The sequence below is a fragment of the Kitasatospora sp. NPDC048239 genome, assembly GCF_043202015.1.
GTDB lineage: Bacteria > Actinomycetota > Actinomycetes > Streptomycetales > Streptomycetaceae > Kitasatospora.
Genome location: NZ_JBICZP010000021.1, coordinates 1 through 57,671, shown reverse-complemented (window position 1 = coordinate 57,671; position 57,671 = coordinate 1). Strand labels below are relative to the sequence as shown.

Annotated in this window: 48 protein-coding genes, 1 tRNA gene and 1 pseudogene (1 of these 50 running past the window's edge); 32 read left to right on the top strand and 18 right to left on the bottom strand. The window is 71.3% G+C overall.

From position 1 onward, the window contains the following. Positions 1-504, top strand: the end of a protein-coding gene (gene der, locus ACGFZP_RS35790; RefSeq protein ID WP_392940921.1) for a ribosome biogenesis GTPase Der. Its footprint begins 951 nt before the window's first position; 504 of the gene's 1,455 nt are visible here — the last part of the coding sequence; its start codon lies off the left edge, out of view; its stop codon occupies positions 502-504. Positions 505-770: 266 nt separating this feature from the next. Here der and ACGFZP_RS35785 read toward each other — a convergent pair whose 3' ends face one another. Both ACGFZP_RS35785 and ACGFZP_RS35780 read right to left on the bottom strand, forming a co-directional pair. Further along, complete coding sequence (locus ACGFZP_RS35785) at positions 771-1,412, bottom strand: hypothetical protein (RefSeq protein ID WP_392940919.1); 642 nt, start codon at positions 1,410-1,412, stop codon at positions 771-773. A gap of 354 nt (positions 1,413-1,766) precedes the next feature. Further along, positions 1,767-2,615, bottom strand: a complete 849-nt coding sequence (locus ACGFZP_RS35780; RefSeq protein WP_392940918.1) for a hypothetical protein — start codon at positions 2,613-2,615, stop codon at positions 1,767-1,769. A gap of 733 nt (positions 2,616-3,348) precedes the next feature. Here ACGFZP_RS35780 and ACGFZP_RS35775 point away from each other — a divergent pair. From ACGFZP_RS35775 to ACGFZP_RS35745, 7 genes and pseudogenes are all read left to right on the top strand, one after another. Continuing rightward, positions 3,349-4,245, top strand: coding sequence for a transglycosylase family protein (locus ACGFZP_RS35775; protein ID WP_392940916.1), 897 nt, complete (start codon positions 3,349-3,351; stop codon positions 4,243-4,245). Between the two features lie 301 nt (positions 4,246-4,546). Then, positions 4,547-4,915, top strand: coding sequence for a transglycosylase family protein (locus tag ACGFZP_RS35770; protein WP_392940914.1), 369 nt, complete (start codon positions 4,547-4,549; stop codon positions 4,913-4,915). Positions 4,916-5,020: 105 nt separating this feature from the next. After that, a pseudogene (locus ACGFZP_RS35765) lies at positions 5,021-5,716 on the top strand (alpha-ketoglutarate-dependent dioxygenase AlkB family protein); the annotation flags it as partial. A 304-nt stretch (positions 5,717-6,020) separates the two neighbouring features. Further along, positions 6,021-6,884 carry an acyl-CoA thioesterase gene (locus tag ACGFZP_RS35760; RefSeq protein WP_392940912.1) on the top strand — a complete coding sequence of 288 codons (864 nt, stop codon included), beginning with the start codon at positions 6,021-6,023 and terminating at the stop codon, positions 6,882-6,884. A 278-nt stretch (positions 6,885-7,162) separates the two neighbouring features. Continuing rightward, positions 7,163-7,954, top strand: a complete 792-nt coding sequence (locus tag ACGFZP_RS35755) for a DUF1684 domain-containing protein (protein WP_392940911.1) — start codon at positions 7,163-7,165, stop codon at positions 7,952-7,954. A gap of 270 nt (positions 7,955-8,224) precedes the next feature. Beyond that, the gene (locus ACGFZP_RS35750; protein WP_392940968.1) at positions 8,225-9,520 is read left to right on the top strand and encodes an MFS transporter; all 1,296 of its coding nucleotides are present in this window, start codon (positions 8,225-8,227) and stop codon (positions 9,518-9,520) included. Positions 9,521-9,657: 137 nt separating this feature from the next. Next, a tRNA-Pro gene (locus ACGFZP_RS35745) sits at positions 9,658-9,731 on the top strand. 40 nt (positions 9,732-9,771) lie between these two features. Here the strand turns inward: ACGFZP_RS35745 and ACGFZP_RS35740 are convergent. From ACGFZP_RS35740 to ACGFZP_RS35710, 7 genes are all read right to left on the bottom strand, one after another. After that, positions 9,772-10,149, bottom strand: a complete 378-nt coding sequence (locus tag ACGFZP_RS35740; protein WP_392940910.1) for a hypothetical protein — start codon at positions 10,147-10,149, stop codon at positions 9,772-9,774. Positions 10,150-11,135: 986 nt separating this feature from the next. Further along, positions 11,136-13,943 (bottom strand): ricin-type beta-trefoil lectin domain protein, encoded by a 2,808-nt coding sequence (locus ACGFZP_RS35735; RefSeq protein WP_392940909.1) that lies wholly within the window; start codon positions 13,941-13,943, stop codon positions 11,136-11,138. A 117-nt stretch (positions 13,944-14,060) separates the two neighbouring features. Next, entirely contained in the window at positions 14,061-15,098 is a 1,038-nt protein-coding gene (locus ACGFZP_RS35730) for a sugar ABC transporter substrate-binding protein (RefSeq protein ID WP_392940907.1), read from the bottom strand. A gap of 80 nt (positions 15,099-15,178) precedes the next feature. After that, complete coding sequence (locus ACGFZP_RS35725; protein ID WP_392940905.1) at positions 15,179-15,877, bottom strand: FadR/GntR family transcriptional regulator; 699 nt, start codon at positions 15,875-15,877, stop codon at positions 15,179-15,181. 134 nt (positions 15,878-16,011) lie between these two features. After that, entirely contained in the window at positions 16,012-17,043 is a 1,032-nt protein-coding gene (locus tag ACGFZP_RS35720) for an ABC transporter permease (protein ID WP_392940903.1), read from the bottom strand. Continuing rightward, positions 17,027-18,583, bottom strand: a complete 1,557-nt coding sequence (locus ACGFZP_RS35715) for a sugar ABC transporter ATP-binding protein (protein WP_392940902.1) — start codon at positions 18,581-18,583, stop codon at positions 17,027-17,029. The genes ACGFZP_RS35720 and ACGFZP_RS35715 overlap by 17 nt, the downstream gene beginning before the upstream one ends. A gap of 82 nt (positions 18,584-18,665) precedes the next feature. Next, positions 18,666-19,712 carry a sugar ABC transporter substrate-binding protein gene (locus ACGFZP_RS35710; RefSeq protein ID WP_392940900.1) on the bottom strand — a complete coding sequence of 349 codons (1,047 nt, stop codon included), beginning with the start codon at positions 19,710-19,712 and terminating at the stop codon, positions 18,666-18,668. Between the two features lie 499 nt (positions 19,713-20,211). Between ACGFZP_RS35710 and ACGFZP_RS35705 the strand changes: the two genes are divergently transcribed. From ACGFZP_RS35705 to ACGFZP_RS35630, 16 genes are all read left to right on the top strand, one after another. Then, a complete protein-coding gene (locus ACGFZP_RS35705; RefSeq protein ID WP_392940898.1) occupies positions 20,212-21,063 on the top strand; it encodes a fumarylacetoacetate hydrolase family protein in 852 nt (283 codons plus the stop codon). An 11-nt stretch (positions 21,064-21,074) separates the two neighbouring features. Further along, on the top strand, positions 21,075-22,415 hold the full coding sequence (locus ACGFZP_RS35700) for an L-fuconate dehydratase (RefSeq protein ID WP_392940897.1): 1,341 nt from the start codon (positions 21,075-21,077) through the stop codon (positions 22,413-22,415). After that, positions 22,412-23,176: an SDR family NAD(P)-dependent oxidoreductase gene (locus ACGFZP_RS35695; RefSeq protein WP_392940895.1), complete on the top strand. Its 765-nt coding sequence runs from the start codon at positions 22,412-22,414 to the stop codon at positions 23,174-23,176. The genes ACGFZP_RS35700 and ACGFZP_RS35695 overlap by 4 nt, the downstream gene beginning before the upstream one ends. Next, the gene (locus tag ACGFZP_RS35690) at positions 23,173-24,171 is read left to right on the top strand and encodes an aldo/keto reductase (RefSeq protein ID WP_392940893.1); all 999 of its coding nucleotides are present in this window, start codon (positions 23,173-23,175) and stop codon (positions 24,169-24,171) included. The genes ACGFZP_RS35695 and ACGFZP_RS35690 overlap by 4 nt, the downstream gene beginning before the upstream one ends. Continuing rightward, positions 24,171-24,911, top strand: a complete 741-nt coding sequence (locus ACGFZP_RS35685) for a (Fe-S)-binding protein (protein WP_392940891.1) — start codon at positions 24,171-24,173, stop codon at positions 24,909-24,911. The genes ACGFZP_RS35690 and ACGFZP_RS35685 overlap by 1 nt, the downstream gene beginning before the upstream one ends. Further along, entirely contained in the window at positions 24,908-26,359 is a 1,452-nt protein-coding gene (locus tag ACGFZP_RS35680; RefSeq protein ID WP_392940889.1) for a LutB/LldF family L-lactate oxidation iron-sulfur protein, read from the top strand. Before ACGFZP_RS35685 ends, ACGFZP_RS35680 begins: the two co-directional genes overlap by 4 nt. Further along, positions 26,356-27,009 carry a lactate utilization protein C gene (locus tag ACGFZP_RS35675; protein WP_392940887.1) on the top strand — a complete coding sequence of 218 codons (654 nt, stop codon included), beginning with the start codon at positions 26,356-26,358 and terminating at the stop codon, positions 27,007-27,009. Before ACGFZP_RS35680 ends, ACGFZP_RS35675 begins: the two co-directional genes overlap by 4 nt. Continuing rightward, positions 27,006-27,317, top strand: a complete 312-nt coding sequence (locus ACGFZP_RS35670) for an L-rhamnose mutarotase (RefSeq protein ID WP_392940886.1) — start codon at positions 27,006-27,008, stop codon at positions 27,315-27,317. Before ACGFZP_RS35675 ends, ACGFZP_RS35670 begins: the two co-directional genes overlap by 4 nt. Then, entirely contained in the window at positions 27,314-28,213 is a 900-nt protein-coding gene (locus ACGFZP_RS35665) for an amidohydrolase family protein (RefSeq protein WP_392940885.1), read from the top strand. Before ACGFZP_RS35670 ends, ACGFZP_RS35665 begins: the two co-directional genes overlap by 4 nt. Before the next feature lie 96 nt (positions 28,214-28,309). Then, positions 28,310-29,005: a FadR/GntR family transcriptional regulator gene (locus ACGFZP_RS35660; RefSeq protein ID WP_392940884.1), complete on the top strand. Its 696-nt coding sequence runs from the start codon at positions 28,310-28,312 to the stop codon at positions 29,003-29,005. A gap of 881 nt (positions 29,006-29,886) precedes the next feature. After that, positions 29,887-32,013, top strand: a complete 2,127-nt coding sequence (locus tag ACGFZP_RS35655) for an RICIN domain-containing protein (RefSeq protein ID WP_392940882.1) — start codon at positions 29,887-29,889, stop codon at positions 32,011-32,013. Between the two features lie 135 nt (positions 32,014-32,148). Further along, positions 32,149-33,192 carry a substrate-binding domain-containing protein gene (locus tag ACGFZP_RS35650; RefSeq protein WP_392940880.1) on the top strand — a complete coding sequence of 348 codons (1,044 nt, stop codon included), beginning with the start codon at positions 32,149-32,151 and terminating at the stop codon, positions 33,190-33,192. 54 nt (positions 33,193-33,246) lie between these two features. Next, entirely contained in the window at positions 33,247-34,818 is a 1,572-nt protein-coding gene (locus ACGFZP_RS35645; protein ID WP_392940878.1) for a sugar ABC transporter ATP-binding protein, read from the top strand. Continuing rightward, positions 34,815-35,849, top strand: coding sequence for an ABC transporter permease (locus tag ACGFZP_RS35640; protein ID WP_392940877.1), 1,035 nt, complete (start codon positions 34,815-34,817; stop codon positions 35,847-35,849). Before ACGFZP_RS35645 ends, ACGFZP_RS35640 begins: the two co-directional genes overlap by 4 nt. A 148-nt stretch (positions 35,850-35,997) precedes the next feature. Continuing rightward, positions 35,998-38,439 (top strand): ricin-type beta-trefoil lectin domain protein, encoded by a 2,442-nt coding sequence (locus tag ACGFZP_RS35635; RefSeq protein WP_392940875.1) that lies wholly within the window; start codon positions 35,998-36,000, stop codon positions 38,437-38,439. Positions 38,440-38,782: 343 nt separating this feature from the next. Beyond that, entirely contained in the window at positions 38,783-39,475 is a 693-nt protein-coding gene (locus ACGFZP_RS35630) for an HNH endonuclease (protein ID WP_392940873.1), read from the top strand. Positions 39,476-39,590: 115 nt separating this feature from the next. On the opposite strand, the gene ACGFZP_RS35625 is transcribed toward ACGFZP_RS35630, so the two are convergent. Then, on the bottom strand, positions 39,591-41,123 hold the full coding sequence (locus tag ACGFZP_RS35625; RefSeq protein ID WP_392940871.1) for a restriction endonuclease: 1,533 nt from the start codon (positions 41,121-41,123) through the stop codon (positions 39,591-39,593). Between the two features lie 200 nt (positions 41,124-41,323). Between ACGFZP_RS35625 and ACGFZP_RS35620 the strand changes: the two genes are divergently transcribed. Together ACGFZP_RS35620 and ACGFZP_RS35615 are read left to right on the top strand one after the other, a co-directional pair. Then, positions 41,324-43,561, top strand: a complete 2,238-nt coding sequence (locus ACGFZP_RS35620; protein ID WP_392940870.1) for a hypothetical protein — start codon at positions 41,324-41,326, stop codon at positions 43,559-43,561. A gap of 49 nt (positions 43,562-43,610) precedes the next feature. Beyond that, positions 43,611-44,903 (top strand): hypothetical protein, encoded by a 1,293-nt coding sequence (locus ACGFZP_RS35615; protein ID WP_392940868.1) that lies wholly within the window; start codon positions 43,611-43,613, stop codon positions 44,901-44,903. 66 nt (positions 44,904-44,969) lie between these two features. On the opposite strand, the gene ACGFZP_RS35610 is transcribed toward ACGFZP_RS35615, so the two are convergent. After that, positions 44,970-45,173 (bottom strand): hypothetical protein, encoded by a 204-nt coding sequence (locus tag ACGFZP_RS35610; protein WP_392940867.1) that lies wholly within the window; start codon positions 45,171-45,173, stop codon positions 44,970-44,972. Between the two features lie 15 nt (positions 45,174-45,188). Here ACGFZP_RS35610 and ACGFZP_RS35605 point away from each other — a divergent pair, with 15 nt between their 5' ends. Continuing rightward, a complete protein-coding gene (locus tag ACGFZP_RS35605) occupies positions 45,189-45,371 on the top strand; it encodes a hypothetical protein (RefSeq protein WP_392940866.1) in 183 nt (60 codons plus the stop codon). A 149-nt stretch (positions 45,372-45,520) separates the two neighbouring features. On the opposite strand, the gene xerC is transcribed toward ACGFZP_RS35605, so the two are convergent. The 5 genes from xerC to ACGFZP_RS35580 all read right to left on the bottom strand — a co-directional run bounded on the left by xerC (position 45,521) and on the right by ACGFZP_RS35580 (position 52,145). After that, entirely contained in the window at positions 45,521-46,213 is a 693-nt protein-coding gene (xerC, locus tag ACGFZP_RS35600) for a tyrosine recombinase XerC (protein ID WP_392940864.1), read from the bottom strand. 631 nt (positions 46,214-46,844) lie between these two features. Then, a complete protein-coding gene (locus ACGFZP_RS35595; RefSeq protein WP_392940863.1) occupies positions 46,845-47,588 on the bottom strand; it encodes a tyrosine-type recombinase/integrase in 744 nt (247 codons plus the stop codon). A gap of 109 nt (positions 47,589-47,697) precedes the next feature. Then, positions 47,698-48,405 (bottom strand): helix-turn-helix domain-containing protein, encoded by a 708-nt coding sequence (locus tag ACGFZP_RS35590; RefSeq protein WP_392940967.1) that lies wholly within the window; start codon positions 48,403-48,405, stop codon positions 47,698-47,700. Positions 48,406-48,769: 364 nt separating this feature from the next. Continuing rightward, a complete protein-coding gene (locus tag ACGFZP_RS35585) occupies positions 48,770-50,473 on the bottom strand; it encodes a serine/threonine-protein kinase (protein ID WP_392940862.1) in 1,704 nt (567 codons plus the stop codon). Between the two features lie 67 nt (positions 50,474-50,540). Then, positions 50,541-52,145, bottom strand: coding sequence for an alpha/beta hydrolase (locus ACGFZP_RS35580; RefSeq protein WP_392940860.1), 1,605 nt, complete (start codon positions 52,143-52,145; stop codon positions 50,541-50,543). Between the two features lie 319 nt (positions 52,146-52,464). Here ACGFZP_RS35580 and ACGFZP_RS35575 point away from each other — a divergent pair, with 319 nt between their 5' ends. The 3 genes from ACGFZP_RS35575 to ACGFZP_RS35565 all read left to right on the top strand — a co-directional run bounded on the left by ACGFZP_RS35575 (position 52,465) and on the right by ACGFZP_RS35565 (position 54,918). Further along, positions 52,465-53,151 (top strand): response regulator transcription factor, encoded by a 687-nt coding sequence (locus ACGFZP_RS35575; RefSeq protein WP_392940858.1) that lies wholly within the window; start codon positions 52,465-52,467, stop codon positions 53,149-53,151. Beyond that, positions 53,145-54,407: a sensor histidine kinase gene (locus ACGFZP_RS35570; RefSeq protein ID WP_392940856.1), complete on the top strand. Its 1,263-nt coding sequence runs from the start codon at positions 53,145-53,147 to the stop codon at positions 54,405-54,407. Before ACGFZP_RS35575 ends, ACGFZP_RS35570 begins: the two co-directional genes overlap by 7 nt. Positions 54,408-54,699: 292 nt before the next feature. Then, positions 54,700-54,918: a DUF397 domain-containing protein gene (locus ACGFZP_RS35565; RefSeq protein WP_392940854.1), complete on the top strand. Its 219-nt coding sequence runs from the start codon at positions 54,700-54,702 to the stop codon at positions 54,916-54,918. Positions 54,919-54,984: 66 nt separating this feature from the next. Here the strand turns inward: ACGFZP_RS35565 and ACGFZP_RS35560 are convergent, their stop codons facing one another. Together ACGFZP_RS35560 and ACGFZP_RS35555 are read right to left on the bottom strand one after the other, a co-directional pair. After that, complete coding sequence (locus ACGFZP_RS35560; protein WP_392940852.1) at positions 54,985-55,341, bottom strand: polyprenyl synthetase family protein; 357 nt, start codon at positions 55,339-55,341, stop codon at positions 54,985-54,987. A gap of 428 nt (positions 55,342-55,769) precedes the next feature. Further along, complete coding sequence (locus ACGFZP_RS35555) at positions 55,770-55,997, bottom strand: hypothetical protein (protein ID WP_392940851.1); 228 nt, start codon at positions 55,995-55,997, stop codon at positions 55,770-55,772. A 505-nt stretch (positions 55,998-56,502) separates the two neighbouring features. On the opposite strand from ACGFZP_RS35555, the gene ACGFZP_RS35550 reads away from it, so the two are divergent. Both ACGFZP_RS35550 and ACGFZP_RS35545 read left to right on the top strand, forming a co-directional pair. Further along, positions 56,503-56,706 carry a cold-shock protein gene (locus ACGFZP_RS35550; protein ID WP_030918248.1) on the top strand — a complete coding sequence of 68 codons (204 nt, stop codon included), beginning with the start codon at positions 56,503-56,505 and terminating at the stop codon, positions 56,704-56,706. 367 nt (positions 56,707-57,073) lie between these two features. Further along, a partial coding sequence (locus tag ACGFZP_RS35545; RefSeq protein WP_392940848.1) for a DEAD/DEAH box helicase occupies positions 57,074-57,671 on the top strand: 598 nt, incomplete at its 3' end.

Here is a 57,671-nt window from a genome sequence, read left to right as displayed (position 1 = left end):
CTGGCCGAGCAGGACACCCGGATCATCTCGATGGCAGTCGAGGCCGGGCGCGCCGTCGTGATCGCCTACAACAAGTGGGACCAGCTGGACGAGGAGCGCCGCTACTACCTGGAGCGGGAGATCGAGCGCGACCTCGTCCAGGTGCAGTGGGCCCCCCGGGTCAACGTCTCGGCGAAGACCGGCCGGCACATGGAGCGGCTCGTCCCGGCGATCGAGACGGCGCTGGAGGGCTGGGAGACCCGGATCTCGACCGCGCGGCTGAACGCCTTCCTCGGCGGGCTGGTAGCGGCCCACCCGCACCCGATCCGTGGTGGCAAGCAGCCGCGCATCCTGTTCGGTACCCAGGCGGGTGCGCGGCCGCCGCGGTTCGTGCTGTTCGCCTCGGGCTTCCTGGAGGCGGGCTACCGGCGGTTCGTCGAGCGCCGGCTGCGCGAGGAGTTCGGCTTCGTCGGGACGCCGATCTCGATCTCGGTGCGGGTGCGTGAGAAGCGCAAGCGCAAGTAGCAGGCGTAGGGCCGAGTAGGGGCCGGGGGCCGGGTCTGGGAGACCTGGCCGCCTGGCGGCCTGGTCGGTTGTAGGGCTGTTGGGCGAGGGCCCCACCGCTTCGGCGGTGGGGCCCTCGGCCGTTGGGTGCGCGGTGTGTGTCGTGCGTCCTGGGGTGCTCTGTGGTGCCTGTGCCCTGTCCCCTGTGCCCTGTGCTGGTCGGGGCTGGTCGGGGCTGGTCGAGGCGGGTCGGGGCGGGTCGGGGCGGGTCGGGGCTGAGGTGCTGGTCAGTGCTGCTCGGTGCTGCGGCCCGGGGGGAGGGAGAGCAGGTTGCGGTGCCGTCCGCCGGTGGTGGTGCCGGGACCGGGGTGTGGCGTGGGCATCGGGTGCGGGACCGGGCCCAGGTAGCCGGCGGCCACCCAGCCCTGACCGTTGGCGAACTGGGCGGCGGGGGCGGGCTGGCCGCCGTGGCCGGACTGCGGATGCTGGCCCGACTGGCCCGACTGGCCCGACTGGCCCGACTGGCCCGACTGGGCGGGTTGGGCGGATTGGCCCACGTGACCGGCCTGGCCCCCGTGGCCCGCGTGCCCGGCCGGGGCGGTCTGGCCGGTCGTGTGGGCGTGGCCGGTGCCGTCGCTGGTGTGCCCGGCCGGTCCTGTCACACCCGGACCGGTCTGCTGGTTCGGCATGAACTGCGGGAGCCCGAGAGCCTGGCCGCCGTAGCTCTGGAACGCCTGCTGCTGCGGGTACGGGCGCGGGTCGGCCAGCACCGGGTAGCCGTCGCGGACCGCGAACCCGGTGAACTTCATGTTCTCCTCGCCCGACCGGTCGCCCGGCAGGGCCCGGAACAGCCGCCGGTACTCGGAGTACAGCTCGTCGTAGATCGGCGTCGTCGAGTGCGGGTGCTCCGCGTCGAACGACGGGCGCATGCCCGGGATCGCACGGGTGCCGGTGGTGGAGCGACGGTGGGATGCGGAGACGTCGTAGCTGTACACGTAGGGGCCAACGAGCGAGAGCGCTGGGGGATGCGGGGTGCACCGGCCCGGTCGGAAGGTGGCCTATGCCGGTCCGGGGGCGGCTCCGGGAGGGCGCCGGGGCGGCTCGGGAGCCGTCCGAGGGCGGACTCGGAGCGGTCCGAGGGCGCTTTCGGGGCATCGACGTCGGCGACCGTGGGGCGTCGGCGTCGGACCGTGGGGCGCCGGCGTTCGGCGTCGGACCGTGGGGCGGTGCCGGTCGGCAGGGGGACCGCCGACCGGGCCGGGTGCGTCCTGCAGCCCGGGCGCTCAGGTGCCGGCGAGCGGGAGGGAGGCGGCCACCACCTGTCCCTTGGCCACCGCCCGCTCCAGTGCCTGGCGGAGCAGGTCCTCGCGCGGCTGGCGGCCGACCATCCCGGCCGGCACCGCGTACATGGTCACCTCCGAGAGCTGGCCCGCGGCGATCCGCCAGGCGTCGGTGACCTGGAGCGGCTGGTGCGCCTGCCACCAGCCGGTGCTGCCGCCGGCGGCCGCGGGCTGGAGGATCGCGTGCAGCTTGCCCATGGCCACCAGTACGGACCAGCCCGGCAGTTGGTCCGGCGTCTTGTTGAGGTCGGCGACGGGCTGGAAGCCGGCGTCCTGCAGCAGGTCGAGGAACTCGTCCGTGCCGGAGGTGTTGCCCGGCCGGCCGACCGGTCCGGTGGGCTCGACCACCAGAGCGGCGTGACCGGTGTCGGCATGCAGCACGAGTCCGCAGGTGATGCCGAGGATGGCGGCCTGGCCGGGCGCGCTCGGCTGCGCGCCGGACGCGCTGGGCTGGGCCTGGGCGGACTGCGCCGGGACCGCCGCCGCGGCGGGCGCCTCGGCGGGTGCGTCGCCCTGGGCCTGGCTGATGCTGCGCACCGCGCCGAGCAGCTGCTCCTCGGAGACCGGCACCACCTGGGACGGGATGCAGCGGGCATGGGCGAAGGCGAGCACCGCCGTCTCCTCGCCGACGAACAGGACGGTGCTGGTGGGCTCCTGGAACGAGTCGCCGGGGGTGCGGCAGGAGGTGCACTCGTAGCCGTCGGGTGCGTGGGCGCCGCCCAACAGGCGGTCGGCCTCGTCGTCGCCGATCTCGGATCGGACCTCGTCGCTGACATCGAGCATGCGCGGCACTGAGACTCCTTGAGTGTGGGTGTGGGTGTCGGTGTTGGTGGTTTTGGGCGTCGGGGGTGGGGCTGGGCGGTGCGTGGGGCGGGTCTTCGGTGGGGCGGTCTGCAGGTCGGGCGGGGACGAACGGTGGCGGGCGGGGCGGGGGTGCGGCCCGGCCCGGGGCCAGGTCGGCGGCCGATGGGATCCGGGTCCGCATCCGGCCGCCTTTACCAACGGGCCCCTGTGTCAGGGGTCACGGGTGGCCGTCGAGGGTGACGGGAATTGCCCCGGATCCGACCGCAGTGCGTGTTTCGGTAGTCACAATGTGTCGATGTCGGTGGAAGGCCTGGCGGAATGAAACCGTGAGGTGGGTCACGGGTGGCCGATGTTTGATCTAGGAAATGACGGTTAAATCGGACAATTCGGGCACGTTTGCATGGTCATTACCGGCGGTAACGCCTGGCTGAGCTGGGGAGACCGCCGCTTGTTTGGATCCCTGGCGGCCGACTCGTAGCTTCATTGGCGGTGCAACGAGCACCACCCGGGTTCACCTCCGATGCACAGCCCGCCGGCTCACCCCGGCGCAGGCCGTGCCCGCCGATGCGACTGCTCGAACAGGTCGCCGGTGTGTGGCGGGTGGCCGGGGCGGCGCGGCACGTCGGACACGTGCACGGCCGCCCAGCGGACGCGGCGAGCGAAATCGGCCCTTCGAGGGTCTGGTTCCGCATGCCCGCCCGGGGCTGTCGAGAGGAACCTCATGACCTTCCGTAACGAGACCGCCGCTGCCACCACCTCCACCGTCACCAAGCGCAACCGCGTTCGGATGGCTGTTGTGGCGGGCGCCGCTGTCGCGGCCCTGCCGGTGGCCGGCCTCGTCACGGCCACCTCGGCCTCCGCCGCGTCCGTCTCCACCTGGGACGCCGTCGCCCAGTGCGAGAGCGGTGGCAACTGGGCCATCAACACCGGCAACGGGTTCTACGGCGGTCTGCAGTTCACCTCCAGCACCTGGGCCGCCTTCGGTGGCACCGCCTACGCCGCGCAGGCCAACCTGGCGACCAAGGCGCAGCAGATCTCCGTCGCCGAGAAGGTCCTCGCCTCGCAGGGCCCCGGCGCCTGGCCCGTCTGCTCCGTCAAGGCCGGTCTGACCAAGGGCGGCGCCCCGGCCGCGGTCGACACCTCCGCGGGCTCGACCGCCACCGCTGCGCCGAAGCCGGCCGCCACCGCCGCGCCGAAGCCGGCTGTCACCGCCGCGCCGAAGCCGGCTGTCACCGCCGCGCCGAAGCCGGCTGTCACCGCCGCGCCGAAGCCGGCTGTCACCGCCGCGCCGAAGCCCGCCGCTCCGGCCGCCACCGCCGCGCCGAAGGCCGCCGAGGCCCCCAAGGCCGCCGCTGCCGCGCCGAAGTCGGCCGACGCCGCCAAGTCGTGGAAGTCCGACAACGCCGCGAAGTCCGCCAAGGCCGCCCAGCCGGCGAAGCCGACCTCGAACGACGCCCAGCAGGCCGCCGGTGGCAACTACACCGTCAAGTCCGGCGACACCCTGAGCTCGATCGCCGCCGCCAAGGGCCTCGACTGGCACGACCTGTACAACGACAACGCCAAGGTCATCGGTGCCAACCCCGACCTGATCCTCCCGGGCCAGACCCTCACCGTCTGATCCTGGTAGGGGTTGTCCTCGCGCCGAGCGCGTTGCACCTCCGGTCCGATCGGCCGCTTCTCCGCTGTGCGGGGGAGCGGCCGTCGGCGTGTCCGGCGTGTCGGGTCGGTTGTGGGTGTCCGGCACCTAGGGTCGGCTGCTGTGCCTTCACAGCGTTCGTAGGATCAGCCGGGAATCGTTCTTGATGCGCTTGCGCGCGGTTTTGGGCGCGCACCTGGACGCGGGCCTGGGTGCGGCGCCGGGGGCGGCGGGGGTGCCGCGGTCGAGGTGGCCGGTGCCGGGGGTGGTGCCGGTGTTGCTGGTGGTGTCGGCTGTGCTGCTGTCGGTCCAGGTGCTTGCCGCGGGGCTGCCGGGTGGCGCGCGGGCCAGTGCCTCCTCCACCGTCGCGGACATGATCTGGGACGAGCTCGCCGAGTGCGAGAGCGGCGGCGACTGGCGGGCCGACACCGGGAACGGCTACTTCGGCGGCCTGCAGATCTGGCCTCCCACCTGGGAGGAGGCGGGCGGACTGCGCTTCGCGAACCGGCCCGACCGTGCGAGCCGGCGCCAGCAGACCGCCGTCGCCGAGGAGATCCTCCGGATGCAGGGCTGGGAGGCCTGGCCGGTGTGCGCGCGGGAGATCGGGATGATCGACGATCGACGGTCGGTCGAGCGGGTGTCGGCCAGGTGATCGGCCCGCCGGGCGGTCGGCATCCGGACGGTGTGCATCCCGGCCGGCCCGAGCCCGCTGTACCCGGGGAGAGCCCGGGCGGCCCCGCTGCGCGAGGATGGTGGTGTGGCTCAGGGTGAACTCTTCGGCGGACCTCCCGGCAACCTCACCGGCGAACTCTTCCCGCGCGCCCGGTCCGAGCCCGCACCCGGCGCGGTGCTCGTCCCCGGCTGGCTGGACGCGGAGGCGCAGCTGCGCCTGGTCGCCGACTGCCGGGAGTGGGCACGCCCGCCGGCCGGGATGCACACCGTCCGGATGCCGACCGGCGGTGTGATGTCCGTACAGATGGTGAGCCTGGGCCTGCACTGGTACCCGTACGGCTACCGGCGGACCGCCGCCGACGGCACCCCCGTGAAGCCGTTCCCCGCCGAGCTCGGCCGCCTCGCCCGCCGGGCCGTCGCCGATGCGTACGGCGACGCGTGCGCCGACATCGCGGGCGCGGACCGGTACGAACCGGACATCGCGATCGTCAACCACTACCCGCACGGCGCGAAGATGGGCCTGCACCAGGACCGCGACGAGCGGACGGACGCCCCGGTGGTCTCGCTGTCGATCGGCGACACCTGCGTCTTCCGGCTCGGCAACACCGAGACCCGTACCCGGCCGTGGACCGACCTGGAGCTGCGCAGCGGCGACCTGCTGGTGTTCGGCGGTCCGGCCCGGTTCGCGTACCACGGCGTGGTCCGGACGCTGCCCGGCACCGCGGACCCGGCGCTCGGCCTGACCGGGCGGCTCAACATCACCGTCCGCCAGTCCGGGCTCGGTGTGGGTGGCGGCGGGTTCGGTCCGGGTGGTCAGGGTGACGGGTTCGGTCCGGGCGGTCAGGGTGGCGGGTTCGGTCCGGGTGGCGGTGGGCCTGGTCCGGGTGCGGGCGGGGGCGGTTCGAGCAGCCGGGGAGGCCTGAGGCGTCCCCGTTCGAGTGAATCGACAGCGGTCGCCCTGGTGTGCGGGAATTCCCGGGCTCGCTGGAGAATTCGAGTGGGCTGAACAATCCGATAGAACGGGCGTCGGCAGCCGGGCGGAGGACCTCCGGTCGGGCCGGGCCGCCCGGAGAGGAAGCGCACGCATGGGTACCCCCGTCGACGAACTCGTCGAACTGCTGGACCTTGAGCAGATCGAACTGAACATCTTCCGCGGGCGCAGCCCCGAGGAGGCGCTGCAGCGGACGTTCGGCGGCCAGGTGGCCGGCCAGGCGCTGGTCGCGGCGGGGCGCACGGTGGACGGCGACCGTCCGGTCCACTCGCTGCACGCCTACTTCCTGCGCCCCGGTGTGCCCGGCGTGCCGATCGTCTACCAGGTCGACCGGATCCGCGACGGCCGCTCCTTCACCACCCGCCGGGTGCTCGCCATCCAGGGCGGCCGGTCGATCTTCGCCCTCACCGCGGACTTCCACCTCCCCGAGCAGGGCGGCATCGAGCACCAGCTGGCGATGCCCGAGGTGTCCGACCCCGAGGACCTGCCCAGCGCGCTGGACGAGGTGGGCTCCCGGCTCGGCGAGCTGCCCCCGTTCATCAGCCGCAGGCAGCCCTTCGACATCCGCTACGTCGACCGGCTGCGCTGGACCAAGGAGGAGCTGGCCGGGGTCGAGGCGCGCAGCGGCGTCTGGCTGCGCACCAACGGCGCCCTGCCCGACGACCCGCTGATCCACGTCTGCGCCCTCACCTACGCGAGCGACATGACGCTACTGGACGCCGTCCGTGCCCCCGTCGAGCCGCTCTGGGGCGATCGGCACTTCGACATGGCCTCGCTCGACCACGCGATGTGGTTCCACCGGCCGTTCCGTACCGACGACTGGCTGCTGTACCAGCAGGAGGCGCCGATCGCCCACGGTGCGCGCGGCCTGGCCCGAGGGGAGATCTTCGACCGCAGCGGGCAGCTGGTGGTGTCGGTGGTCCAGGAGGGCCTGTTCCGTCCGCTCCAGAGCTCGTAGCGGCGGGGTCGGTGACCGGTTCGGTGACCGGTTCGGTGACCGTTTTGGCGACCTGATCGGTGACCGTTTTGGTGACCGGGTAGGCGGCCGGGTCGGGGCACGCGGCCGGGTTGTTGCGGGAGCATGGCAGCTTCCCCGGCCGGTGCCGTCCCGGGAATGATCCGCCCCCGGAGCCGGTGTTGAGTTGGTAGCGGACATGGATATGGACACGGACACAGGCACAGGCACAGACAACGGATGACCGAAGAGGTCAGAGACCGGAGTGGGAGGGCCTTTCGATGACGGCGACAGCCGCGGAGGAATGGAAGCACTGGAGCGACAGCAGGGCGGCGGCGGTGAGCACGCTGCACGGCCAGCTGGCGCTCGTCGGCACACACTGGCTGGAGCCCGAGCCCGCCGGGGTACCAGGCCTGCCCGGTCTCTGGTGGGCCGACGCGGAGGGCGTCCGGCTCCGGGCGGCCGCTGCCGAGGGCATCACCGTGGCGGGTGCGACGGCCCCGGTCGACGGTGAGGTGCTGCTCCGGCCGGACACCGACCCGGCCGCCGACACCGCCTCCCTGGGCGAGCTTCGGCTCGTCCCGATCGAGCGGGAGGGCGAGCTGGCCCTGCGGGTCTTCGACCCGGCCGCGCCCCGCCGGGAGTCCTTCGCCGGTATCTCCGCGTATCCCTACTCGCCGGAGTGGGCGGTTCCGGCCGTCTTCACGCCCTTCGAGGGCGGCGTCGACCAGGCCGTCGTCGTCCCCAACGCCGACGGCAAGGAGCGCCCGCTGATCGTCGCCGGCCAGATCGCCTTCACCGTCGCCGGGGAGCACCGGACCTTGACGGTCAGCGGCTCGGCCGCCGGCCTCAGCGGCGTCATCGCGGACGCGACCAGCGGCAGGGACACCTACCGCTTCCGCTTCATCACCCTCCCGGTGCCCGACGCGGACGGTCACACGGTGCTCGACCTCAACCGCGCGTACCTGCCGCCCTGCGCGTTCGCCGACCACTTCATCTGCCCCTTCCCGCCGCCCGGCAACCGGCTGGACTTCGCGGTCGAGGCGGGGGAGAAGCAGGTCCTGACCCGGTAGGCGTCCTGTTCGCGCGCCTGGCCCGGCTGGCCAGCTTGGCCTGCCTGCATGCTCGCCGTGGCGCGGCCCGCTCTGGCGCCGCCCGCTCTGGTGCCAGCCGCGCTGGCGCCGCCGGCCGGACCCCGGTGGGCGGCGCCAGGGCGGGCAGGACGACTATAGGTGGCTGTGTCGACCAATCATCCTGCGAATTCCTCCGCCGACTCGCCGACCTCGCCGCCGCCTGCCGCCGCCCCGGCCGCCGATCCCGTTCCCGCCTCCTCTCCCGCCCCCATCCCCACTTCCACCCCCATTTCCTCCTCCGTTCCCGACACGCCCTCCCCGCCGTGGTTCCGGCGCGTCACCCGCGGGGCCTTCGCCGACCTCAGCCCGCTGCGGGAGAACGCGGACTACCGGCGGGTCTGGTTCGGCCAGGCGGTCTCCTCCATCGGCCAGCAGATGACGGCCGTGGCGGTCTCCGTCCAGGTCTACGACCTCACCGGATCCAGCTTCGCCACCGGCCTGGTCGGCCTCTTCTCGCTCTTCCCGCTGATCGCCTTCGGCCTCTACGGTGGCGCGATCGCCGACACCGTCGACCGTCGGCGCCTCGGACTGATCGGATCCGCGGGCCTCGCCGCCGTCTCCGCCGTCCTGGCCGCCCAGGCGCTGGCCGGACTCGGACTCGTCGCACTGCTCTACGCGGCCGTCGCCGTCCAGGCCGGCTTCTTCGCGCTGAGCTCCCCGGCCCGCTCGGCGATGATCCCGCGCCTGGTCCCGAGCCATCAGCTCCCGGCCGCGAACGCCCTGAATACGGTCAGCATGAACCTCGGCCTCACCGTCGGCCCCATGGTCGGTGGCGTCCTCATCGGCGCCTACGGCGCCCAGGCCGCCTACCTGGTCGACACCGTCGCCTTCGGCGCCACCCTGTACGCGATGTGGCGCCTGCCCTCCATGCGCCCGCTGGGCGACCGCCGCGGCCGCGCCTCCGTCCTCGACGGCCTGCGCTTCCTACGTGAGCAGCCCAACCTGCGCACCAGCTTCCTCGCCGACCTCGCCGCCATGATCTTCGGCATGCCGCGCGCCCTCTTCCCCGCCATCGCGGTCACCTTCTACGGCGGCGACGCCCGCACCGTCGGCCTGCTGGTCTCCGCCCCCGCGGTCGGTGCCCTGGTCGGCGCCCTCTTCTCCGGCTGGGTCAGCCGGGTCAACCGCCAAGGCGCCGCGGTCCTCGTCTCCGTCGCCGCCTGGGGCCTCGCCATCGCCGCCTTCGGCCTGGTCCGCAGCCTCTGGCCCGGTCTCCTCCTGCTCGCCGTGGCCGGCTGCGCCGACACCGTCAGCATGATCTTCCGCAACACGATGATGCAGGTCGCAGCCCCCGACGAGATGCGCGGCCGCCTCCAGGGCATCTTCATCGTGGTCGTCGCCGGCGGCCCCCGCCTCGGCGACTTCGAATCCGGCGCCGTCGCCTCTCTCACCAGCCCCGCCACCTCCGTCATCAGCGGTGGCCTCGCCTGCGTCGCCGCCATCCTCCTCCTCGCCGCCCGCCGCCCCGCCTTCCTCCGCTACGACGCCCGCCACCCCACCCCCTGACCCCCGCCACCCGCAATACCTGGCAGCGAGCACCCCCCGACGTGCTGTATTGTTTTCCACGTCGCCGGGACACCGGAGACAAGGTCGAGAAGCCGAACAGCAGAGCCCCCCAGGCTCCACTGCAGGCAGCGAGACCACGGGACGTGGCGCAGCTTGGTAGCGCACTTGACTGGGGGTCAAGGGGTCGCAGGTTCAAATCCTGTCGTCCCGACAGTGATGTCGGAAGGCCGTTGGCCGGGAGTAATCCCAGGTCAGCGGCCTTTTTGTTGATGGCCCGACAGGTGGTAGACGGCCTGGCGTCCGCGGTCGGCTTCGAGCTGCTCGTGGGCGTAGGCGGCGATGTGGTCGTGGGCGAGCTCCTCCAGGCGCAGCTTGCCGAAGACGGGTATCAACTCGCAGAGCACGTAGGTGCGGTAGCGGGCGTAGGTGGTGGGCTTGAGCAGGAACTCCATCGACTTCAGCCACTTGGTGAGGTAGGCGGCCACCGTCTCGTGCGGGTCGGCGTCGAAGCCCAGTCGGCGCCCTTCGAGGAAGCGCCGAAGCGCCGTCTCGGCGGCGAAGGCATCCTCGAAGCCGCCACGGCGCACGGTGCGCCTTTGGCCGGTGAGTGAAGCACGGCGAACGTCCACGTGCCGTGCCCCTCCTCGGCCAGGTGCGGACACGACGCTCCGAGTTGCCGTCGGTCGGCGTCGCGGCATCCGCACCGACGGTAGACCCGGCCCGGCCGTCCTGACTTGCGCACTTCCCCAGCCTCCTGCGGCAGTTGGTCCCTTGGTCGACCCGCGGAGGCTACCGGGGCACTGCCCCGACGCTCGCCTGCGACCACCATGCGATCACCAACGCCGAATTGGGGCCCTGACCTGCGGCTCGCGGTGAGGGCCCGCAGGTGGCTGGCAGGTTCCGGGTGCGGTGGCGAGGGCATCGGGGTCTGTCTGAGGTGGCTGCGCACCGGGCACTGGCGCTCCGGGCTGGGGACACCACGTAACCAGCCACTCGATCCGGAGTATTGCGTCCAGTGCCGAGGACCCCGGTCGTGCGCGGGTGGTGGGAGCGTGCGGCCCGTGTTGAGGAACACAGCGGACTTGTTGCCGAAGTGCCCGCTGAGTCGGGGAGCTTATGAGTGCCGCGAAGGCCTTGCCGGCGTACGTCCGCTCCAGTTCCAGGACGGCGCGGGACGAGGCATGGTTGAGCGCCTGTTCTCCGGGCTCGACCCGCTGCGCGTAGCCGCGACCAAGCCAGCGGTACTCGGCGACGACATCGTGCGGGTCGTGCCCGACTTCCGGCAGGTCGCCCTCAGGAGCCTGCAGGAGGGCGTGGGCCTTCCCCGCCAGACTCCCAGGATGCGCGTCCGCAGCCTGTCGAGCCGTAGCACCAGAGCCAGCCCGGCGGCAGTGCCGCCATCCATCCTGGGTCGGGCATCAACCGCTGGCGCACCTGGCTGGCCAACTCGAGCGCGCACTCGACCTACCGCTGAGGAGGACGGCTTGCCGGGCGGGGTCGGTGAGGTCGCCGAGTACGACGCTCTCGACGAGTGCGGCATCGAGGATCACGCGTGCCCGGGGTGCCGACCACCATCATTGGTCGGCACCCCAGGCCTTGTTGCGTCAGGTCGGAATCAGGGCAGGTGCCAGATCTGGTTGGCGGCAGCGGAGCAGTCCCACAGGATCAGCTGGGTGCCGGCGGGACCGGCGCCCGAGTCGTCCAGGCACTTGTTGCTCTGCGGGTTCTTGAGGGTGCCGTCGGCCTGGGGTTGCCAGACCTGGTTGCCGGCCCCGTTCACGCAGCCGTACAGCTGGATGGGGGTGTTGTTGCCGGGGGTGTTGCCGGGGGCGGTCATGCATTTGCCGAGGGTGCGCAGGGTGCCGTCGGTGCCGACGGTCCACTGCTGGTTGGCGGCGGTGCCGCTGCAGGCCCAGACGACGATGGGGTTTCCGTCGGTGGTGCCGGCTCCGGAGTCGTCGACGCACAGGCCGTTGATGCCGGTGATCTGGCCGGTGCCAGTGGTTTTGTCCAGGCCGATCTGGACGGTGCCCAGGTGGCTGGCCGCTGTGGCCGGTGTGCCGGAGAGCCGACTGAACGTCATACCGGAGACCGGGGCCGACACCTGCTGGACCAGGTAGGACTTGCCGGCCGTGGTCGGGATGGTGAACTGTCCGGCACTGGTGGGGCGGATGATGACGGTCTTCTGGTCGGTGCCATCGACGACCGAAACGCTCTGGCCGGGCCAGGGATTGCGGACGTTGAGCGTGCCGGTGGAGCCGGCGTGGATGCCGACGGTGCCGATGACGCCGCCATGGACCTGGACAGAGACGGTGCTGCCGCCGTGGATGTACTGAGTGCCGTCGGCGTCCCAGCCCTGGGGGAGGGCCGGAGCGATGCGCAGCAGTCCGTCGTAGTCCTGGACCAGGGCCTCGTTGATCGCCAGTGCGACGTTGGCGGCCTGCTCGATGTACGGCTCGCTGCCGCCGGACTGGCCCCACAGGTTGGCCAGGCCGGTGGGGTAGGTCTGGTACTTCTGGGTGAGCGCGGTCAGGTCGGCGGCGACTCGGCCGGGCAGGCCGAGGCGGGCGGCGTGGACGGCGTCGAAACTCCAGTCGTTCTGCTGGACGTTGACCCGGCTGTTGTAGGTGCGCTGCGCCAGGGAGAGCAACGGCGAGTTGTCGCCGATCAGATTGTAGGGCCAGACGGCTTCGAGGTCGTCGTTCTCGGTGTTGTAGACCGGTGCGGTGGGCTGGGAGGACTGGCCGAGGACGTCAGTGCCGGATGCGTCGGCGGCGGCGGTGAGGTTCTGCCGGTGGGTCGCGGCGTCGGTGCGCGGGTAGTCGGGGATCTGCGGGATCGCGGCCTGCAGCTGGGACACCAGCGTGGCATCGGCGTTCAGGGCCCGGGCGGCGGAGATCGTGGCGGGGAAGAGGGCCTTCATCGCGTCGATCATGTTGACCGGGTCCTGCACGTTCCACTGGTTCTCGTGGACGTTGGCCACCGCGTGCCGCTTGCCGTCCGCTCCGACGGTCGTGTATGCCAGCAGGAACTGGGCGGACTGTTGCATGAGCGGGTAGTTGGAGGCCAGAAAGCTGCGGTCGCCGGTGGTCAGGTACTGCTGCCAGACCCACAGGCCGATCTCCGCGCCGGAGGAGACGGTCCGGCCGTTCCAGGTGGACAGGGCGTCGTCGCAGGAGGCGGCGCCGAACGGGTCGCTGTCGCTCTGGAAGCCGTTGCCGTTGAAGCGCATGGTCTCCGGCACGCAGATGCCGGGCCGGTTGCCCATGTGGGCCCTGGTCCAGGCCTGGATGTTGGCCAGATTGGAGGTGTAGAGGTTGTAGAGGCCGGTGTTGAGCTCGAACGCGCCGGCGCCGATGTTGGCGGCCACCTGTCCGCGGATGTTCCAGAACCAGTAGCCGGCCGGGTACCAGTTCTGGGCGTCCTGAGAGAAGTTGAAGAGGTCGGCGACTCCGGCCTGGGAGCCGGGCAGCGGCCCGCGGGACTCCTCGGCGGTGTAGAAGTAGTACAGGGTGCGCAGCTTCTCCAGGTAGGCGGCGGTGCCGTCCGCCGAGGAGAGCTTCACCAGGCCGAGCTTGCCCCAGTAGGTGTGCCACCAGGCCTGGTGCGGCGCTCGCAGGGCGTCGGAGCTCGCGGTCGCGTCCGAACCCAGCAGCGAGGCGGCGGTGGTGGCGGCGTTGCCGCCGGTCCAGCTCGGGCTGCCTACCAGGATCCGGAAGCTGCCGTCGGGGTTGGGGGTGAGGTTCACCTTCACGGTCTGCGGGTCGGCGACCGTGGCGGAGACGTTGCGCCCGCCGGCGGTGAGCGCGGCCAGGGAGCCGAAGGTCCGGCCGGAGCCGGTGGTGGCATTGCTGTCGACCCAGGTCTCGGCGAGCGTCGCGACGCCACCGGAGGCCGCCGCGGCCGGGGTGCGCCCGGACCACAGGTTGACGGTGGCGGACTGGACGGTGTTCGGGTCGGCGCCGGTCACGTCCACGACCAGCTCGTCCTTGTCGGCGCGGACGTAGATCGTCGCGCTCATCCCGTCGCCGGACTCGCGTAGCACGCCGTCGTACGGGTCGACGGTGGCGGTGAAGTCGGCGGCGTTCGTGATCCGGGACAGGCCGGGGATCTGCAGCCAGCCGGGGGACTTGCGGCCGGGCAGGGTGTCGGCGCGGTTGAGTTGGGTGGTGAAGCCGTTGGCGGCCCAGACCGCGGCGCCGAGGGTGCCGTTGCCCAACGGCATGGACTGGGTCGCCGCGGTGTTCGGGCTGCCCAGGACGATGTTCGCCTCGCGGACGAGGCTCGCGGTGTCGACGGAGAACGCGCCGCCGGACCAGGCGGTGGTCGTGGTGGCGGCGGTCGCCGTGGCGGGGGACCAGGCGGCGGCGGTGGTACCAAGGGTCAGGGCGACTATCGCCCTGACCACCGGTGCACTTCGCATGGTGCGGCCTTTCAGCGGGGGTGGGTGGGGGAGTGGTGCAGTGGTGGTGCACAGGCCGGAGTCGCGTCGTCCCGTCGTCGCGGTGGCTGCCGGCCTGGTTCCGGGGCCCGTCTCGGGTCAGCCTGCGGCGTGGTTGGCCCAGAGCGACGGGTCGTCGACGTTCTCCTTGGTGACCAGGGACGAGGGGATCTGGTCCTCCAGGCCGTTGGGCAGGGAGATGATGGTGGAGCCGTGGTCGGTGGGGCCGGGACGGAAGGTCTTGCCCTCGGTGGCGGCCTTGGCGTAGTACAGGGCGTACTTGGCATAGAGGTCGGCGGGCTGGGAGACGGTCGCGTCGATGTCGCCCTTGCGGATGGCGTTGAGCTCGGCGGGGATGCCGTCGTTGGAGACGATGGTGATGTGGCCGCTCTGGCCGGCAGGCTTGAGCAGGCCTTTCTGACGCAGGAGGTCGAGGGCGGGCTGGAGGAAGACGCCGCCGGCCTGCAGGTAGATGCCGTTCAGGTCCGGGTTGGCGGCCAGGGTGGACTGGAGCTTGGCGGAGGCGACGTCACCCTTCCAGTCGGTGGGCAGCGCGATCACCTGGATACCGGGGAAGTTGCGTTTCATGCAGGCGGCGAATCCCTCGGAGCGTTCGTATCCGTTGATGGAGCTCAGTGCGCCCTGTAGTTCGGCGACCTTGCCCTTGCCGCCGAGCTGTTTGCCGAGGAACTCGCAGGCCTTGGTGCCGTACGAGCGGTTGTCGGTGCGGACCACCATGTAGACGGTGCCGTGCTCCGGTTCGGTGTCCACGCTGATCGCGTGGATGTTTGCGCGGAACAGCTCGGAGAGTGTCGTATCGGTGGTCATGGTGTTCTGCGGCGCCATGACGATGGACTTGGGATGCCGGCCGGCCAGCGAGTGGACGTTGGCGGTGAACGTCGCCTCGTCGCCGTCCGAACGGGTCGGGGGCAGGACACCCAGCTGCTGGTCGTTGATCTCCTCCTGGAGGTACTTCGCGTACGCCTTCCAGAAGTCGGAGTCGGCGCGGGGGATGTCGATGCCGATCTGCGGGCGGGAGTTGCCGGCGTCATCAGTGCCCCCGCAGGCGGTGAGGCAGCCGGCGAGCAACACGGCGATGCAGCCCGCGCAGGTGGTCCGGATGGTTCGGCTCTTCATGTGTCAGACCGTCCTGGGCGGTGGGGGTCCTGCGGGCTGAGGGAGAGGGGAGCGGATGTGCGGGACTCGGCAGCTCGCCGTCAGGCGATGGTGCCGAGGGCCAGGGAGTCGGTGCCGGCGGCCAGCCAGTCCTCGACGGCGGCGACGTGCACGGTGCTGGCACTGGCGGCCAGGACGGCATCGCGGTTGACCAGGGCCCGCCAGATGGCTTCGTGTTCGCGGTGGGCCTGCTCGCGGGCGGAAGCGTTGTGCGTACCGCGCACGATGCGCAGCCGCTGGGTGTGGGTGGAGAGGATGCCGAGCAGGGTGGACAGCACGGGGTTGCCGACGGCATCGGCGATGGTGCGGTGGAACTCGATGTCGAGTTCGATGAACTCCTCGATGCCGATGTCCGTGGCACTCCGGTCGAGGACGGCCCGCAGCGTTCGCAGGTGTTCGTCGGTGAGCAGGCCGGCCGCGAGGGCGGCGGCCTGTGGCTCCAGCAGGCGTCGGACCTGAAGGAGCTGCCCGGCTGTGCGGCCGTGGGAGACATCGGCGGCGAAGGCCATCGCTTCGAGGAGGAGATGGGGCTCCAGGCCGGACACGTATGTGCCGTCGCCCTGTCTGGGGACGAGGATCCGCATCGCGGTGAGCGCCCGGACGGCCTCGCGCAGCGAGTTGCGCGACAGCCCGAGCTGGTCGGCGAGATCGGCCTCGTTGGGGAGTCTCGCGCCGGGCGGCAGGGCGCCGGAGACGATCATCTCCTTGATCTTTTCGATGGCCCGGTCGGTCACGGCCATGGGTGTTCACCTCCTGCGTGAGGGCTTGGGAGTGAGGTCGGTCGAGGGACGGGGAAGGGAAGGCCGAAGCGGCGCGACCGGTTCCCGCCGGTGTCCGGTCGCGCCGCTCCGGGCGGCTCAGGCCGTGCGGCCCGTCACTCCTGCTTCTCGCCCGAGGCGAAGCGGGAGATGATCAGCGCGACGATGATGATCGCGCCGTTGAGGAACTGGTTCCACAGCGGTGGGACGCCCGCGAGCGTCATGACATTGACCACGAGCTGGAGGGTCAGCACACCGGTCAGGGCGCCGAAGAGGGTGCCCCGGCCGCCGTTGAGGCTGACGCCGCCGATCACGGTGGCGGCGAAGACCTGGAAGATCCACCCGTTTCCCTGGTCGGCGGAGATGGAGCCGTAGTGGCCGGTGTAGAGGACCCCGGCGAACGCGGCCAGGAGGCCACCGAGGATCAGCACGGTCCAGGTGATCCGGTCGACCCGGATGCCGGCGGCGCGGGCGGCCTCGGAGTTGCCGCCGATCGCGTACAGGGCTCGGCCGTGGCGCAGCCAGGCGAGGGCGCTGCCGCCGGCCAGGAAGAGCAGGGCGCAGATCCAGATGGCCGCCGGGACGCCGAGCCAGCTGGTGCTGCCGAGGTAGGTGAAGGAGCCGGGCAGGTTGACGATCGACTGCCCCTGGGAGATCGCGACCTGGAGGCCGCGGAGCAGGGTGAGCGCGCCGAGGGTGACGATGAAGCCGTTGAGGCGCAGCTTGAGGATCAGGAACCCGTTGATCGCCCCGATGAGCGCGCCGACGGCCAGGCACAGCGGGATGGCGGTCCAGGAGGGGAAGAGGCCGAGGCCGTTGAAGCGTGCGCCGTGGTCGGGGAGGACCAGCCAGACGGCGATGACGGGGGCGACGCCGATCGTGGATTCCAGGGACAGGTCCATCCGGCCGACGATCAGGATCAGCGCCTCGGCCAGGACCAGCAGGCTCAGTTCGGTGGCCTGCTGGCCGACGCCGAGCAGGTTGTCGGAGGTGAGGAAGGCGGGCGAGACCGCGAATCCGATGATGCCCAGCACCAGGAGAACCGGGACGAGGGAGAGATCACGGTAGCGGGCGAGCTGGAAGCGGCGCTCGGCGGGCCGGGTGGCGGCGGGCGCCGCGTGTGCGCGGACCTCAGTGGTGGGAGACATTGGGTTCCTTCGGATCGGTCGGGCCGGGCATGCCCTCCATGGCTGAGACCAGTTGTTCGTCGCTCCAGCCGTGCTCGAACTCGGCGACGACGCGGCCGTGGAACATGGCCACGACCCGGTCGCAGACGCGCAGGTCGTCGAGTTCGTCGGACACGATCAGGGCGGTCTTCCCGGCGTCGGCGACCTGGCGGACGGTGCCGAGCAGGGACTCCTTGGACTTGATGTCGACGCCGTTGGTGGGGCGGATGGCCACCAGCACGTGCGGTTCGGTGGCCAGAGCGCGGGCGATGACGACCTTCTGCTGGTTGCCGCCGGACAGGGCGGACACCGGGGCCGAGGGGCCGGGCGTCTTGATGTCGAGGTCGGCGATCATCCGCCCGGCGAAGGCCCGGGTGCGCGAGGGCAGTACCGTGCCGAACGGGCCGAGCTGGTCGGTGACGGTCAGGGTGGCGTTCTCGGCGACGCTGCGCTGCGGGATCAGGCCCTGGATGTGGCGGTCCTCGGGGACGAAGCCGATGCCGGCGGCGAGGGCGGCGGGCACCTTCCCGGTGCGCACCGGTCGGCCCGCGACGGTGATCGTGCCGGCCTGCGGGCGGTGCAGGCCGGCGATCGTCTCGGCGAGCCGGACGTTGCCGCTGGCGGCCGCTCCGGCCAGGCCCACGACCTCGCCGGCCCGCGCGGTCAGGGAGACGTCCTGGTAGGTGCCGGCCAGGCTCAGGCCGGAGACCTCCAGCAGTGGGGTGCCGTCGGTGCGCGTGCGGCCGGCCACCGACCAGGCGGGTTTGCTGCTGCGGGCGCTCTCGCCGGTCATCGCCTCCACCAGGGCCTGCTGGTCGAGGTCGGCGACCGGGGCGGTGACGATGTGTCGGGCGTCCCGGTAGACCGTGACGGTCGCGCAGAGGTCGTAGACCTCTTGCAGGTGGTGGGAGATGAAGAGGAAGGCGACGCCCTGCTGTTGGAGTGAGCGCAGCTTGTCGAAGAGCCGCTCGATGCCGCGGGCGTCGAGCTTGGCGGTGGGCTCGTCGAGGATGATGAAGCGAGCCCCGAAGGACAGTGCCCGGGCGATCTCGACGAACTGCCGCTGCTCGACGCTCAGGGCCTCGGCGCGCGCGGTCGGGTCGACGTCCACCCCGTACTCGGTGAGCAGTTCGCCGGCCCGGTGGCGCAGTTGCCGCCAGCTGATCGGCCGCAGCGCTCGGGAGCTCTGCCGGTCCAGGAACAGGTTCTCGGCGACGGTCAGCGCGGGGATGATGGTGGAGCGCTGGTAGACGCAGGCGACCCGGGCGCGCCAGGCGGCGGTGTCCCCGGGGGCCGGAGCCGGCTCGCCGTTGAAACGCAGGGTGCCCGTGTCGGGGTTCTGCAGGCCGGTGAGGATCGACACGAGCGTGGACTTGCCCGCGCCGTTGCGGCCGACCAGGGCATGCGATTCGCCAGGGGCGACCGAGATGCGGGCGTCGCTGAGCGCGACGGTGGCGCCGAAGCGCTTGCTGATCCCGTCGGCCTCGACGACGGGGCCCCGGACGGGGCTGGGGTCCGCCATGGCGGGTGTCCTTTCCGCAGGGTCCGAGAACGGCGGCACCGAGAGGGGAGCCCGGGCCGCGGCTCATGAGGGGTCGGTGGGGCTACTTGCCGACGTTGTTGCCCCAGAGGGACTTGTCGTCGACGTTGTCCTTGGTGACCAGCGGCGCGGGGAGCTGGTCCTCCAGGCCGTTGGGCAGCTGGATGATGGTCGACTGGTGGTCGGTGGCACCGGGCTGGAAGGTCTTGCCCTCGGCTCCGGCCTGCGCGTAGTACAGGGCGTACTTGGCGTAGAGGTCGGCAGGCTGGGAGACGGTCGCGTCGATGTCGCCCTTGCGGATCGCGTCGAACTCCTGCGGGATGCCGTCGTTGGAGACGATGGCGATGTGGCCGGGCTGGCCGGCGGGCTTGAGCAGGCCCTTCTGCTGCAGCAGGGCGAGGGTGGGCTGGAGGAAGACGCCGCCGGCCTGCATGTAGACGCCGCCGAGGTCCGGGTTGGCGGCCAGGGTGGACTGGAGCTTGGCGGAGGCGACGTCGCCCTTCCAGTCGGTGGCCAGCTCGATGACCTGGATGCCGGGGAACTTCTCCTTCATGCAGGCGGCGAAGGCCTCGGAGCGGTCGCGCCCGTTGATGGAGCTGAGCGCGCCCTGGAGCTCGGCGACCTTGCCCTTGCCGTCGAGCTGCTTGCCGAGGAACTCGCAGGCCTTGGTGCCGTACGCCTTGTTGTCGGCGCGTACCACCATGTAGACGTTGCCCTTGTCGGGGCGGGTGTCGACGCTGATCACCGGGATCTTCCGGGTGGACAGCTGTTCCAGGGTGGAGGCGATCGCACCGGTGTCTTGCGGGGCCATCACGACGGCCTTGGCGCCGGTGTTCTGGAACACCTGGACGTTGGCGACCAGCTTGGTGACGTCGTTCTGGGAGTTGCTCACCGGCAGGGTGTTCAGGCCCTGGGCGGAGGCGTCCTGCTTGACGTACTGCGCGTAGGAGTTCCAGAAGTCGGAGTCCGCACGCGGCAGGTCGATGCCGATCGCTGGCTTGCCGGACGCGGACCCGCCGGAGTCGCTGCCGCGGTTGCAGGCCGTGGCGAACCCCGCCAGGACGACCACGGCGGCGGCCGTGGCCGCGATTCTGGAGGAGCGAGGCTTCATGGTGCTGATCTCCTTGGCTGGGACGTCCGGTCCCCCGTGGACGGGGATCCGGCGTGGCGGGAGGCCGAGAGGCCGTCCCGGTGGGGCGAAGCGGGCAGGGGGGCGGCCTCCCTGCCAGCCCTCACCAGGAGGGAGGCCGGTTCCTGGTTGCGGCGGTCCGTGGCTGACGGAGCCGGATCGCGCTTCCCGCAGTCATCGGATGGCTTGCAGGCCAGGAGGACCATACGAGCCTGACATCTGACTGACAAGAGGAAACCTGGGATGATTCTCAACCGTGACGTCCAGGTTTCCGTCCCGTGTCACGAGTGAAGTGGCACCTCCGCTCTGAGCTGCCAATTTGATGGTTCTTTTGAGGGCGTACGAGCCGAAGGGCCCGGCAAACATCGGAGGACTTCTTGCGGTGGCGTGACGAGGCTCGTATGGTCGGGGCGTCAAAGATTCATCCGATGTGTCGGCCGGTGAAGAGTCCCGGCTCGCAGACCTATGACGGGAGCAGGGCATGAAGCTGCTGCGGATCGGACCGGCGGGCGAAGAGGTTCCGGCGGCACTCGGCGACGACGGGCGCGTCTTCGCACTCACGGGCGTGACCAGCGACATCGACGGGACGTTCCTCGCGTCGGGCGGGATCGATCGCGTCCGCAACGCTCTTGCCGCCGACACACTTCCCGAGCTCGACCCCTCCGACCTGCGGGTCGGAGCGCCGGTTGCCCGGCCGGGCAAGGTCGTCTGTATCGGCCTCAACTACCGTGACCACGCCGAGGAGACCGGAGCGGCTGTCCCCCTCCGGCCGGTGGTGTTCATGAAGGACCCGTCCACGGTGGTCGGACCCTGTGACGGGGTGCTGATCCCGCGAGGTTCGACGAAGACCGACTGGGAGGTGGAGCTGGCGGTCGTGATAGGCCGTGAGGCCCGCTACCTGGACTCGCCGGACCAGGCCCTGGCCCATGTCGCGGGCTTCGCGATCAGCAACGACGTGTCCGAGCGCGAGTTCCAGCTGGAGTATTCCGGGCAGTGGGACCTCGGCAAGTCCTGCGAGACCTTCAACCCGCTCGGTCCGTGGCTGGTCACCTCTGACGAGGCCGGCGACCCGCAGGCCCTGGGCCTGCGTCTGGCCGTCAACGGCGAGACGCGCCAGGACGGCAACACCAAGAACATGATCTTCGATGTCGCCCACGTCGTCTGGTACCTCAGCCAGTACATGGTGCTCAACCCCGGCGATGTCATCAACACCGGCACCCCGGCCGGCGTGGCCCTGGGACTGCCCGGCACCCCCTACCTGCGCGCGGGCGACACCGTCGAGCTGTCCATCGACGGCCTCGGCACCCAGCGCCAGACCTTCTCCAACGCGTGAAAGGCACCACCGTGTCCGCAACCCCAGCGCGGATCACCGCCGTCGACACCTACGACATCCGCTTCCCCACATCGCGGGAGCTGGACGGGTCCGACGCGATGAATCCCGACCCCGACTACTCCGCCGCCTACGTCGTCCTGCGCACCTCCGAGGGCGGCCACGAGGGCCACGGGTTCACCTTCACCATCGGCCGCGGCAACGACGTCCAGGTCGCCGCCATCGACGCGCTGAGCGAGCACATCGTCGGACGTCCCGTCGCCGAGCTGTGCGCCGACCCCGGCTCCCTCTATCGCGACCTGATCGGCGACAGCCAGCTGCGCTGGCTGGGGCCCGAGAAGGGCGTGATGCACATGGCCATCGGCGCCGTCGTCAACGCCGTCTGGGACCTCGCCGCCAAGCGCGAGGGCAAGCCGCTGTGGCAGCTGCTCGCCGACGCCGACCCCGTGTGGCTGGTCTCCCAGATCGACTTCCGGTACATCGCGGACGCGCTCACCCCCGAGGAGGCGCTGGAGCTGCTGACCAAGGGCCGGCATGGCGCGGCCGACCGGACCGCGGAGTTGCTGCGGCGCGGCTACCCCGCCTACACCACCTCGCCCGGCTGGCTCGGGTACTCGGACGAGAAGCTCACCCGCCTCGCCCAGCAGGCGGTGGCCGACGGCTTCACCCAGATCAAGCTGAAGGTCGGCGCCGACCTTCAGGACGACATCCGCCGCTGCCGCGCCGCCCGCCAGGCCGTCGGCCCGGACATTCGCATGGCGATCGACGCCAACCAGCGCTGGAACGTCGCCGAGGCGATCGAGTGGACGAACGCCCTCGCCGAGTTCGACCCGTACTGGATCGAGGAGCCCACCAGCCCCGACGACGTCCTCGGCCACGCCGCCGTCCGGCGCGGGGTCCACCCGATCAAGGTCGCCACCGGCGAGCACGTCCAGAACCGCATCGTCTTCAAGCAGCTGCTCCAGGCCGGCGCCATCGACGTCCTCCAGCTGGACTCGGCCCGGGTGGCCGGTGTCAACGAGAACCTCGCCATCCTCCTGCTCGCCGCCAAGTTCGGCGTCCCGGTCTGCCCACACGCCGGTGGCGTGGGCCTGTGCGAACTGGTCCAGCACCTGTCGATGTTCGACTACGTCGCGCTCTCCGGCACCACCCAGGACCGGGTGATCGAGTACGTCGACCACCTCCACCAGCACTTCCTCGACCCCGTCGTCATCGACGCCGGCCACTACCGGGCACCCACCGCCCCCGGCTTCTCCGCCACCATGCACCAGGCCACCATCGACACCTACACCTACCCCGACGGCGCGTTCTGGGCCGCCGACCGGGCCGCCGCCGAGCAACAGGAGCGCTCATGACCACCCGCGACCTCCGGGGACTCACCGCCCTGGTCACCGGCGGCGCCTCCGGCATCGGCCGGGCGGCCGCGGACCTGCTCAGCTCCCGCGGAGCGCGCGTCGCCGTCCTGGACCTCGACACCGCCTCCGTCGCGGCCCCGCTGCACGGCTTCACCACCGACGTCTCCGACGACCAGTCCGTGCGCGCCGCCGTCGAGGCGGCGGCCGAAGCGCTCGGCGGGATCGACATCCTGGTCAACAACGCCGGAATCGGCGCCGCCGGCACCGTCGAGGACAACGACGACGAGCAGTGGCACCGCGTCCTGGACGTCAACGTGCTCGGCATCGTCCGCACCACCCGCGCCGCCCTCCCGTACCTGCGCCGCTCCACCCGTGCCTCGGTGGTCAACACCTGCTCGATCGCCGCCACCGCCGGACTGCCCCAGCGTGCGCTGTACTCGGCGAGCAAGGGCGCCGTGCTCTCCCTCACCCTGGCCATGGCCGCCGACCACGTCCGCGAGGGCATCCGGGTCAACTGCGTCAACCCAGGCACCGTCGACACCCCGTGGGTCTCCCGGCTCCTCTACGCCGCCGACGACCCGGCCGCCGAACGCGACGCCCTGAACGCCCGCCAGCCGACCGGGCGCCTGGTGACCGCCGAGGAGGTCGCCGCAGCCATCGCCTACCTGGCCTCCCCGGCCGCCGCCAGCGTCACCGGCACCACCCTCGCGGTCGACGGCGGCATGGCCGGCCTGCGCCTGCGACAGGAGCCGCGCCCGTGAACCCGCGCCACCGCCCGCTCGGCGGCAGCAAGGTCCAGGTCACCGAACTCGCCTTCGGCGCAGCCGGCATCGGCAACCTGTTCACCCCGGTCACCGACGAACAGGCCGAACAAGCTGTCACCGCCGCTTGGGAAGCGGGCGTACGGTACTTCGACACCGCCCCGCACTACGGCCTGGGATTGTCCGAGCGCCGCCTTGGTGACGCGCTGCGCGACCTGCCCCGGAACGACTTCACCCTGTCCACGAAGGTCGGCCGGCTGCTGGAGCCGACCCCCTCCGTCGACGGCGACGACCTGGCCAACGGCTTCGCCGTGCCCGCCACCCACCACCGGGTCTGGGACTTCAGCGCCCGGGGCGTGCGCCACTCCGTCGAGGACAGCCTGAACCGGCTCGGCCTCGACCGGATCGACATCGCCTACCTGCACGATCCCGACGACCACGCCGAACAGGCCCTCGACGAGGCCTACCCCGAACTCGAACGCCTGCGCGCGGAGGGAGTTATAGGAGCGATCGGCCTCGGCATGAACCAGGCCGAACTGCCCGCCCGCTTCATCCGCGAGACCGACATCGACGCCGTCCTGCTGGCCGGCCGCTACACCCTGCTCGACCAGCGAGGACTCGCCGAACTGCTGCCCTTGGCTCAGCAGCGGGGCGTCGGCGTGGTCATCGGAGGGGTTTTCAACTCCGGCCTGCTCGCCGACCCCCGCCCGGGTGCCACCTTCGACTACACCGCGGCCCCCGTCCACCTGCTCGGCCGGGCCCTGGAGTTCAAGGCGGTGTGCGAGACGTACGGTGTGCCGCTGCGCGCCGCCGCCCTGCACTTCCCGTTCGGGCACCCGGCGGTGGCGAGCGTCCTGGTCGGCACCCGCAGCGCCGCCGAGGCCCGGGACGCCGCCGCTATGCTCGATCACCCCGTCCCGGCGGAGCTCTGGGCAGAACTCAGGGACCGCGGACTGCTGCGGGAGGACGTCCCCACCCCCGAGGAGGTGAGCTGATGCGCATCGCCCTTTTCATCACCTGCTTCAACGACACGATGTTCCCCGAAACCGGCCGCGCGGTGGTGACCGTACTGGAGCGGCTGGGCCACACCGTCGACTTCCCGATGGAACAGACCTGTTGCGGGCAGATGCACTTCAACACCGGCTACCGCCCCGACGCCGTCCCGCTGGTGGCCCGCTTCGTCCGGACCTTCGCTGACTACGACGCCGTCATCACGCCGTCCGCCTCATGCGCCGGCATGGTCAAGGAGAACCACCCGTTGCTGGCCCGGGAGTACGGGCCCGCCGGCCTCCAACAGCAGGTCGCCGAACTGGTCCCCCGGGTTCACGAGTTCACCGAGTTCCTGACCGACGTCCTCGGCGTCACCGACGTCGGCGCCCGCTTCCCGCACCGCGTCGCCTACCACCCCACCTGCCACTCGCTGCGCGGCCTGCGCCTCGGCGACCGCCCCGACCGCCTGCTGCGCGCCGTCCGGGACATCGACCTCGTCGACCTGCCCGCGGCCGACTCCTGCTGTGGCTTCGGCGGCACCTTCGCCGTCAAGAACGCCGACACCTCCGCCGCGATGCTCGCCGACAAGAACACCGCCGTCCTGGACAGCGGCGCCGACGTCCTGTGCGCCGCCGACAACTCCTGCCTGATGCACATCGGCGGCGGACTGTCCCGCCAGGGCGCCCCCGTGCGGACCATGCACATCGCCGAGATCCTCGCCGCCTCCGAAGGAACCGCACGATGAGCAACCCCGGCAGCCGTGGCGTCGTCTGGCTCGACGCCCCGTCCTTTCCCGATGCCGCCCGCGAGGCGCTCGGCAACACCCAGCTGCGTGCCAACCTGAAACGGGCCACCACGACCATTCGCGACAAGCGGCTCGCGGTCGCCTCCGAGCTGGACGACTGGGAGCAACTGCGCGACGCCGCCGCCGCGATCAAGAAGCGGATCTCACGCCACCTCGACCACTACCTCGTCCAGTTGGAGGCCGCCGTCAGCGCCGCGGGCGGCACCGTGCACTGGGCCTCGGACGCCGTCGAGGCCAACCGCATCGTGACCGAACTCGTGCGGGCCACCGGCGAACGCGAGGTGGTGAAGGTCAAGTCGATGGCCACGCAGGAGATCGGCCTCAACGAGGCCCTGGCCGAAGCCGGGATCACCGCGTACGAGACCGACCTGGCCGAGCTCATCGTCCAGCTCGGAGACGACCGGCCCTCGCACATTCTCGTCCCCGCGATCCACAGGAACCGCACCGAGGTCCGGGACCTGTTCGTTGCCGAGATGGGCCACTGGGGCCGGCCCGCACCGGACGGGCTCACCGACTCACCCGCCGAGCTGGCGGACGCGGCCCGGCTGCACCTGCGGAAGAAGTTCCTCTCGGCCAAGGTGGCCGTCTCCGGTGCCAACTTCGCCGTCGCCGACACCGGCACGGTCGTGGTCGTGGAGTCCGAGGGCAACGGTCGGATGTGCCTCACCCTGCCCGAGACCCTGATCACCGTGATGGGTGTCGAGAAGGTCGTCCCCACCTGGACCGACCTGGAGGTCTTCCTCCAGCTGCTGCCCCGCTCGTCCACCGGCGAGCGGATGAACCCCTACACCTCCACCTGGACCGGGGTGACGCAGGGCGACGGCCCGCAGGCCTTCCACCTGGTCCTCCTCGACAACGGCCGCACCGACACCCTCGCCGACGAGGTCGGACGCCAGGCCCTCGCCTGCATCCGCTGCTCCGCCTGCCTCAACGTCTGCCCCGTCTACGAGCGCACCGGCGGCCACGCCTACGGCTCCGTCTACCCCGGACCGATCGGCGCCGTCCTCACCCCGCAGCTCGTCGGCGTGGAGAACGCCGCTTCGCTGCCGTTCGCCTCCACCCTGTGCGGGGCCTGCTACGACGCCTGCCCCGTGAAGATCGACATCCCCGAGGTGCTGGCCCACCTGCGGGCCAAGGCCGTCGAGACCAAGCCGAAGCGGGCGGAGGCGCTGGCCATGAAGGCCGCCGCCACCGTCCTCGACTCCCCGCGCCTGCTCGGCGTTGCCCAGAAGGCGGCCGCCCTCGGCGGCCGGGCCCTGGCCCGGGACGGAAGGATCGGCCGACTCCCGGGCCCGCTGCACGGCTGGTCCGACACCCGCGACACCCCCGCACCCCCCGCCGAGTCCTTCCGCACCTGGTGGCGCAAGAACAGGGACCAAGAAGCATGAACAGCCGTCAGGCCATCCTCGGCCGTATCCGCGCCGCGCTCACCGACATCCCCGCCGGCGAACTGCCCAGCGACGTCCCCGTACCCCAAACCTACCGCCGCAGGCACACGGAGCCGGGCGAGGACACCGTCGCCCTGTTCGCCGAGCGGGTCGCCGACTACCGCGCCACCGTCACCCGCACCGACGAGGCGGGCCTGCCGGCCGCCATCGCCGCCGCGCTCACCGCCCGCGCGGCGAGAAACCTGGCGCTGCCCGGCGGCTTCCCCGCCGAGCTGCTGCCACCCGGCGAATGGGAGTGGCACGCAGAACCGCTGGACGTGGCGGTGCTCGACAGCTTGGAGGGCGCGATCACCCTGGCCGCCGCCGGCATCGCCGTCACCGGGACCATCGTCCTCGACGCCGGCCCCGGCCAGGGCCGCCGCGCCCTCACCCTCGTCCCCGACTTTCACCTGTGCATCGTCCGCGGCGAGCAGATCGTCGCCGACGTCCCTGACGCCCTCGCCTGCCTCGACCCGCGGAACCCGCTCACCTTCATCTCGGGGCCGTCCGCCACCAGCGACATCGAACTCGAACGCGTGGAAGGCGTGCACGGCCCCCGCTCCCTGCAGGTCATCATCGTCGACCACCCCACCCACCCGGAGCAGCCATGAGTGTCGCCCTGCACACCCGCGTCCGCGCCGACCGGATCGCCGAGTACGAGGCCGCCCACCGGGACGTGCCCGCCGACCTCGTCGCAGCCATCCGGGCCGCCGGCGTCACCTCGTGGAGGATCTGGCGCAGCGGTTGCGACCTGTTCCACCTGCTGGAGTGCGAGAGCTACCCCCGGCTCCTCGCCGAACTGGAGCACCTCCCGGTCAACGTCGCCTGGCAGGAGAAGATGGGCGAACTGCTCGACGTCAACCACGACTACTCCGACACCGGCGCCGGGGCCGGCCTACCGGTGGTGTGGGAGCTGTGACCGGACCTCAGATCATCGACGCGCACCACCACGTCTGGGACCTCGACACGCGGCCGCAGCCCTGGATCAGCGGCGAGGCCCTCGCTCCACTGGCCCGCTCCTTCACCGCCGCCGACCTCGCCCGCGAAGCCGCGGAGGCCGCAGTGGCCGCCACGGTCGTCGTGCAGACCGTCTGCGTCCCCGAGGAGACCCCCGAACTGCTGGCGCTGGCCGACGGCAGCGACCTGATCGCCGGCGTCGTCGGCTGGACCGACCTCACCGCCCCCGACGTCGCCGACGCGATCGCCGCTCTCCGTGAACTCCCCGGCGGGGAAAGACTGGTGGGCATCAGACATCAGGTCCAGGAGGAGCCCGATCCCGGGTGGCTGCTGCGCCCCGACGTACAGCGCGGCCTGCTCGCCGTGGCCGAGGCCGGCCTCGCCTACGACCTCGTCGTCAAGCCGCACCAGCTGCGCACCGCAGCCCTCGCGGCCGCCCGACTTCCCGGCCTGACGTTCGTCCTCGACCACCTCGGCAAGCCCCCGATCGCCGGCGGTGCCCTCCACCCCTGGGCAGCGGACCTGCGCCGCCTGGCCGCGCTGCCCAATACTGTGGGAAAGCTCTCCGGCCTGGTGACGGAAGCCGCCCCCGGCCGGTGGCGGACGGCGGACCTCGCGCCGTACACCGATACCGCCCTGGAGGCCTTCGGCCCGCAACGCCTCCTCTTCGGCTCCGACTGGCCGGTCTGCACCCTGGAGGCCGGCTACACCGAGGTCACCCGGATCGCCAGGCACCTCGTGGACGGGCTCGGCGCGAGGGAGAAGGACGCGGTGTTCCGGCACAACGCGATCCGCGTGTACGGGCTCGGCCGCCAGCGCAGGACTGCCGAGGGACGTGCAGGCCCGACGCGTCCGTAGCCGACCCGGACCACTTTGACCCGTCACGGTCAAGGTGATCGGGCGGCAGCCGTGGAAGCTATGCTGCAACGATCAGGACCAGGGAAAGGCAACGGCGTGCCAGTCACCGACTCGGCGATCGAGAAGATCAAAGCCATGATCGTCAGTGGAGAGCTGCGCCCCGGTTCGCGACTCCCCAAGGAGGCGGACCTGGCCGAGCGACTCGGCCTGTCGCGCAACTCCCTGCGTGAGGCGGTGAAGGCCCTCTCGCTCATCCGGGTGCTCGACGTACGCCAGGGAGACGGCACGTACGTGACGAGCCTGGAGCCCAACCTGCTGCTGGATGCGCTGGGCTTCGTCGTCGACTTCCACCAGGACAACTCGGTGCTGGAGTTCCTGGAGGTCCGCCGCATCCTGGAACCCGCCGCTGCGGCCATGGCTGCCCGAGTGATGCCGGATGCGGAGATCTCCGCGCTCGGGGAGCTCCTGGAGGGCCTGAGCGACGAGGCCTCCCTGCAAGAACTGATCGACAACGACCTCGAGTTCCACCGCAGGATCGCAGTCGGCTCCGGCAACACCGTCCTGTGCTCGCTCGTCGACGGCCTGTCCGGCCCGACCGCCCGGGCGCGGATTTGGCGCGGACTGACCGAGGAGGGTGCGGTCGACCGGACCCGCCAGCAGCACCACGCCATCCTCGATGCGATCGCCCACCGCCGCCCCGACCTCGCGCACGCCTGGGCGACGGTGCACGTGGCTGGCGTCGAGCAGTGGCTGCGGGACACCCTCGGTGCAGCCGGATCATCGCTCGGCTGACCCAGGACGAGCGCTTTAAGAGATCGTCGGTTACGACGGTGTGCGCAGCAGTATGCGGGTGATCCCCGGCGGTGAGAAGTACCGCCGGTCCTCGGGGGCGGCGGCGACGTACGCGAAACCGAGCGCGCTGGTCACGTCGTCGCAGCTGCCACACACCCGTGATTCGAAGCCGGCCTTCCGGCAGACGGCTGCCGCACGTGCCGCCGGCCCCGGCATGGACAGGGGCTCGGGCGGCACGGAGGACTCGTTCCCCACGCTGCGGCCGAAACCGCGGCTCCTCCTAACTCCGTATGACGATCAGGCTGTGTGGTCGGCCGCTGGTCGGTGCTGACGAGGTCCCGGTCGTGCCTCGCCTCGCCCTGGTACGGACTGACACGTCCGGGCGGTGTCTCGCGAGCTGTTCGGCCGAGCCTTCGGCGAACGGTGCGCTGCGGCTGACGTTGCCGCGATGGAGCACGCGTTCAGTCGGCGACTATGTGGCCCGAAGCTCTCCTGCGACCTCTCCGACCTCGCCCCGCCGTGCGGGCGGCCCGGGAGGAAGCGGAATGTCGGCCGCCCCGACGCGATCGAGGCAACTGAGCCCTGTCGTCCGACCCCAGCTGAACCGGCTCCATTGCCAGAGAGCACCTACACATCCGACCTTTTAGTGTCCCGAGACGCAGTCGTCGCTGGCATCTCTGCTTGGCGCCGCCGCAGCTACAGCTCGACTGTTCAAGCAATTGCAAGTCAAAGTTGTTGACTTGTGCGCGAATGCGTTCAATATTGAGCAACATTGAACCTTGAACCCCCTTCCGGCATCAGGCGGGCCGCCGGGTCCTTCAGTCGCGCCCTTGGAGCGTTACGTGCGCAGACATCCTATCAATTTCCGCAGCATGCTCACCATGCTCGCAACCTCTGCGGTCGCTCTCGCCGCCACCGTCGCCGCGATCCCGAGTTCACCCGCAGTCGCTGCTCCAGCGCAACGGATCACCATCGACGGAGCGTCAAGCGGCCGCGTCTTCGACGGAATCGGTGCCATCAGTGGCGGCGGGGCCACCTCCCGGCTCCTGGTCGACTACCCCGAGCCGCAGCGCACGCAGGTGCTGGACTACCTGTTCAAGCCCGGCTACGGCGCCTCGCTGCAGATGCTGAAGGTGGAGATCGGCGGCGACGCGAACTCCTCCGACGGACCCGAACCGAGCCACATGCGCACCCCGACCGAGGTCGACTGCAACCGCGGCTACGAGTGGTGGCTGATGGCGCAGGCCAAGGCGCGCAACCCCGACATCGCGTTCTACGGCCTGGAGTGGGCAGCACCGGGCTGGCTGAACGGCGGCATCTGGTCCCAGGACAACATCACCTACCTCAAGTCCTGGCTGGGCTGCGCCCAGAGCCACGGACTGAAGGTCGGCTACCTGGGCGGCTGGAACGAGAACGGCTACGACAAGGCCTGGTTCGAGAACCTGCGCACCGCCCTGGACGGCAGCGGCCACGCCGACACCCTGTTGGTGGCCTCCGACAGCAATGACGCGAACTGGACGATCGCCTCGGACCTGGCCACGGACAGCGCCTTCAACCGGGCGGTCGCGGTCGTGGGCCTGCACGGCGTGTGTTGGAACTCGACCCCGGTGTACACCGCCTGCCCGGGCACCAGCACCGCGACCGGGCTGGGCAAGCCACTGTGGGTGGCCGAGGACGACAACGACAGCGACGGCGCCAACCCGCCGGCGCTGGCTCGCAACCTCAACCGCGAGTACATCGACGCCAGAATCACCTCGGACATCAAGTGGGCGCTGGTCGGCTCCTGGCCCTCGAACCTTCCGTTCGCCGGGGCCGGCCTGATGTCCGCCGACCAGCCCTGGTCGGGCAACTACACCGTGGGCCGCGACATCTGGGTGACGGCACACACCACGCAGTTCGCCAAGCCGGGCTGGCGCTACCTGGACACGGCCAGCGGCTACCTGTCCGGCACCGGGATCAACGGCGACCGGCACAGCGGGAGTTACGTCACCCTGAGGTCCGGCCAGGACTACAGCACGGTCGTCGAGACCACCGACGCCTCGGCTGCGAAGACGATCGCGCTCAGCGTCGCCGGCGGGCTGTCCACCGGGCCGGTGCACGTGTGGGACACCGACATGAATGCCGCCGACCCCGCCCGCTGGTTCGTCCACACCCAGGACATCCTGCCGCGAAACGGCGGCTACTCGCTGACCGTGCAGCCCGGCCACCTCTACACCGTGACCACCACCACCGGCCAGGGCAAGGGCACTGCTGTCGCGCCGCCCGCGAAGGACTTCCCGCTGCCCTACCAGGCCGACCTGAGCGGATACCCGGCCCGGGCCGCCGCCCGGTACGTCCACGACTGGGCCGGGGCCTTCGAGACCGCGCCCTGCCCCGCGGGCACCGACACCCCGATGTGCCTGCGCCAGGTGATCACGGCGCCCGCCCACCCCTGGCACACCGACATGAACTACACCCCCGCCACCCTGCTGGGCGACCCGTCGTGGAGCAACTACCAGGTCTCCACCGACGTGCTGTTGGAGGAGGCAGGTAGCTCCGCCGAGCTGCTGGGCCGGATCGACCACGTCGACCACGACCGCTCCGCCTACCACCTGAGGATCGACGACGGCGGATCCTGGCGACTGTCCAGCGAGGACCGCTCGGGGACCGACACCGTCCTGGCCGCCGGCAGCTACCCCGGCGCGGGCGCCGGGACCTGGCACAACGTCTCGCTGGCGATGCAGGGCCAGTCGATCACCGCCTTCGTCGACCACGTCCAGGTCGCCTCGCTCACCCACGCCGGCCACGCGATCGGCCAGAGCGGACTGGCCGTCGGCGGCTTCCAGCACGCCGACTTCACCCACTTCGGCGTGACCCCGCTCGCCGGACCCGCCACCACGCCCCTCACCAACACCAACAGCGGCAAGTGCCTCGACGTCAATGGCAGTTCGACCGCCGACGGCGCGCAGGTCCTGCAGTGGACCTGCACCACAGGCCGGACCAGCCAGCAGTGGATCACGACCCCGTAGTACGGCACCCGCCGTCCTGATGCCGGCCGGTCTCGTGGAGCCCTGAAGCCGCGAGACCGGCCACACCAACCCCAACCCCACCCCATTCCCGCACACCCCGTGCCGCCGCGGCGCAGGGCCCCAAGGAGCACCCCCATGTCCAGAATCCCCTCCGGCCGCCTCGCCGCCACCGCCGCACTGCTGGCCCTCGGCCTGGCGACCTCGGCCTGTTCCACCGGCCAGGAGTCCACCTCCGCCGAGGGGTCGGTCGCCCCGGTGTCCGGCAAGATCTCGATCACCTACCTGCAGAAGCAGGGCGACCAGGAGTACTTCGCCGGCGAGGCGGCCGGCGCCAAGGCCAAGGCCGCCGAACTCGGCATCGACCTCAAGGTCGTGAACCTCGGCAACGACGCGAACAAGACCGTCAGCGAAGTGCAGTCCGCGATCGCCCAGAAGACCAACGGCATCATCGTCGTCGTCCCGGACCCGGCGGTCGGCCCGCAGGTCGTGCAGGCCGCCAAGGACGCCAAGATCGCCCTGCTCACCTCGGACGACCAGATCTGCGCGACCGGCCCTGACCCGGCCGCCTGCGACAAGGCCAAGCTCATCCCGCGGATCGGCTTCTCCGGCGCGCAGATGGGCGGCGAGGTCGGCAAGCGCGCCGCCGACGACTTCAAGAAGGCGGGCTGGAACCCGGCCGACACCCGGATCATCTCCGCCTGGAAGCAGGACGTCACGGTCTGCGGAGACCGCGTCAAGGCCGCCAAGGAGACCTTCGGCGCCGCCGTTCCCGGTGTGCAGAACATCGACGTCGCCACCGACAACACCCCCACCGGCGCCCAGGACAAGATCGCCGCGACCGTCACCGCCAACCCGGGCGTGAAGCACTGGGTGGTCTGGGGCTGCAACGACGAGAACGTCCAGGGCGGCGTCACCGCCCTGGAGAACGCCGGCATCGGCGCGGACAACGTCATCGGCGTCGGCCTCGGCGCGTACCTCGCCTGCAAGGACTGGGGTGGCGACAAGCCGTCCGGCATGAAGGCCGCCCTCTTCATCAACGGCATGGATGTCGGCGCGCTGGCCGTCCAGACCATGTACGACCGGCTGAAGAACGGCAAGGAGTTCCCCGCCGAGGCCTTCGCCCCGACCAAGATGGTCGACGCCGCCACGTGGAAGTCGGCCGGAGTCAGCTGCAACTGACCATCAGCCAGCCCTAGGTCCCAGCGACACGACCCCACCCGAGGTGACCCCGCCATGAGCACAGCACGCTACTCGACTCCCGACCCCCGCCCCCCAGGCGCCACCGACGAGGGCGCCGCCGTGCACGGCCTGACCAAGCGCTTCGGCCCGGTGCAGGCCCTCGGCGGGGTCACCCTCGACTTCCCCGCCGGCCGGATCACCGCCCTGATGGGGGAGAACGGCGCCGGCAAGTCCACCCTGCTGAAGATCCTCACCGGCGACCACCAGCCGACCGAGGGCCAGGTGACCCTCGACGGCCGGCGGCTCGACCTCGCCTCGCCCGCCGACGCCCGGGCCGCCGGCATCCGGATCATCCCGCAGGAGCCGGAGATCATCCCGCACGTCTCGGTCGCCGAGAACGTCTACGCCGGCACCCTGCCCCGCCGGGCCGGCCGCCGCCTCGACCGCGCCGAACTGCGCCGCCGGATCACCGCAGACCTTGACCGACTCGGCTTCGCCGACGTCCTCGACCCCGACCTGCTCGGCTCGCACCTGACGCCCGCGCAGCGGCAGCTGGTGGAGATCATGCGGGCGCTCACCGGCGAGGCCAAGGTGATCGCCTTCGACGAACCCACCTCCTCGCTGTCGGACCACGAGGTCGACGCTCTGTTCCGGCTGATCCGGCGCCTGCGCGACGACGGCGTCGCCGTCATCTACGTCTCCCACCGGATGCAGGAGATCTTCCAACTCGCCGACCGGATCGCGGTGCTCCGCGACGGCGAGCTGGCCGGCGTCCAGGACGCCCAATTCACCACCGAGAGCGAGATCGTCCGGCTGATGGTCGGCCGCGACCTGTCCGCGCTGTTCTCCCGCCGCCGCACCGCCACCGACCGGCCGGTCCTGGACGTGGACCGGGTGACCACCGACGAGGTCCGCGACGTCAGCCTGCGGATCCACGCCGGGGAGGTGGTCGGGTTGGCCGGCCTGATCGGCGCCGGCCGCTCCGAACTCGCCCTCGCCCTCGCCGGCGACCTCCCCGTCCGCTCCGGCACCGTCACCCTGGACGGGCAGCCGCTGCCCTCCGGCAACCCCGGTGCGGTGATCCGGGCCGGCCTGGGCCTCGCCCCCGAGGAGCGCAAGGCCCAGGCGCTGTTCCTGCACCGCTCGATCCGCGACAACACCTCGCTGGTCAGCCTGGAACGGCTGCGCCGACTGCGCTTCGTCCGGCGCGCCGCCGAGCGCGAACTCGCCCAGGAGTACGCGGACCGGCTGCGGGTGCGCACCCCTTCGATCGAGCAGGAGGTCCGCAAGCTCTCCGGCGGCAACCAGCAGAAGGTCGTTCTCGCCCGCTGGCTCGCCCGCAAGCCCAAGGTCCTGATCCTCGACGAGCCCACCCGCGGCATCGACATCGGCGCCAAGGCCGAGATCTACCAGATCATCGCCGACCTCGCTGAACAGGGCGTCGCCCTGCTGGTCATCTCCTCCGAACTGCCCGAACTCCTCGGCCTGGCCGACCGGGTCGTGGTGATGCAGAACGGCCGGGTCACCGGCGAGCTGAGCCACCAGAACGCCACCGAGGAGGCCATCCTCGCCCTCGCCATGGCCGACGACATCGTCGGCGCGACTTCTGCTGGAGCACCGTCATGAGCACCACCACCAAGCCGCTGACGACCGCGCAGGAACCCGCCCGGCGCACCGCCGCGTCGCCCTCCACGGCCCTCGCCGCCATCGGCGGCCAGAACCTCAGCCTGATCGGCGCACTCGTCCTGGTTCTCACCCTCTTCGGCGTGCTGAACGACAACTACCTCAGCCTGAACAACATGCAGGTCATCGCCGAGGCCGCCACCATCACCGGCCTGCTCGCCGTCGTCCAGACCGTCGTCATCATCTGCGGCGGCCTCGACATCTCCGTCGGCTCCCAGGCCGGCGTCGCCTCCGTGGTCTCCGCGATGGCCTTCACCTCGACCGGCTCCAACGCCTTCGCCGGCATGGCCGCCGCGATCGGCCTCGGCCTGCTGATCGGCCTGCTCAACGGCGCGATCATCGTCTACGGCCGGGTCAACCCCACCATCGCCACCCTGGCCGGCCTCGCCGCGTACAAGGGCCTCGCCCAGCTCGTCTCCGACGGCCGCGCCCAGGGCTACGTCCTCAACAACGACGTGTTCGTCTTCCTCGGCCGCGGCAAGATCGCCGGACTGCCGGTCATGGTCTGGATCCTCATCGTCGTCGCGGTCGCCGTGCACGTGCTGCTCACCCGGACCGACATCGGCCGCAACGTCTACGCCATCGGCGGCAACGACACCGCCGCCCGCCTCGCCGGCATCAACATCAACAAATACCTGGTCGCCGTCTACGGCCTGATCGGTACCGTCGCCGCCGTCGCCGGAATCCTGCTCACCGCCCGCACAGGCTCCGGCCAGCCCACCTCCGGCAGCGAAGGCCTCGAACTCAAGGCCATCACCGCCGCCGCCCTCGGCGGCTGCGCCCTCAAGGGCGGCAAGGGCACCATCGGCGGCACCCTCCTCGCCGTCGCCCTCCTCGGTTGCCTGGAGAACGGACTGACCGTCGAAGGCATCAACTCCTTCTGGCAGAACGTCGCCCAGGGCACCCTGCTGGTCGTCGCCGTCGTCGTCCAGCAGCGCCGCAGCGGCGAACGCGCCGTAGGCCTCCCCGCCTGACCAGCCGCCCTCGGGCCCCGAGCCGCGTCGCCCAGATGGCCCGCACCGCGCCGTGCGAAAACGCGCCGGCTGCGCCCGCACGCACCCACGACCCTCGGACGGTCCGTCCGAGCCGCACGGATCCCCCACCACCCCACGAGGAGCTGGTATGACCTGGCGATCACGCCCACCCACCACCCTGCTTGCCGCCCTCACCCTGACGCTCGCCACGCTCACCGGCGCGGCGGCGACCACCCCCGCGCAGGCCGCCGCCTCGACGACGATCAGCATCGACGGCGCCAAGCCGGGGCGGGTCTTCGACGGCATCGGAGCGATCTCCGGCGGCGGCGGCAACTCCCGACTGCTTGCGGACTACCCCGAACCGCAGCGCGGCCAGGTGCTGGACTACCTGTTCAAGCCCGGCTACGGCGCCTCGCTGCAGATCCTCAAGGTGGAGATCGGCGGCGACACCAACTCCACCGACGGCGCCGAGGCCAGCCACATGCACACCGCCGACACCGTGGACTGCAACCAGGGCTACGAGTGGACCATGATGGAGCAGGCCAAGGCCCGCAACCCCGACATCAAGCTGGCCGCGCTGTCCTGGGGCGCACCCGGCTGGGTCAACGACAACAGCACCACCAGCAACACCGTCTACACCCCGAAGATGCACGACTACCTGCTCTCGTGGCTCGGCTGCGCCCGGCAGCACAACCTCACCATCGACTACCTCGGCGGCTGGAACGAGCACGACGCCGACCCCCAGTGGTACGTGGGCCTGAAGAACAAGCTCGTCGCCGGCGGCTACGGCTCGGTGAAGGTCGTCGCCCCCGACCAGTTCGGCTACCGGGTCGTCGACCAGTTGACCAACGACGCCGCCTTCCGCAACGCCGTCGACGTCGTCGGTGTGCACTACCCCTGTGGCTACAACAGCGACTTCAGCAACTGCAAGCCCGCCGCCGACTCCGCCTCGATCGACAAGGCCCAGACCCTCGGCAAGCCGATCTGGGCGAGCGAGAACGGCTCCGAGGACTACCAGAACGGAGCGAGCTCGGTGGCCCGCGGCATCAACCGCGGATACATCGACTCCCGGTTCACCGCCTTCGTCAACTGGCCGGTCGTCGCCGCGCTCTACGGCAACCTCGAGTTCTCCACCGACGGCATGGCGCTCGCCAACCAGCCGTGGTCCGGCAACTACACCATCGGCAAGACCGCCTGGGTCACTGCACAGACCACCCAGTTCACCAAGCCCGGCTGGCACTACATCGACACCGCCAGCAACTACCTCGGCAACAAGCGCACCAACGGCAGCTACGCGACCCTGAAGTCGGCCGACAACAAGGCGTACTCCACCGTCATCGAGACCATGGACGCCACCGCGGCGCAGACCGTGAACTTCAGCGTCACCGGCGGCCTGCCCACCGGTCGGGTCCACGTGTGGGCGACCAACGTGCGCTCCAACACCAGCAGCGACTGGTTCGTCCAGCAGGCGGACCCGTCCGTGACCGGCGGCGGCCGCTACTCCCTGACGCTGCAGCCCGGTTACGTCTACACCGTGACCACCACCACCGGGCAGGGCAAGGGCACCGCGGTCTCCCCGCCGGCCGGCTCGCTGTCGCTCCCGTACGCGGACGCCTTCGAGACGCCCGCGGCGACCACCTCGCCGAAGTACTTCGCCGACATGAACGGCGCCTTCAAGGCGGTGGCCTGCGGCGGCGGCCGGACCGGGACCTGCCTGCGGCAGATGGCCCCCACCGTGCCGATGCGCTGGACCGACGAGCCGTTCAACTCCCCGTACACGATCATGGGTGAGCGCAGCTGGCAGAACTACACCGTCGCCTCGGACGTCATGTTCGAGCAGCCCGGGACGGTCGAACTGCTCGGCCGGATCGGCCAGCAGGGCCACAACAACAACGGCCTCAACGCCTACCACCTGCGGCTCTCCGACACCGGCACGTGGTCGATCCTCAAGAGCGACACCAGCTGGAACTTCACCACCCTCGCCACCGGGACCACCACGGCCCCCGGCCTGAACAACTGGACCGGCCTCGCGTTCACCCTGCAGGGCTCGACCCTGATCGCGAGCGTCGGCGGTCAGGAGGTCGGCCGGGCCACCGACGCGTCGTTCTCCACCGGCCTGGCGGGCCTCGGCCTGGGCACCGGAGGCTACCGGACCCAGCAGTTCGACAACTTCGCCCTCACCCCGGGCACAGCGCCCCCGATGCCCACCGGCCCCATCACTTCGGGGGCTGCCGCCGGCAAGTGCGTGGACGTCGACCAGGACTCCAGCCTGAACGGCGCCCGGGTCCAGCTGTGGGACTGCACCGGCGGCTCCTCCCAGGTCTGGACTCTCGACGGCAGGAACCTCACGCACAACGGCAAGTGCCTGGACGTCACCGGCCAGGCCACGGCCAACGGCTCACCCGTCGAGCTCTGGGACTGCAACGGCGGCGCCAACCAGCAGTGGTCGCCCCAGCCGGACGGCACCCTGAAGGGCCTCCAGTCCGGACGCTGCCTGGACGACCCCACCTTCGACACCGCCAATGGCACCCGGCTCGACATCTGGGACTGCGACGGCGGCCCCAACCAGAAGTGGAGCCTTCCCGCCTGACGCATCCCCTCCCGCCGGCCCCGGTCGACCGCACCTCCCCGCGGTCGACCGGGGCCGGTCCGGCGTTCACCACGTCAGAGCAAGAGAAAGCAAGAGCCTGCGGTGACGATGACACCCCGTACTCGCAGCGCGCGGACGAGGCCCGGGCGCTCGTGGTAGCGCTGGAGATGAAGATCATGGCCGGTGGGGCGAGCGAGGAGGAGTGGGAGCGCTACCGGCAGCTGAAGCGAACACTGACCGGCCGCCCGAGTGGATGAGGTCGCCGCCCGCCTGCACGCCCTGACCGGGCACGTCGCGTGATCCGTGTCCGCCGGCCCCCCTGACGGAGCCACCGCGCTCCAGCATGGCCGAGTGCACCTGCAAGATCGTGCTCGCCGAGAGGCCCGCGACTCGGGCGCGAGAGCTCTGGAAGCACACCACGGTGCGGCGGCACGTGCACGCGCCGCTTCGCAGCCTTCTTGGGGACATGGCGGCCGGACGCGAGCGGTGCATGTACTGCGGGGACAACCAGGGCACCGACATCGACCACTTCGATCCCATCGACCGGGATCCGATGCGCGCTTTCGACTGGACCAACCACGTCCTCGCCTGCTCGCTGTGCAACAGCCACCTCAAGAAGGCCGTCTTCCCGCTCGACCCCGGCGGGAAGCCGCTGCTCATCGCCCCCACGGCCGAGGACCCGACACCGCACCTGCGGCTTGTCCTGGCGGTCGGCCAGTACCACCCGCTGACCCCCAGGGGCCGGGCCACCATCGACCTGTTTGACCTGAACCGAGGCTTGCTGGCCAAGGGCAGGGTGAACGCCTACCGCGTCACCAAGGCCTGTGTCGCCCTGTGGGCCACCGCCACCGCCAAGGGCGACCATGACGACGCCGCCCGCTGGGCCGCGGTCGTCAACGAACAGCCGATAGCCGACGTCGTCCAGGCCATGCTGCACCAAGCGCTCGACCCCGCCGCCGAGATCCTCTTCGACGACCCCGAGCTCCTTACCCGTCTCCGCGAACCCGTGCTCCGAACGGCCCTGCTCATCCGGTAGGACACCGCGGGAAGGCCAGTCACCGTTCGGACCCGAGTGCGGCGTTGCGAGCCCGCACGGCCTCGGGGCGGTGGCCCGGCCGCGAGGCCGGTCCCCGAACCCCGCCGGGAGCCGGTCAGTTCGCCGTGTTCGCCTGCCAGCCGCGAGGAAGTTTCGGCAGGCCGATCAAGGCGTCGACCCCCAGGTGCTCCAGGAGGAGGGACTTCAGCTCACGGCCGTCGAGCAGGTGGAGGCGCTCGCCCTTGCCGGCCGCAGTGTCATAGCTCGCCTTGCCGAACCACGAGGTGGTCACCAGGACACCGCGAGAGGCGTTGGTGAGCTCCACGGCGCCGAGCAGGGCACGCACGGTCTCCACCGGGACGGCGTTCTTGGTGCGCTTTGCCTGGACAGCGACCACCGTCACCCCGCCGCCGTCGCGCTTGACCGCGGCCGCGTCCAACCCGTCGTCACGCGAGTTCTGGGTCCGCCAGGTCTCGTACCCCATGGCCTCGAACAGCTCACGCACGAGCCGCTCGAACGCGTACGGGTCCATCGTCAGCAAGTCCGTCCGGCTGTCCAGACCGGCCACCGCGCCCACGTCCTTGGCGAGCTTGAAACGCTGCGGGTCGAACTCGACGATCGGCGGGACCGGCTCCAGGTCGTGCGGGTGCTGGGAGACCACCGCCCCCAAGGCACGCAGGCACAACTGCGGATCCAACGTCGGCTCGTCCAGCACCAATTCGGCGAAGTCCTCACGCCGCGCCACCACGCTCACCACGCACGGCCGGACCGCTCGCCCGGTGGACCGATCGGTCGTCGCCACGAAACCGTTCAGCAGCACCTCGTCCACCAGGTCCGGCGGGGTCACGGTGAACACCTCGTCGAGCGCCCGCAGGGCCAGCCGGGCGACGAGAGTGCGGTAGGACTGGTGCAGCTCGGCCTCCTTCACCAGTTGGCGGACGACCTCCAGACGCTGGGCCACGAACCGGTAGGCCGCGACGTCCGGAACCACGGCAAGGGAGGGCAGACCGATGTTGATACACAGCTGGCCGGCCTCGGGGTAGTAGCCGACCGCGGCGGACTCACGGCACCCCTCAGGAACCGGCGAGCGACGCAGCAGGTCCTCCACCACTTCTGCCACACCCATCGCGCCGTCGTGCGCCAGCGCCTGCTCCACCACCGGATGCCAATCCTCTAGCCCCACCGGACGATTGCGAAGCACCCCCGCCAACTCCGCCCGCACCGCCACCACCTGCTCAGTGCGCTGTTCGGTCTCGTCCTTCAGTTGCTGCTTGTGCGCCTCGCGGTCGAGCCGGTGCTGCTCCCGCTCGGCGCGCTCCCGGGCGCGCTCATCGGCCTTCGCCTCCCTGGCGCGGGCGGCCTGCCGCTTGGCCAGGTCGGCTTCCACCTTCCTCGCCTGTCTGGCACGGGCATCGTCCTCGCGGCTGAGGATCTTCTCGCCCGCGGCCAGCAGCCGTGCGCGCTCCGCCTCGGGGTCGGGCCTGCGGGGCTTGCGCGGACGCGCCGCCGGCGGCGATGCCGACTTGGCGGGCTGGGTCGTGCCCGCCTGCGCTGCCTTCGCCTGCTGCTTCGCGAGGTAGGCCTCCGCCAGCAACTCCGCCACCGTCCTGCGCCGCGCCACCGAATCCCCTTCCCACGTCTGCGCCACCGGCCGGAGCCGACCCCGAGGGACCGGATCCCTGCGCCAGCACTACCCACGGGTGACGGCACCGAATCGCCGCCGCCGAGCACAGGAAACCGCGCCCGAGCACCAGGCAGATGGCAGCCGCGGCCACACCGCGACGGTTCCGGGCCCGGCTGTCAGTACCCCCGATTAGGCTCACAAGCCGAGACCGATAGGGGAGTTACGTGCTCGACAACTCACTGACCGCCGACATCCCGCTCGGCCCCTTCGAGGGCACGCCCGTCACCGTCTACTCGGCCAAGGGCAAGAACGCCAAGCTCCACGCCACGACGACGTGTACCCAGCTGCGCAGCCGTGACATCGCGACGACCCAGGTGCCGCTGAATGCGGACACGATCGGCCGGATGTGCTCGCGCTGCGTGCAGGTGGGCGCGTGGGCGCGGCCGGAGACCGGGCTCGGCATCTTCCTGCGGGCGCTCGGCGGTGTCGGGCTGCTGTACCAGCTGCAGAGCTACACGGGACCGGACCCCGACGACTGCTGGGAGCCGGACGAGGTCCAGGCAGCCGCCGACCTGCTGCGCACCGAGCCCGTCGAGCCGGCCGCCGCCTCAGAGGACGACGAGGAGCCGGACGAGGAGGACTGGGAGGCGCGCGACGAGGCGAAGCGTCTGCGGGACAGCGTGCTGTCCACCTGGCGTGCAGCTGCCACGAGCCTCCACCTGGCCCAGGCCGCAGTCACCCTGTTCCCCTGGCTGGCGCAGTGGGCAGAGCCGAAGCTCGCCGTGAAGCAGCAGTACCTGGAGGCCCTGCGGGCCCAGGCTGTGCTGTTCGTCGACCCCGAAGGGCTCATGGCAGCCGCCGCTGCGGCAGCCATGGAGGAACCCGAACTCCCCAGCGATGAAGCGGCGTTCAGCGCGATCGGCACCGACAAGGAAGTCGACACACAGCTGAAGGCGCTCTGGCACGAGTGGCAGGACAAGGCCGGACGCGGTTGGGAGGGGCCCAGCGCGCGTACCTACCTCGGCTACGGCCCCACCCGTGGCATCCGCCCCAACAGGAAGGGCTACGCCGCAACCCGCGCCGCGGTCGACGAACTCGTCGCCTCCTGGGAGGACCAGGCTCGGCACGTGGCCGCCTCCGCAGAGCCCGCCACGCTGGGGTGGGTGACCGTGCGGCTGCCCGAAGTCAAGGAGGACACAGCGCCGCCCTGGCGCGAGCACGGCTTCCTCCGCGACCTCGACGACTGGACGACCGGCGTCCTGATCAGCTACCTCGCCGACGCCGACTGGGCGGGCCGAACCCTCACCCTGCGCGTGCCCCGGCTCATCGCCGACCGGCTCCTGTCCTGCTCCCACCGCCTCGACTGCCAAGCCCACCAGGACAGGCCGACCCCCACCACGCCCGCACCCTCGGCGAACCCGATCCGGCCCGGGATCTTCGACGACACCCCGGTCCGCGAGCGCCAGCCGCTCACCGCGGATCATCTGCGGCTGCTGCGTTCGATGCGCGCCACCGCCGCGGACGAGCTGTACATCGTCTTGTCGACGGACGGTGGTACCGAGGTCCTGCCCCTGCCGGTGATTGAGAAGCGCCTGGCCGGCGGATGGCAGTGCTTCCTCCTCGCCGGCGCAGCGGACCTCCCCGCCGACGTGATCGAACCATGGGCCCGCGAGGTCGGCCCCAGGCCCGAAGACCGTGAAAGCCTCTGGCCGCAGTACCCGCGCAGTGCGCACGACCCGCTCTTCGGCGAGGACCTCGGCCTGGCGCAGGGAGCCACACGGGCAGCCTGGCTCGCGTACGAGCACCAGGACGCGGAACGCAACCTGCGTCTGCTCGCCATGGCCCGCGGCGTGCGGGACCTGCGGACACTGGACGGCGGGTACGACGACCACGGCCGATCCCGCACCCTGCCCCACCCGGTGTGGCTGGGGCTGCTGGCCCACGCCGAGAACCTGGACCTCGAGCCGTTCGAAGCCCCGGACGCCGACCGCTGGCGCAGCGGCGGCGGCATCCCGCTCGGCGTCCTCGCCGACGTACAGGTCTACACGACCAACGCCGACCCCCGGATCCAGGGCAAGGGCCACTCGCCGTTCTGCCCACACTCCAGGGAACGCGGCGTCGTCGCCGGCGACGATCTGCTGACCGTCACCGACCTGCTCGACAACGACGAATACGACTGGTGCAGCAAGTGCCAGGGCTATGCCATCCGCCGCCTGACTGACACCCAGTTGTCCTACTACCGCGCCGCCCACCGGCTCCACGACATCGCCCAGGAACTCGACCCCGGCCGAGGCGGCCACGACCGCCTCGACATCGAGACGATCACCCGGCAGCTCCGTGAACTCGCCGACTGGCGCCCCGCTGGCGAGGACCACTGGTACACGAGCGGAGCGCGGCGCTGGCGGCGCATCGTCCACGAGCTGCAGGCGAAGGCCGAAGCAGCTGGCCGCGACACCCCGTGACAGCCAACCGCGCAGCACCCCGTACCCGACCGCATTGAACAGGCCGCCCATGACCAGCACACCGCGCGAGACCCTGTCGCCGCACGCCACCGGTCCTCGGTTGCTCGCCCGGCTCACCGCACCGCTCCGCCGGGCCGGCTGGACGGAGGGCGAACTCTGGGACGACACGGACGAGGACGACGAGTCCGGCGCCGGTCCGCTCTACCGGGAGTTCTCCCGCTCGAACTTCCACATCAGCGTCATCTGGAATCCCGCTGACGCCCGGCTCACCATCGACGACCCGACCGAGCACTGGGACTGGGACGACGGCCTGCCCCCGCTGTGCCCACTCGACCAACCACTCACCATCGACCTGAGCACCCACCCCACCCAGGCCGCCAAGGCCGAGGCCGCACGCCGCGCATTCGCCGAAGCCGGACTTCTCGACGCCACCCGCGTCCACGTTCCCGAGCAAGCCCGGGATCTGTGCCACGATCTGGTCGTGCAGTTGTGGGCGGCTACCGTCCACGACGCGATCGGCCGGCACCGGTGCGACGGCGGCGGGCGTGAGGCCGTCGCCGCGCTGGGCGAGGAGTTCTCATGGCGCCTGGGTGACGGGCTGCGTACCTACCCGCTGATCGTTCCGGACCCGGTTCCGTCGGCGGCGGCCCGCGGCATCGCGGAATGGTGCTGGCGTCGGGAGAGCGACGTCGAGGAGTGGCACTTCAAGATCGACGACATCGCCATGGCCCGCGCCAACATCGCCGCCACCCGCGCCGTCATGCCCCACGTCTACCCCGAGGGTGTCGACTGGCCGGCCGTACGACTCGCCCTCACCGCGCCCACCCGACGACTCGCCGACGGACAGGCCCTCGCCGGCACTTTCGAAGAGGGCTGGACACCCGTCCTCGCCTCCGTCCACCGCGAGATCGACCTCTGGCAGCAAGCCGACGAGACGCTCGGCCCCGAAGCCGTCCTGCGCATGCTCACCCTCCACGGCTCCCGCACCGAGTCCGTCGGCGAATGGTGGGGATCCGGCTGGTACGAGACCGCCGCCCGCCGCGCCGTCGCCCGCGCGGCGACCAACGGCAGCGTCCCCGCCGCAGTGTCCGCGGTCTTCCCCGACACCGAGCATCTGGCCGACACCGCGGCTACCCACCCCGACCTCCTCGACGACGACATCTTCGCCTGGATCACCGAAGCCGTCTTCAAGGAGGGATCCCTCCTGCGCGAAGCCCGGCTGCCGGTCCCGCCGGCGATGACCCTCCCCGACTGGGCAGCTCACGACCTCCTCGACATGCTCCGCCCGGACTCCGACGAGCACGAGGCCCCAGCTGCCGACGCCACGCTCGGGCGTCTCTGACCGGAGGCACGGCCAAAGACGCCCCACCCCGACCAAGCCGCACTACGGAAGCCCTCCCACGCGCGGCTACGCCGCCCGCCGCAGGACCTCACCAGGCCCGGGGACCGGACTCCGCCCGGCGGCGGCCCGGTCGAGAGCCTGGGCCAACGCGAGCACAGCCTGGTCGGCGGAGTCCTTGAGGAGGTGACCGTAGAGGTTGATCGTGGTGGCGATGGTGGAGTGCCGCAAGGTCTTGGAGATGACGGCGACGGGGATGTTCTCCGCGATCATGATACTGGCCGCGGTGTGGCGAAGATCATGCAGGCCGATCCTGGGCAGGTCGAGTTCGGCGGTGCGCTTCCGGAGCTAGTCGAGGACCCACTGGGGCCGCAACGGCGTCCCGCCCGGGCGGCCGAAAACCAGGCCCGCGAGCCGACCGTCCGGGTGGGCGGCCATCTGGATCGCGGCCTGGCGGTGGGGGGGGCATGACCCTGGGGGAGAGGCTGATCCAGGCCCGGCTGGCCTCGGTCTTCGGCTCCCGGAGGTGAATCCTCCCGTTGTCGATCGCGGCCAGGGTCCAGCGGACGAACAGCTTGCGGTCCATGAGGTGGACGTCCGACCAGTGCAGGGCGAGAACCTCACCGCTCCATGCCGGTGCCGAGCATGACCTCGAACAGATCGGTCAGCTGGTCCGCGTACTGCTCCACACCGTGCTGCAGGAAGGTCGCGGCCTGCTCGGGGGTCCAGCAGGTTCGCTCGGCTGCGCGGGGCTTGGGCGGCACCGAGTGCTTGGCCGGGTTGTAGCGCAGGCGCCAGGAGCGCACGGCGGCGTTGAGTGCGTTGCGAAGGGTGGACACGGCCCGGTAGACGGTGACGCGCCCGCGCTTGGCCTCCAGCTGGGCGGTGACCCAGTCGTCGATGTGTTCCGGGCGCAGGTCGAGGAGCCAGAGGTGGCCGAAGGCGGGGATGAGGTCGCGCTCGACGCACGCGGCGTAGCCGGCGTACGTGTTTGGCGCGAGGTGCGGCTTTCTCGTGGCGAGCCATTCGCGCAGGTAGCTCGCGACGGTGGTGCGGCGGTTCTCGTAGACCCCGCGCAACTCACCGTCCAGCACCGCGGCCATCTCGCGGGCCGCCTCGGCCCGGCTGGTGAACCCGCCCCGTCGACGGGTCCTTCGCCTCCCGTCTTCCGGAGCGAGGTCGACGCAGTACGTCCACGACCCGTGACCCGCCTCCCCCAGCAGCCGCACGCACCACGGACCCAGCTGCTTGCGGTGCTCGTCCGTACACCCGCACCGCCGGTAGACCCGACCCCGCCGCGCACGCTGTCCCATGAGCTTCCCCTTCTCCCGATCGGGTGATCTGGGACCAAGAGTCGCTGCCCGGTCGGGCGTGGCGGCAGAGCGTGAGAGGCGGTGCGCGAAGTAGTCACAACCACACGGCGACGACACGCTCAAGACGACACACCGCCCGGAAGATCACTATGCGCAACCGGTGGGTAAGCGACCATGATCCGCCCGCAGGACCGGGCCCCGCGGGCCGGCTGACGGCGTCGACGCAGGGGCAGTCGGGCAGGTACGACGCCGCTTGCTGAAGGGTCGACAGGTCTCGATCACAAGCAGTAGCTGTGGCGGGGCGCTCGGCCTGGGGACCACTTTGGGACCACACCCGATGAGCGCCTATGGGCGCCCATGGTCCGAAGCGGACACTTCTGCACGAAGTAAACACTGAGCAACTGTCAGCTCTCTGTGTCGCCGCTTCCGTCGGAAGTCCCAACTCACTTGTACCCCAGTGTAGTTGAGCAACAAATAAGCCGAGGCCTTGAGGCCTCTTCTGCCGACAATAGTTGAACCCCTTGATTGGGGGTCAAGGGGTCGCAGGTTCAAATCCTGTCGTCCCGGCTGTGAAGTCGGCTGTTAGAGACGGTACTTGGGAAGCCAGGTGCCGTCTCTTTCTGTTGTTGGGTCAGCTGGTGGTCGCACGGTGGTCACCGGGCCACATCGGCCATGGCGCCGGTGGTTCTTCTGTTCGTGTCTGCTGATATGCGGGCAGGTGCCGGTGGGGCGTGGATGCTGGCGCCAGGGGCGCTGGGCGCGGCAGATGGTGCGTCCGAGGACGGCGCGGTCCGCATTGTCGAGGGTCCAGGCGACGGCGTCGACGGCCGCGCGGGCGGCGAGGAGTGTCAGGTCGGCGGGCGTAGATGTTGGCGCTGGTCGACAGGGTGCGGTGGCGCAGGGCCTTGTCGCAGAGCAGGTGGAAGTGGTCGAGGGCGTTCTTTGGGTGGAGGGGGCGGCCGTGGCGGTGGAAGACGTAGCCGGCGCGGTCGTCGAGGGCTGAGGCGACGCGGTCGGAGAGTGCGACCCACATCCTGCTGCTCTTGGTTTTCGGGGTGGTGAGCAGGAGCTGGTTGTTGTCGACGGCGGAGGGCGTCGCGCGGACGAAGAAGACGCGGTCGGGGAGGTGGACGTCGTCCCAGTGCAGGGCGAGTGCTTCGCCTTTGCGGATGCCGGAGCCGATCATGAGTTCGGCGAGGTCGGCGTAGAGGGGGTCGGTGATGTGGGTGAAGCGCAGGAATCGGGCGGTCTGCTCCTCGGTCCACAGGCGCCTGGGGGCGGAGGTGGGGCGCGGGAGGGTCGGGGGTTTGGCGGGGTTGCGGGCCAGTCGGCCGTCGTAGACGGCGGTGCTGAGGGCGCTGGAGAGGGTGGACATGATCCGGTGGACGGTGCCTTGCCGCGGCCCGTGCGCAGTTCGGCGGTGACGTAGGCGGTCAGGTGCTGGCGGGTGAGGTCGATCAGGGGGATGGTGCCGAGGGCGGGGATCAGGTCCTGTTCGACGTAGGGGCGCGCACCTGGGCCTCGTGGGCGGCGCTGTCGAGGACGACGAGGGCCTCCCGTTCCCGCATCAGGCGCCGATAGAGCACGCGGCGCTCGTCCGTCTCGGCCGGCAGGTCGCGTTCGCGGACGCCCAACGCCCGCAGCAGACGCGCCAGGGCCTCGTGCGGCATGACGGGTTCGGCATCCAGACCGCGCAGGTCGACGAAGAGGCAGCCGTCCGCGAACCGGCCGACCAGCTGCGCCGCGGCGTGCACCACCAGGGCGGTCTTGCCCGGACCGGGCGCGCCGGAGACGATCGAGACCGGTCGACCCGCCGGGGCGGTGATGCTCCGTCCGAGCCAGGCCGTCTCGGTCTCGCGGCCGGTGAAGTCGGGTACCGCGGGCGGCAGCTCGCAGGGGCCAGGTGCCGCGGCGGCCTGCTGGCGCCGTCGGCCCGCGCGGGCCGCGCCCACCAACTCCTCAGTGGCGGCCCGGGTGAGTGCCAGGGCGACGGCGAGGGGCTGGACGGTGCGGGCCTGGGGGCCGCAGCTGTGGCCGCGCTCCATGTCGCCGATGGCGCGGGCGCTGACGCCTGACTCCTCCGCCGGCTCCTCCAGGGTCAACCCGGCGTCGTGGCGGTGCGCGCGCAGCAGCGGCCCCAGGGCCGGCGGCTCCGGCTGGCTTATCCGACCCTCCGATAGGTGAGTGAGCATCATACTGGCGGGCGGCTCTGACCTGGGAAGACCTGCTCTTCCGGGCGGTGGCCGCCGTTCCGGGGGCCGGTGCCAGCCGTCTGGTCCCGGCACCCCGGCGGCCGGGGAGGTGGCCCGGTAGCGATGCCCGTGTCCTTCGGGATCCTCGAACTCGATGCTGTGGGGCGGGCCCAAGGCTGTCGGCGCCGCGACCAGGAGGGCGACGCGGTCCTGGCTGGCGCCCCGCCGAACCCTCGGACAGTCGGTGCGCTCAATCCGGCGGCCGACTCCGAGGCGATGCTCGAGCGCGCCCGTTCGATCGGCTACGCGGTGGCGGACGACCGAACGAGGCTGGGCCGCCGGCAGAGCTAGTCGGAGCGGGTGGTCAGCTGTCGCTGCGGTAGTAGTCCATCGAGACCTTCACGGGACCGTTGTCGGTCACGGTCATCACCCGCACGATCGCGAGGTCGTGAGTGCTGCTTGAGCGTACGCAGAAGGCTCGTCCGGCCGGCAGATCGGCGAAGCCGAGGGCCATGGCCGGTCGCAGGTCGATGGCCGCCGAGCACTCGGTCGCGGTGGGCCGGCCGTTGGGGGCGATGGAGGCGTCGCTTCCCGGCGGGATCAGGAACTCGTTGGTGCTGTGCCCTATGGACCACCGGGTGGACTCTGCGGGCACCAGCTTGCCGGTCTTGATGTCGAAGTCGTAGGAGTCGTCGGGTGCGGTCAGGATCGTGCCGGTGTATGCCGCGGTGTACGTGGCCGGGCTCGCCGGGTTGGTCGGCGTCGGGCCTTCGTCCGCCGGTGCCGATGTGGCCGGGCCGGTGTCGCTGGCCGTCGGGCTGTCGTCGGCGGATCCCGTGGCTGCGAGGACCCGGTCGAGCTTGTCGGACAGGAGCACGCCGCCGACCGTGCCGCCGACGGCCACCACCAGCGCCGTCAGCAGCACCGTCTTCCGGGTCGCGCCCTTGCGGCGGGGCTTGTCCACCGTGGGTACCGCCGGATCGGCGACGGCCGGAGGTGAGGGGGGTAGCAGGGCGGTCGGCGCCTCGTTCCCCGGTTGCGGGGCGCTGTAGGAGCCGGGCGGGTCCAGGAGGGCAAGGAGGTCGGGAAAGGCGGTCGTGGGAACGAGGTCGGGGGAGGCCTTGGTGGGCGGGTGCTGCGGCAGGTCGGAGCGGCGGGTGATGTCGGTGCTGACCTGAGTGGGCAGCCAGTCGTCGGCGAAGCGCAGCCCGCCGCCCACGGCGGGGTGGTTGCGGGCGGCCTCGATGATCTCGGCGGGGGTGGGCCGGTCCTCGGGCTGCTTGGCCAGGCAGCGCAGCAGCAGCGCGTGCAGGTCGCCCGGGACGCGGCCGAGGTCCGGCTGCTCGTTCACCACCCGGTACAGCACGGTGGTCTCCGGTCCCTCGCCGAACGGCTGGGTGCCGCCGGCGGTGTACGCCGCCAGCGAGCCCAGCGCGAAGACGTCCGTCGCGGGCGTGGCCGGCCGACCCAGGGCCTGCTCGGGCGCCATGAAGGCGGGGGAACCGATCCGGAAGCCGGTGCCGGTCAGCGCGACGGCGTCGGCCGCGCGGGCGATTCCGAAGTCGATCACGCGCGGCCCGTCGGCCGCGATCAGCACGTTGGCGGGCTTGAGATCCCGGTGCACCACCCCGGCGCCGTGGATCGCCTGCAGTGCCTCCGCGATCCCGCCCATGAGCAGCAGGACCGTGCGCGCCGGCAGCGCGCCGTGTTCCCGGACCACCTGCTGCAGCGACGGGCCCGGAACGTACGCGGTGGCCAGCCAGGGCACGTCGGCGTCCGCTCCGGAGTCGATCACCTGGGCGGTGTACAGCCCGTGGATCCGCCGGGCGTTGGCGACCTCCTGTGCGAAGCGCCACCGGAACTCCGTGTCCTGCGCGAACTCCGGCCGGACCGTCTTGAGGGCCACCGGCCGGCCACCGGGTGTGTAGGACAGGTAGACCCGCCCCATTCCGCCTGCTCCGAGCCGGGCGTGCAGCCGGTAGCCGCCCACTTCGCCCGGGTCGTCGGGCTGTAGCGACTGGAAGGGTGTTGACGCGGGCAGGGAGGCCGGGGACATGTCGACGGGCATGTGGAAGGTCTCCAGTGGTGCGAGTGGTGAGCGGGGGCGAGGGCGGCGCGACGGGAGTGCCGGCCGTTCAGCAGACCGTCCCTCCCGGGACCGGCTTGAGTTCGATGAGGTAGGCGTCCACGGCGTCGTTGACGCAGGCGTTGCTGCGGCCGTAGGCGGTGTGGCCGGGTCCCTTGAAGGTGAGCAGCATGCCGCCGGGCAGTTGGGCGGCGAGGCCCTGCGACCACTGGTAGGGCGTGGCCGGGTCGCCGGTGGTGCCGACGACCAGGGCCGGGGGCAGGCCCTCGGCGTTCACGCGGTGCGGCTGCTGCTTCCCGGCGGGCCAGTCCTTGCAGGTGAGTTCGGCGAGCACGGTGGAGGTGCCGAAGTCTCCGGCCTGCTGGTCGGCGCGCTCCAGCAGGTCCCAGTAGGGCTGCGGGTCCATCGGGTGCGGCTGGTCGAGGCAGTTGACGGCGGTGATGGCGACGGAGGAGTTGTCGGGGGCCTGCTCGGCGGAGCTGCCCGGGTCGGACCCGGAGCCGGTGCTGTCGCTCTGGCCGGATATGCCGGGGCCGGCGATCTCGGCGAGTTTCGTCCCGTCGCCGCCCCGCGCGGCGCGCAGCGCCTCGGACAGGTCCTGCCACTGGGACTCGGGTGAGTACATCGACTTGGTGAGGGCGGTGAGCAGCATGTTCTGGTCGAGCCGCTCGGTGGTGCCCTTGATGGGCAGCGGGTGCTTGGCCGTCCGCCGGTGCAGGTCGGTGATCACCTTGTGGATGCCCTCCGGGGTGGTGGCGGGGCAGGCGTCGTGGACCACGGTGGCGCACTGCCGGGCGTAGTCGTCCACCGACTTCCGGAAGGCCTTGCTCTGCTGGAGGGCGGCCTCGGACCAGTCGAGTGAGGGGTCGACCGCGCCGTCGAGGACGAGTGCGCGGACCCGGTGCGGGAACAGTTCGCCGTAGACGGTGCCGAGGTAGGTGCCGTAGGACCAGCCGAGGTAGCTGAGCTTCTCGTCGCCGAGGGCCGCGCGCAGCACGTCCAGGTCGCGGGCCGCGTCCAGCGTCCCGACGTGCGGCAGGATGGCTCCGCTGCGGGCCTTGCAGGCGGCGACCTGCTTCTCGGCGTCCGCGAGCGCGGCGCTGCGTTCGGCACCGGTCTTCGGATAGACGCTCGTCGAGGTGGCGTCGGATGCGGGTTGGTCCTGGTCGGCGGAGTCGGAGGAGCCGCAGTCGACGGCCGGCTTGCTGCCGGCCACGCCCCGCGGGTCGAAGCTGACGATGTCGAAACGGGCGCGGGCCCGTTCGCCGAAGGAGGAGAGGCCGCCGGACTTCAGCTGCTCGACGCCGGATTCGCCCGGTCCGCCGGGGTTGAAGACCAGGGAGCCGATGCGCTGGGCGGGGTCCGCTGTGACGGACTTGGCCAGCGGCAGGGTGAAGGTCTGGCCGGTGTCCGGGTGCGCGTAGTCCATCGGGACGGTCAGCGTGGCGCACTGCAGCTCGCCGCACGTGGTCCAGGTCGGCTTCTGCCGGTAGAAGGTCTGCAGGGCGCTCTGCTGCACGGCATCGGCCGGCCCCGTGTCGGCGCCCTCCGCAGCCGTGTCCCCGTACGCCGGGAGGCATCCGGCAAGTGCCGTCACGCCGAGTGCGGCCAGGGCCGGGATCAGGCCGGCTCGCTTGCTCGTCGGGTGCTTCATGGGAGTACTCCAGAGGGACTTGGCAGGGTTGTGACGCACCGCGCCCGCGATGACCGGCGGCGTCGGCACCACCTCGGCGGCCCGGGGCGGCTGGGCCGAGGGCTCCATCCGCTGGGCCGGTGGCAGCCCCCGGGCGCGTGGGGGATCGCGCCCGGGGGTGTCTCACGGCGCCGCGGCCGGTCCGCCGACTCCCGGCGAACGGCCGCGCTGTTCGGCTCCTGCCGGGTCGCTCCGCTGTGACCTCACAGATGATGGCCGAGCGAAGCTGAGGATTTGATGAGGGCGGCCCGGGGCCACACCTCGGGCTATCCTGGCCGCCGTGCGAGTACTGGTGGTCGAAGACGACGATGACCTGCGGTTTGCCGTGGCCGCCGCACTGCGCAGCGAGGGGCTGGCCGTCGACGAGGTGGCCGATCTGCCGGCCGCCGACGAGGCGCTGTTCGTCACCGGATACGACTGTGCGGTGTTCGACCGAATGCTGCCCTCCGGGGACGCCGTCGAGTACGTGCGCGAGCTGCGCCGCGCCGGGCGGACCGTCCCGGTACTGTTCCTCACCGCCCGGGACACGGTCGCCGACCGCGTCGAGGGGTTCGCCAGCGGCGGCGACGACTACCTGGTCAAGCCGTTCGCGGTGCCCGAGCTGGCGGCCCGGGTGCACAGCCTGTGCCGACGGGCGGCCACCGTCCGGCCCCCGGTGCAGCACATCGCCGACCTGGAGATCGACACCGCCCGCCGCCAGGTGCACCGGGACGGCGTGCTGCTGCTCCTGACCCGCAAGGAGTTCGCTGTACTGGAGCTGCTCGCGACCCGGGCCGACCAGGCCGTACCCCGCGCCGACCTGATCGAGAAATGCTGGGACGAGATGACCGAGCCGAACTCCAACGTCGTCGAGGTGCTGGTCTCCCAGCTGCGCCGCAAGCTCGGCGACCCGCCGCTGATCCACACGGTCCGCGGCGTGGGTTACCGGCTGGCACCGCCCGGCACCGGCGCGGGCGACCGGTGCTGACGGCCGCGGCCCGGATCCGGCGACTGCGCCGGCGACTCACCGCGCTGTTCGCCCTCACCAGCGCGATCGGACTGATCGGCCTGGCGGCGTTCGCCATCCGCACCGACGACAAATCCTGGAGCGACCGGCTCGACGACGCGCTCACCCTACAGACCGGCCAGGCGATCCTGCTCCTGAACTTCGACGAGGACGACGACCGGCTCGACACGCAGTACCTGCAGGACGGGATGGAGACCGACTGCCCGCCGGTGACCGTGGTGGCCGGTCCGGCCGACCGGCCCACCGTCTCCTACGCCCCGCGCAAGCCCTGCGTCCGGGCCCACACCGAAGACCTGGAAGCGGTGGCCGCCGAAGCGATGCGGGAGGGATCGGCGGTCGTGGCCGACGCACGCGGCGACAACGGCCACCAGATCCGGCTGCTCGCCGCGCCCTACGCGGGAGCCGACGGCCAGTCGACGGCCGGCGCCGTGGTCGCGGTCGACGACACCACCGCCGACCGGGCCGCGCACCGCAAACTGGCCCTGCTCCTGGTGGCCGGCTGCGCGGTCCTGGTAACCCTGTCCGCTGTGGCCGGACACCTGCTCTCCGGACGGGCGATCCGGCCGGCGCTGACGGCTCTGCAGCAACAGGAGGAGTTCCTCGCCGACGCGGCCCACGACCTGCGCACACCCACCGCCTCCCTGCGCGGCCTCGCGGAGACCGCGCTGCGCGACGACGAGCACCGCACCGCCGCTCTCGAACGGACCGTGCGCCTGGCGTCCCGGATGGGCGACCTGATCGACGGCCTGCTCACCCGGGCCCGGCTGATGGCCGGTGTCGCCACCTTGGCCAGCCAGCCGCTACGCCTGGACCAGCTCGTCGAGGTAGTCGTCGATGACATCGAAGCCGGCGAGCACCGCGTGAGCGTCCACACCGAACCGGTCGTCGTGCTCGCCGATCCCGAGCTGCTCCGGCGCGCGGTGGCCAATCTGCTCGGCAACGCGCTCCTCCACGGCCATGCCCCGGGCCTGCCCGCAGAGGTCGACGTCACCGTGGCCGCCGACGCAACGGTGACCATCGACGACGCCGGCCCCGGCATCCCCCCGGCTCTGGCCGGCTCCCTCTTCCAGCGTTTCCAGAGCGGCGCCGGCTCCACCGGCCTCGGGCTGTCCATCGCGTCCTGGGTCGCCCAGGCCCACGGCGGCTCCCTCGACGTCGGCACCAGCCCGCGCGGCGGTGCCCGCTTCACCCTCCGCCTGCCACGCCGGACGAAGTAGGCCAACCCTCCTGGGACCGGCCGGGCGCGGCCACTGCGCGACCACGCATGCCCTGACCTGCTTCGTTCCCTTGTTCGGTGCAAGGGATTTCGCTGGTGGTCGGAGATCAGAAGCCTTCGTGGCAAGGGCGGTGCCGCTGTCGCCCTCGGCGGCAAGCCCCACGGCGCCGGCGGTGACGGCGGGCCGACCCGTGTCGAATGTGGCATGTCCTGGTCAATTCTGTGCCGGGGGCGCTTCCCCGCCCGCCTCGCCGGGTGGTGACAGGTGGCTGCCCGACGACGAGGAGGATCCGATGGGCAAGGCTGATCTGTACGCCCTGGACGTGTCGCAGGCCGCTTGGGAGAAGAGTTCCTGCAGCGTGGCGGCGCAGGACGACTGTGTCGAGGCCGCCCAGCTCCCCGGCGGTGGGGTTACGCTCCGCGACTCCAAGAACGCAGAGCAGGAGCCGCTACGGTTCACGGCCGGCGAGTGGTCGGCCTTCCGCCGCGGTATCGAGGCGGGCGAACCGTAGGGCTGATGCCCCGTGAAGGGCGCCGGCTACACGCGGCCGACGCCCTTCACGGGGCCTGCGCGGGCGTCACTCCCAGACCGTCCCCAGCTGGTCCACGCTCAGAGCCCGGTCGCCGACGAGGCACCCGAGACGGGCCCGCTGAGAGGTCCCGCAGCGGGCGGCGGCGAGTGCCAGGCCGACGGTGTAATTGCCCTCGTTCGGATCCGTCCCCGCCGTGGCGCCCCCGTCCCCCTCGGCCAGGACGCCCTCCAGGTCGTCGAGCAGCTGGAACGCCTTGCCCAGCGGACTCGCGTACGCCGCGCACGCCTCGAGTTCCTCCGGGCCGGTGACAGGCCCACTCGACTGGACCGCAGCCACACGCCATCGGCGCGCCGGGGCCGCCGGCGTCGGCAGCAGGGCCTGGCGCGGCCGCAGGTCACGCACCGAACGACGGGAGCATTGCTGTGTGGCGCTCGCCGCCGCCTTGACGACGGTGTCGACGTCATCCGGGTGGCCCGGAAATCCGCCGATCCGGGCGGTTGGTGGCCCAGCCTTCGAGCCGGGCCCGGTCGGCTCCTGGCCGGGACTCCCGGGCCGGAGATCCGGCCGGGTACCCGAGAAACGCCTCCCTGCTGCGGCCGGACGGTCTGCTCGTCGACGCGGTGAGGAGGTCCACGATGAGGCGCCCGAGCATGCGTGCGGATACAGGCCGGGCGACGCGGGGCGTCCGGCTTTCGCGCGGCGGGCAGAACGGGGGCGCCACCGAGCGGTGGTGCCCCCGTTCTGCCTGTGGTTGTGATCCAAGGGCGCGCGGCGGTGTCTCCGCGCCAGGCGTGGTGCGGCGCGCTCGGACGAGACGCGTGAGTCCTGGGTCAGAGTTTGAACATGGCGGCGTAGGGCTGGGTGATGCGTTCCCGCCGCGATCCGAAGTCGACGAGTACCGCGATTTCGCTGTCGCCTTCCACGCCGATGGCCCGGCCGAGGCCGTACTGGTCGTGAGTGACGCGGTCGCCGACGGCGAAGTGCTTGCGCGGTGCTTCGATCCGGGCCTTGAAGGGGCTGGTGGGCAGGACGCGGCGGACTGCTGCAGATTTCGTCATTCCCTGCAGTATGCGCCGGAAATCGCGAGAGCAGGTCCTTCCGGCGCATTCAATTTCGGAGCTCGACAGGAATGCCGCGTGCGCTGTCCAGCGGGCCCCTGGATGGCGCCGGCGGGCGTGGCGCCTCGCTGTTCGCGGCCAGGGCAGGCGCTCCGCGCCCGAGTCGGCCGCCCTCTCCATCCCTGGAGTCGGCGGCGCCGGCAGGGCGGGAGGCATGCTCAACGAGGCTGTTCTCCATGTGTGTTGATGGTCCCGGAGCCTCGCGATCGGCGGCCCGGGGGAAGGGGCCTCGCGGAACCGGGGGTGAAATATCCGCCCGTGGCGGGCTGGGGCCTGCTAGAGTCGTTTTAGTTGCAGTAGTGGTTCCCATGAACTTTGTGTGCGCCTGCTGATGTATCGCAGGCGCCTTTTTTGTTTCCCGGCTCTTCCCCGGGTGGGTGCTCATCGCGGCGACTCGAAACGCGCGCTGTGCGGGTTTCGGACAGCCCCTTGAAGGAGTTTTTTTATGGCTAATGGCACTGTGAAGTGGTTCAACGCGGAAAAGGGCTTCGGCTTCATCGAGCAGGAGGGTGGCGGTCCTGACGTGTTCGCCCACTACTCGAACATCAACGCCAACGGCTTCCGTGAGCTGCTCGAGGGCCAGAAGGTCGAGTTCGACGTCACGCAGGGCCAGAAGGGCCCGCAGGCGGAGAACATTCGTCCGCTGTAGTTTCTGCCACGGCACCCGCCTGGTAGCGAGGGGCCCGCACCGCGTACATGATGCCCGGTGCGGGCCCCTCGGCATTGCTCCACCACGCGTTACCCGGCCGTTCAGGCCCCCTGACTCCGCCACCGGCGGCCATCCCCACGCGAGACGCACAGCGTCGCGTCCGGATCGGCGCCCTGCCGTGACAACCCACGGTTCGAGGTTCTTCGCTCCCGCCCTCCGCGGTGAGCGTCGACCTGAGGTGACGTGCCGCACGGTTTCACCGTCCACGCCCCGCTCCCCATACTTTCGGCCCGTTCCCTGGCGATCTCCTGCCGGCGCCCCGCGCTGCGGAGTCGCCTCGCGACGTGCCGTCCCAGGAAGGTTTCGTATGAACCGCTCCAGTCGCTCCCCGTACCAGAACGCCAACTCCCGCTCCTCGGCCCCCGCCCGCTCCTACGGATCCCGCTCCGGCGGCAGCTCCTTCTACGGCGACCGGCCCACCGGTGGCCGGAGCTTCCGTCAGGGCTCTTCCGTTCAGGGCGAGTTCGCGATGCCGGTGAGCACCACCCCGGCGCTGCCGGCCGTCGAGGCGTTCGACGAGCTGGACATGCCGAAGGCGCTGCTGTCGGTGCTGACCCGGCAGGGCGTCACCTCGCCGTTCCCGATCCAGGCCGCCACGCTGCCGAACTCGCTGGCCGGCCGCGACGTCCTCGGACGTGGCCGTACCGGCTCCGGCAAGACCATCGCGTTCGGCCTCGCCGTGCTGGCCAGGACCGCCGGGCAGAAGGCCGAGCCGCGCCGGCCGCTGGCCCTGGTGCTGGTCCCCACCCGTGAGCTCGCCCAGCAGGTCACCGATGCCCTCACCCCGTTCGCCCACGCGGTTCGGCTGCGGATGGCGACGGTCGTGGGCGGCATGTCGATCGGCCGCCAGGCGCAGGCGCTGAACCGCGGAGCAGAGGTCGTGGTGGCCACCCCCGGCCGGCTCA

Bases quoted from the DNA above. Each gene is read 5' to 3' on its own strand.
- ACGFZP_RS35760 (WP_392940912.1), top strand. From the start codon at position 6,021: ATGGGTACCCCCGTCGACGAACTCGTCGAACTGCTGGACCTTGAGCAG.
- ACGFZP_RS35695 (WP_392940895.1), top strand. From the start codon at position 22,412: ATGACCACCCGCGACCTCCGGGGACTCACCGCCCTGGTCACCGGCGGC.
- xerC (WP_392940864.1), bottom strand. From the start codon at position 46,213: ATGGGACAGCGTGCGCGGCGGGGTCGGGTCTACCGGCGGTGCGGGTGT.
- ACGFZP_RS35710 (WP_392940900.1), bottom strand. From the start codon at position 19,712: ATGAAGCCTCGCTCCTCCAGAATCGCGGCCACGGCCGCCGCCGTGGTC.
- ACGFZP_RS35630 (WP_392940873.1), top strand. From the start codon at position 38,783: ATGGCCGAGTGCACCTGCAAGATCGTGCTCGCCGAGAGGCCCGCGACT.
- ACGFZP_RS35675 (WP_392940887.1), top strand. From the start codon at position 26,356: ATGAACAGCCGTCAGGCCATCCTCGGCCGTATCCGCGCCGCGCTCACC.
- ACGFZP_RS35590 (WP_392940967.1), bottom strand. From the start codon at position 48,405: ATGCTCACTCACCTATCGGAGGGTCGGATAAGCCAGCCGGAGCCGCCG.
- ACGFZP_RS35730 (WP_392940907.1), bottom strand. From the start codon at position 15,098: ATGAAGAGCCGAACCATCCGGACCACCTGCGCGGGCTGCATCGCCGTG.
- ACGFZP_RS35725 (WP_392940905.1), bottom strand. From the start codon at position 15,877: ATGGCCGTGACCGACCGGGCCATCGAAAAGATCAAGGAGATGATCGTC.
- ACGFZP_RS35615 (WP_392940868.1), top strand. From the start codon at position 43,611: ATGACCAGCACACCGCGCGAGACCCTGTCGCCGCACGCCACCGGTCCT.
- ACGFZP_RS35680 (WP_392940889.1), top strand. From the start codon at position 24,908: ATGAGCAACCCCGGCAGCCGTGGCGTCGTCTGGCTCGACGCCCCGTCC.
- ACGFZP_RS35610 (WP_392940867.1), bottom strand. From the start codon at position 45,173: ATGATCGCGGAGAACATCCCCGTCGCCGTCATCTCCAAGACCTTGCGG.
- ACGFZP_RS35555 (WP_392940851.1), bottom strand. From the start codon at position 55,997: ATGACGAAATCTGCAGCAGTCCGCCGCGTCCTGCCCACCAGCCCCTTC.
- ACGFZP_RS35685 (WP_392940891.1), top strand. From the start codon at position 24,171: ATGCGCATCGCCCTTTTCATCACCTGCTTCAACGACACGATGTTCCCC.
- ACGFZP_RS35720 (WP_392940903.1), bottom strand. From the start codon at position 17,043: ATGTCTCCCACCACTGAGGTCCGCGCACACGCGGCGCCCGCCGCCACC.
- ACGFZP_RS35580 (WP_392940860.1), bottom strand. From the start codon at position 52,145: ATGAAGCACCCGACGAGCAAGCGAGCCGGCCTGATCCCGGCCCTGGCC.
- ACGFZP_RS35595 (WP_392940863.1), bottom strand. From the start codon at position 47,588: ATGTCCACCCTCTCCAGCGCCCTCAGCACCGCCGTCTACGACGGCCGA.
- ACGFZP_RS35650 (WP_392940880.1), top strand. From the start codon at position 32,149: ATGTCCAGAATCCCCTCCGGCCGCCTCGCCGCCACCGCCGCACTGCTG.
- ACGFZP_RS35670 (WP_392940886.1), top strand. From the start codon at position 27,006: ATGAGTGTCGCCCTGCACACCCGCGTCCGCGCCGACCGGATCGCCGAG.
- ACGFZP_RS35640 (WP_392940877.1), top strand. From the start codon at position 34,815: ATGAGCACCACCACCAAGCCGCTGACGACCGCGCAGGAACCCGCCCGG.
- ACGFZP_RS35785 (WP_392940919.1), bottom strand. From the start codon at position 1,412: ATGCGCCCGTCGTTCGACGCGGAGCACCCGCACTCGACGACGCCGATC.
- ACGFZP_RS35550 (WP_030918248.1), top strand. From the start codon at position 56,503: ATGGCTAATGGCACTGTGAAGTGGTTCAACGCGGAAAAGGGCTTCGGC.
- ACGFZP_RS35655 (WP_392940882.1), top strand. From the start codon at position 29,887: ATGCTCGCAACCTCTGCGGTCGCTCTCGCCGCCACCGTCGCCGCGATC.
- ACGFZP_RS35585 (WP_392940862.1), bottom strand. From the start codon at position 50,473: ATGCCCGTCGACATGTCCCCGGCCTCCCTGCCCGCGTCAACACCCTTC.
- ACGFZP_RS35775 (WP_392940916.1), top strand. From the start codon at position 3,349: ATGACCTTCCGTAACGAGACCGCCGCTGCCACCACCTCCACCGTCACC.
- ACGFZP_RS35645 (WP_392940878.1), top strand. From the start codon at position 33,247: ATGAGCACAGCACGCTACTCGACTCCCGACCCCCGCCCCCCAGGCGCC.
- ACGFZP_RS35735 (WP_392940909.1), bottom strand. From the start codon at position 13,943: ATGCGAAGTGCACCGGTGGTCAGGGCGATAGTCGCCCTGACCCTTGGT.
- ACGFZP_RS35715 (WP_392940902.1), bottom strand. From the start codon at position 18,583: ATGGCGGACCCCAGCCCCGTCCGGGGCCCCGTCGTCGAGGCCGACGGG.
- ACGFZP_RS35635 (WP_392940875.1), top strand. From the start codon at position 35,998: ATGACCTGGCGATCACGCCCACCCACCACCCTGCTTGCCGCCCTCACC.
- ACGFZP_RS35705 (WP_392940898.1), top strand. From the start codon at position 20,212: ATGAAGCTGCTGCGGATCGGACCGGCGGGCGAAGAGGTTCCGGCGGCA.
- ACGFZP_RS35565 (WP_392940854.1), top strand. From the start codon at position 54,700: ATGGGCAAGGCTGATCTGTACGCCCTGGACGTGTCGCAGGCCGCTTGG.
- ACGFZP_RS35755 (WP_392940911.1), top strand. From the start codon at position 7,163: ATGACGGCGACAGCCGCGGAGGAATGGAAGCACTGGAGCGACAGCAGG.